The sequence below is a fragment of the Streptomyces lothianensis genome (genome assembly GCF_047779955.1).
Lineage (GTDB): Bacteria > Actinomycetota > Actinomycetes > Streptomycetales > Streptomycetaceae > Streptomyces.
In genome coordinates, this window is the sequence record NZ_JBLMKT010000041.1 from 115,343 (window position 1) to 170,778 (window position 55,436).

54 protein-coding genes and 2 riboswitches (1 of these 56 cut by a window edge) are annotated in these 55,436 nt (G+C 71.1%); of the genes, 32 read left to right on the forward strand and 22 right to left on the reverse strand.

All coding sequences use genetic code 11. The features are described 5' to 3' along the window. Positions 1–30: 30 nt before the first annotated feature. Positions 31–432, reverse strand: coding sequence for a response regulator (locus tag ACLF6P_RS15180; RefSeq protein WP_415950788.1), 402 nt, complete (start codon positions 430–432; stop codon positions 31–33). A gap of 265 nt (positions 433–697) precedes the next feature. Between ACLF6P_RS15180 and ctaE the strand changes: the two genes are divergently transcribed. The 6 genes from ctaE (at position 698) to ACLF6P_RS15210 (ending at position 7,905) form a co-directional block, all read left to right on the forward strand. Further along, entirely contained in the window at positions 698–1,318 is a 621-nt protein-coding gene (gene ctaE, locus ACLF6P_RS15185; protein WP_415950789.1) for an aa3-type cytochrome oxidase subunit III, read from the forward strand. An 83-nt stretch (positions 1,319–1,401) separates the two neighbouring features. Continuing rightward, positions 1,402–2,211, forward strand: coding sequence for a cytochrome bc1 complex diheme cytochrome c subunit (gene qcrC, locus ACLF6P_RS15190; RefSeq protein ID WP_415950791.1), 810 nt, complete (start codon positions 1,402–1,404; stop codon positions 2,209–2,211). Next, the gene (gene qcrA / locus ACLF6P_RS15195) at positions 2,208–3,260 is read left to right on the forward strand and encodes a cytochrome bc1 complex Rieske iron-sulfur subunit (protein ID WP_415950792.1); all 1,053 of its coding nucleotides are present in this window, start codon (positions 2,208–2,210) and stop codon (positions 3,258–3,260) included. Before qcrC ends, qcrA begins: the two co-directional genes overlap by 4 nt. Continuing rightward, on the forward strand, positions 3,257–4,891 hold the full coding sequence (gene qcrB, locus ACLF6P_RS15200) for a cytochrome bc1 complex cytochrome b subunit (protein WP_415950793.1): 1,635 nt from the start codon (positions 3,257–3,259) through the stop codon (positions 4,889–4,891). Before qcrA ends, qcrB begins: the two co-directional genes overlap by 4 nt. A 138-nt stretch (positions 4,892–5,029) precedes the next feature. After that, complete coding sequence (gene trpD / locus ACLF6P_RS15205; RefSeq protein ID WP_415950794.1) at positions 5,030–6,094, forward strand: anthranilate phosphoribosyltransferase; 1,065 nt, start codon at positions 5,030–5,032, stop codon at positions 6,092–6,094. 88 nt (positions 6,095–6,182) lie between these two features. Beyond that, a riboswitch (SAM riboswitch) is annotated at positions 6,183–6,300 on the forward strand. A gap of 174 nt (positions 6,301–6,474) precedes the next feature. Next, positions 6,475–7,905, forward strand: a complete 1,431-nt coding sequence (locus ACLF6P_RS15210) for an aminotransferase class V-fold PLP-dependent enzyme (protein ID WP_415950795.1) — start codon at positions 6,475–6,477, stop codon at positions 7,903–7,905. 36 nt (positions 7,906–7,941) lie between these two features. Here the strand turns inward: ACLF6P_RS15210 and ACLF6P_RS15215 are convergent, their stop codons facing one another. Then, on the reverse strand, positions 7,942–8,223 hold the full coding sequence (locus ACLF6P_RS15215) for an Lrp/AsnC family transcriptional regulator (protein ID WP_399204777.1): 282 nt from the start codon (positions 8,221–8,223) through the stop codon (positions 7,942–7,944). Continuing rightward, the gene (locus ACLF6P_RS15220) at positions 8,220–9,110 is read right to left on the reverse strand and encodes a rhomboid family intramembrane serine protease (protein WP_415950797.1); all 891 of its coding nucleotides are present in this window, start codon (positions 9,108–9,110) and stop codon (positions 8,220–8,222) included. The genes ACLF6P_RS15215 and ACLF6P_RS15220 overlap by 4 nt, the downstream gene beginning before the upstream one ends. A 174-nt stretch (positions 9,111–9,284) precedes the next feature. On the opposite strand from ACLF6P_RS15220, the gene ACLF6P_RS15225 reads away from it, so the two are divergent. The 6 genes from ACLF6P_RS15225 to ACLF6P_RS15250 all read left to right on the forward strand — a co-directional run bounded on the left by ACLF6P_RS15225 (position 9,285) and on the right by ACLF6P_RS15250 (position 16,279). Then, the gene (locus ACLF6P_RS15225) at positions 9,285–9,524 is read left to right on the forward strand and encodes a hypothetical protein (protein WP_415950798.1); all 240 of its coding nucleotides are present in this window, start codon (positions 9,285–9,287) and stop codon (positions 9,522–9,524) included. 33 nt (positions 9,525–9,557) lie between these two features. Continuing rightward, on the forward strand, positions 9,558–10,904 hold the full coding sequence (locus tag ACLF6P_RS15230) for an NYN domain-containing protein (RefSeq protein ID WP_415950799.1): 1,347 nt from the start codon (positions 9,558–9,560) through the stop codon (positions 10,902–10,904). Positions 10,905–11,205: 301 nt separating this feature from the next. Further along, positions 11,206–12,228 carry a C40 family peptidase gene (locus tag ACLF6P_RS15235; RefSeq protein WP_415950800.1) on the forward strand — a complete coding sequence of 341 codons (1,023 nt, stop codon included), beginning with the start codon at positions 11,206–11,208 and terminating at the stop codon, positions 12,226–12,228. Between the two features lie 460 nt (positions 12,229–12,688). Next, positions 12,689–13,723, forward strand: coding sequence for a C40 family peptidase (locus tag ACLF6P_RS15240; protein WP_415950801.1), 1,035 nt, complete (start codon positions 12,689–12,691; stop codon positions 13,721–13,723). A 77-nt stretch (positions 13,724–13,800) separates the two neighbouring features. Then, positions 13,801–14,985, forward strand: coding sequence for a Cif family virulence factor (locus ACLF6P_RS15245; protein WP_415950802.1), 1,185 nt, complete (start codon positions 13,801–13,803; stop codon positions 14,983–14,985). 151 nt (positions 14,986–15,136) lie between these two features. Continuing rightward, entirely contained in the window at positions 15,137–16,279 is a 1,143-nt protein-coding gene (locus ACLF6P_RS15250) for a glycosyltransferase family 4 protein (RefSeq protein WP_415950803.1), read from the forward strand. Positions 16,280–16,360: 81 nt separating this feature from the next. Here the strand turns inward: ACLF6P_RS15250 and ACLF6P_RS15255 are convergent, their stop codons facing one another. Further along, positions 16,361–18,163, reverse strand: a complete 1,803-nt coding sequence (locus tag ACLF6P_RS15255; RefSeq protein ID WP_415950805.1) for an AMP-dependent synthetase/ligase — start codon at positions 18,161–18,163, stop codon at positions 16,361–16,363. Positions 18,164–18,511: 348 nt separating this feature from the next. Between ACLF6P_RS15255 and ACLF6P_RS15260 the strand changes: the two genes are divergently transcribed. Continuing rightward, complete coding sequence (locus ACLF6P_RS15260) at positions 18,512–19,273, forward strand: metallophosphoesterase family protein (RefSeq protein ID WP_415950806.1); 762 nt, start codon at positions 18,512–18,514, stop codon at positions 19,271–19,273. A gap of 310 nt (positions 19,274–19,583) precedes the next feature. Beyond that, positions 19,584–20,021 carry an SRPBCC family protein gene (locus ACLF6P_RS15265; RefSeq protein ID WP_415950807.1) on the forward strand — a complete coding sequence of 146 codons (438 nt, stop codon included), beginning with the start codon at positions 19,584–19,586 and terminating at the stop codon, positions 20,019–20,021. Here the strand turns inward: ACLF6P_RS15265 and ACLF6P_RS15270 are convergent. Next, positions 19,993–20,724: a maleylpyruvate isomerase family mycothiol-dependent enzyme gene (locus ACLF6P_RS15270; RefSeq protein ID WP_415950808.1), complete on the reverse strand. Its 732-nt coding sequence runs from the start codon at positions 20,722–20,724 to the stop codon at positions 19,993–19,995. The genes ACLF6P_RS15265 and ACLF6P_RS15270 overlap by 29 nt on opposite strands. Positions 20,725–20,810: 86 nt before the next feature. Between ACLF6P_RS15270 and ACLF6P_RS15275 the strand changes: the two genes are divergently transcribed. From ACLF6P_RS15275 to ACLF6P_RS15295, 5 genes are all read left to right on the forward strand, one after another. Further along, positions 20,811–21,251, forward strand: a complete 441-nt coding sequence (locus tag ACLF6P_RS15275) for a MarR family winged helix-turn-helix transcriptional regulator (RefSeq protein WP_415950810.1) — start codon at positions 20,811–20,813, stop codon at positions 21,249–21,251. A gap of 121 nt (positions 21,252–21,372) precedes the next feature. Beyond that, positions 21,373–22,503, forward strand: a complete 1,131-nt coding sequence (locus tag ACLF6P_RS15280; RefSeq protein ID WP_415950812.1) for an ArsA family ATPase — start codon at positions 21,373–21,375, stop codon at positions 22,501–22,503. A gap of 147 nt (positions 22,504–22,650) precedes the next feature. Continuing rightward, positions 22,651–23,193: a DUF5304 domain-containing protein gene (locus ACLF6P_RS15285; RefSeq protein ID WP_415950813.1), complete on the forward strand. Its 543-nt coding sequence runs from the start codon at positions 22,651–22,653 to the stop codon at positions 23,191–23,193. A 101-nt stretch (positions 23,194–23,294) separates the two neighbouring features. Continuing rightward, positions 23,295–24,248 carry an ROK family glucokinase gene (locus ACLF6P_RS15290; RefSeq protein WP_415950815.1) on the forward strand — a complete coding sequence of 318 codons (954 nt, stop codon included), beginning with the start codon at positions 23,295–23,297 and terminating at the stop codon, positions 24,246–24,248. Between the two features lie 157 nt (positions 24,249–24,405). Next, on the forward strand, positions 24,406–25,185 hold the full coding sequence (locus tag ACLF6P_RS15295; protein ID WP_415950816.1) for an endonuclease/exonuclease/phosphatase family protein: 780 nt from the start codon (positions 24,406–24,408) through the stop codon (positions 25,183–25,185). A 53-nt stretch (positions 25,186–25,238) separates the two neighbouring features. Here the strand turns inward: ACLF6P_RS15295 and ACLF6P_RS15300 are convergent, their stop codons facing one another. Both ACLF6P_RS15300 and ACLF6P_RS15305 read right to left on the reverse strand, forming a co-directional pair. Beyond that, positions 25,239–25,790: a hypothetical protein gene (locus tag ACLF6P_RS15300; protein ID WP_415950953.1), complete on the reverse strand. Its 552-nt coding sequence runs from the start codon at positions 25,788–25,790 to the stop codon at positions 25,239–25,241. Between the two features lie 283 nt (positions 25,791–26,073). Further along, complete coding sequence (locus ACLF6P_RS15305; RefSeq protein WP_415950817.1) at positions 26,074–26,886, reverse strand: alpha/beta hydrolase; 813 nt, start codon at positions 26,884–26,886, stop codon at positions 26,074–26,076. A gap of 215 nt (positions 26,887–27,101) precedes the next feature. Here ACLF6P_RS15305 and ACLF6P_RS15310 point away from each other — a divergent pair, with 215 nt between their 5' ends. The 4 genes from ACLF6P_RS15310 to ACLF6P_RS15325 all read left to right on the forward strand — a co-directional run bounded on the left by ACLF6P_RS15310 (position 27,102) and on the right by ACLF6P_RS15325 (position 31,052). Continuing rightward, positions 27,102–27,881 carry a lysophospholipid acyltransferase family protein gene (locus ACLF6P_RS15310; protein ID WP_415950819.1) on the forward strand — a complete coding sequence of 260 codons (780 nt, stop codon included), beginning with the start codon at positions 27,102–27,104 and terminating at the stop codon, positions 27,879–27,881. Positions 27,882–27,955: 74 nt separating this feature from the next. Further along, positions 27,956–29,164, forward strand: coding sequence for a MacS family sensor histidine kinase (gene macS, locus ACLF6P_RS15315; RefSeq protein ID WP_415950820.1), 1,209 nt, complete (start codon positions 27,956–27,958; stop codon positions 29,162–29,164). Next, the gene (locus tag ACLF6P_RS15320; protein WP_415950821.1) at positions 29,164–29,832 is read left to right on the forward strand and encodes a response regulator; all 669 of its coding nucleotides are present in this window, start codon (positions 29,164–29,166) and stop codon (positions 29,830–29,832) included. Before macS ends, ACLF6P_RS15320 begins: the two co-directional genes overlap by 1 nt. A gap of 182 nt (positions 29,833–30,014) precedes the next feature. After that, positions 30,015–31,052, forward strand: coding sequence for a 6-phosphofructokinase (locus ACLF6P_RS15325; RefSeq protein ID WP_415950822.1), 1,038 nt, complete (start codon positions 30,015–30,017; stop codon positions 31,050–31,052). Between the two features lie 142 nt (positions 31,053–31,194). Here ACLF6P_RS15325 and ACLF6P_RS15330 read toward each other — a convergent pair whose 3' ends face one another. The 3 genes from ACLF6P_RS15330 to ACLF6P_RS15340 form a co-directional block, all read right to left on the reverse strand. Then, entirely contained in the window at positions 31,195–32,202 is a 1,008-nt protein-coding gene (locus ACLF6P_RS15330) for a 2-hydroxyacid dehydrogenase (protein ID WP_415950823.1), read from the reverse strand. Positions 32,203–32,308: 106 nt separating this feature from the next. Continuing rightward, complete coding sequence (locus ACLF6P_RS15335) at positions 32,309–34,243, reverse strand: anthranilate synthase family protein (RefSeq protein ID WP_415950824.1); 1,935 nt, start codon at positions 34,241–34,243, stop codon at positions 32,309–32,311. Positions 34,244–34,342: 99 nt separating this feature from the next. Continuing rightward, positions 34,343–34,492, reverse strand: coding sequence for a trp operon leader peptide (locus ACLF6P_RS15340; RefSeq protein WP_415950825.1), 150 nt, complete (start codon positions 34,490–34,492; stop codon positions 34,343–34,345). Between the two features lie 50 nt (positions 34,493–34,542). Here ACLF6P_RS15340 and ACLF6P_RS15345 point away from each other — a divergent pair, with 50 nt between their 5' ends. Continuing rightward, on the forward strand, positions 34,543–35,895 hold the full coding sequence (locus tag ACLF6P_RS15345; RefSeq protein WP_415950826.1) for a class II 3-deoxy-7-phosphoheptulonate synthase: 1,353 nt from the start codon (positions 34,543–34,545) through the stop codon (positions 35,893–35,895). Positions 35,896–36,039: 144 nt separating this feature from the next. Continuing rightward, on the forward strand, positions 36,040–36,300 hold the full coding sequence (locus ACLF6P_RS15350) for a (2Fe-2S)-binding protein (RefSeq protein ID WP_415950827.1): 261 nt from the start codon (positions 36,040–36,042) through the stop codon (positions 36,298–36,300). Between the two features lie 73 nt (positions 36,301–36,373). Here the strand turns inward: ACLF6P_RS15350 and bfr are convergent, their stop codons facing one another. Next, positions 36,374–36,853, reverse strand: a complete 480-nt coding sequence (gene bfr, locus ACLF6P_RS15355) for a bacterioferritin (protein WP_415950829.1) — start codon at positions 36,851–36,853, stop codon at positions 36,374–36,376. A 155-nt stretch (positions 36,854–37,008) separates the two neighbouring features. Between bfr and ACLF6P_RS15360 the strand changes: the two genes are divergently transcribed. Beyond that, on the forward strand, positions 37,009–37,632 hold the full coding sequence (locus ACLF6P_RS15360; RefSeq protein ID WP_415950830.1) for a sulfite oxidase-like oxidoreductase: 624 nt from the start codon (positions 37,009–37,011) through the stop codon (positions 37,630–37,632). Positions 37,633–37,672: 40 nt separating this feature from the next. On the opposite strand, the gene ACLF6P_RS15365 is transcribed toward ACLF6P_RS15360, so the two are convergent. The 6 genes from ACLF6P_RS15365 to thiO all read right to left on the reverse strand — a co-directional run bounded on the left by ACLF6P_RS15365 (position 37,673) and on the right by thiO (position 43,671). Continuing rightward, positions 37,673–38,257 (reverse strand): DUF4396 domain-containing protein, encoded by a 585-nt coding sequence (locus tag ACLF6P_RS15365; RefSeq protein ID WP_415950831.1) that lies wholly within the window; start codon positions 38,255–38,257, stop codon positions 37,673–37,675. Between the two features lie 97 nt (positions 38,258–38,354). Next, positions 38,355–39,266, reverse strand: coding sequence for a deoxyribonuclease IV (locus tag ACLF6P_RS15370; RefSeq protein ID WP_415950832.1), 912 nt, complete (start codon positions 39,264–39,266; stop codon positions 38,355–38,357). 28 nt (positions 39,267–39,294) lie between these two features. Further along, positions 39,295–41,235 (reverse strand): Stk1 family PASTA domain-containing Ser/Thr kinase, encoded by a 1,941-nt coding sequence (gene pknB, locus ACLF6P_RS15375; protein ID WP_415950834.1) that lies wholly within the window; start codon positions 41,233–41,235, stop codon positions 39,295–39,297. 144 nt (positions 41,236–41,379) lie between these two features. Next, a complete protein-coding gene (locus ACLF6P_RS15380; protein WP_415950835.1) occupies positions 41,380–42,174 on the reverse strand; it encodes a thiazole synthase in 795 nt (264 codons plus the stop codon). Between the two features lie 4 nt (positions 42,175–42,178). Continuing rightward, a complete protein-coding gene (thiS, locus tag ACLF6P_RS15385; protein ID WP_415950954.1) occupies positions 42,179–42,424 on the reverse strand; it encodes a sulfur carrier protein ThiS in 246 nt (81 codons plus the stop codon). Between the two features lie 59 nt (positions 42,425–42,483). Continuing rightward, positions 42,484–43,671, reverse strand: a complete 1,188-nt coding sequence (gene thiO / locus ACLF6P_RS15390) for a glycine oxidase ThiO (RefSeq protein WP_415950836.1) — start codon at positions 43,669–43,671, stop codon at positions 42,484–42,486. Continuing rightward, positions 43,668–43,779: riboswitch (TPP riboswitch) on the reverse strand. It overlaps the preceding gene by 4 nt. 252 nt (positions 43,780–44,031) lie before the next feature. Between thiO and ACLF6P_RS15395 the strand changes: the two genes are divergently transcribed. From ACLF6P_RS15395 to ACLF6P_RS15415, 5 genes are all read left to right on the forward strand, one after another. Then, the gene (locus tag ACLF6P_RS15395) at positions 44,032–45,198 is read left to right on the forward strand and encodes an NAD(P)/FAD-dependent oxidoreductase (protein WP_415950955.1); all 1,167 of its coding nucleotides are present in this window, start codon (positions 44,032–44,034) and stop codon (positions 45,196–45,198) included. Between the two features lie 64 nt (positions 45,199–45,262). Next, positions 45,263–45,643 carry an Rv2175c family DNA-binding protein gene (locus ACLF6P_RS15400; RefSeq protein ID WP_415950837.1) on the forward strand — a complete coding sequence of 127 codons (381 nt, stop codon included), beginning with the start codon at positions 45,263–45,265 and terminating at the stop codon, positions 45,641–45,643. A gap of 251 nt (positions 45,644–45,894) precedes the next feature. After that, entirely contained in the window at positions 45,895–46,551 is a 657-nt protein-coding gene (gene thiE, locus ACLF6P_RS15405) for a thiamine phosphate synthase (protein ID WP_415950838.1), read from the forward strand. Between the two features lie 89 nt (positions 46,552–46,640). Then, positions 46,641–47,561, forward strand: coding sequence for a methylenetetrahydrofolate reductase [NAD(P)H] (metF, locus tag ACLF6P_RS15410; RefSeq protein WP_415950839.1), 921 nt, complete (start codon positions 46,641–46,643; stop codon positions 47,559–47,561). 51 nt (positions 47,562–47,612) lie between these two features. Further along, on the forward strand, positions 47,613–48,659 hold the full coding sequence (locus tag ACLF6P_RS15415) for a hypothetical protein (protein WP_415950840.1): 1,047 nt from the start codon (positions 47,613–47,615) through the stop codon (positions 48,657–48,659). Between the two features lie 97 nt (positions 48,660–48,756). Here the strand turns inward: ACLF6P_RS15415 and ACLF6P_RS15420 are convergent, their stop codons facing one another. The 5 genes from ACLF6P_RS15420 to ACLF6P_RS15440 all read right to left on the reverse strand — a co-directional run bounded on the left by ACLF6P_RS15420 (position 48,757) and on the right by ACLF6P_RS15440 (position 54,964). Continuing rightward, positions 48,757–50,256 carry a phytoene desaturase family protein gene (locus ACLF6P_RS15420; protein WP_415950841.1) on the reverse strand — a complete coding sequence of 500 codons (1,500 nt, stop codon included), beginning with the start codon at positions 50,254–50,256 and terminating at the stop codon, positions 48,757–48,759. Positions 50,257–50,312: 56 nt separating this feature from the next. Beyond that, positions 50,313–50,981, reverse strand: a complete 669-nt coding sequence (locus tag ACLF6P_RS15425; RefSeq protein ID WP_415950842.1) for a DUF4126 domain-containing protein — start codon at positions 50,979–50,981, stop codon at positions 50,313–50,315. A gap of 297 nt (positions 50,982–51,278) precedes the next feature. Continuing rightward, positions 51,279–51,947: a TetR/AcrR family transcriptional regulator gene (locus ACLF6P_RS15430; protein ID WP_415950957.1), complete on the reverse strand. Its 669-nt coding sequence runs from the start codon at positions 51,945–51,947 to the stop codon at positions 51,279–51,281. Between the two features lie 103 nt (positions 51,948–52,050). Further along, positions 52,051–54,135: a YhgE/Pip family protein gene (locus tag ACLF6P_RS15435; RefSeq protein ID WP_415950843.1), complete on the reverse strand. Its 2,085-nt coding sequence runs from the start codon at positions 54,133–54,135 to the stop codon at positions 52,051–52,053. After that, on the reverse strand, positions 54,107–54,964 hold the full coding sequence (locus ACLF6P_RS15440; RefSeq protein WP_415950844.1) for an ATP-binding cassette domain-containing protein: 858 nt from the start codon (positions 54,962–54,964) through the stop codon (positions 54,107–54,109). Before ACLF6P_RS15440 ends, ACLF6P_RS15435 begins: the two co-directional genes overlap by 29 nt. A gap of 327 nt (positions 54,965–55,291) precedes the next feature. Here ACLF6P_RS15440 and ACLF6P_RS15445 point away from each other — a divergent pair, with 327 nt between their 5' ends. Beyond that, positions 55,292–55,436, forward strand: partial view of an SAV_6107 family HEPN domain-containing protein gene (locus tag ACLF6P_RS15445; protein WP_415950845.1) — the 5' end (the start) only. It continues 398 nt past the right edge of the window; the window shows 145 of its 543 coding nt (coding positions 1–145); the start codon lies at positions 55,292–55,294; its stop codon lies off the right edge, out of view.

The following is a 55,436-nucleotide window of genomic DNA, read 5'->3' on the forward strand; positions in this document are numbered from 1 at the left end:
ACGGGCTCCAGGCGTTCCGCGGCGGGGGAGTCAGGCCCCGATCGCCAGGCGGGCGCGCAGCAGGGAGGCCAGTGCGGCGGCGAACTCGACCGGCTCGACCGGCAGTGTCACCGCGGCCTCCGCGCGGCTCCAGGTGGCCAGCCAGGCGTCCTGCGGGCGGCCCATCAGGAGCAGCACCGGCGGGGACTGGAAGATCTCGTCCTTGAGCTGCCGGCACAGCCCCATCCCGCCCATCGGCACGGCCTCGCCGTCCAGCACGCAGACGTCGATCCCGCCCTGGTCAAGCTCCTTGATGACGGCCGCGGGGGTGGCGCACTCGATGAACTCGACCCGGGGGACATCCGCTGCGGGCCTGCGACCGGTGGCCAACCGGACCTGTTCCCGGGTGTTGGCGTTGTCGCTGTAGACCAGGACCGTGGCGGTCGACTGCATGGTTCCTCCGTGACTGCGCTGTCCGGCGGGGCTCTGCCGGTGTCGGACGGGGCTTGCCGGGCTGTCTGTCGGGGCTTGAAGGTGGTGCACGCTGCCGCGGCGCACGCTTGTGAGAGCGGTGCACCGTGGGCCGGATGCTACTCCGTCGAACACCCCGTCAACAGCGGTATGCGGCGGCCTTCGATGGGCCATACGGGCAGGACATGGGGCGCGGACACTCCGAACGGCACCCCCCGGAGTGAACGCCAGATAAGCGACCGACATAATGTCGGTCGTGGCGACAGCAACGACAGTAGAAACCGGGCACGCGCACCCGTCGGTCAATCGGCCGAACCTCACCAGCGTCGGAACCATCATCTGGTTGAGTTCCGAGCTGATGTTCTTCGCGGCCCTCTTCGCGATGTACTTCACCCTGCGTTCGGTGACGGGTGCCGAGCACTGGAAGGAAATGGCCTCGGCCCTGAACTTCCCCTTCTCGGCGACGAACACCACGATCCTGGTGCTCTCCTCGCTGACCTGCCAGCTCGGCGTCTTCGCCGCCGAGCGCGGGGATGTGAAGAAGCTCCGGATGTGGTTCGTGGTGACCTTCATCATGGGCGCGGTCTTCATCGGCGGTCAGGTCCTCGAGTACACGGAACTGGTCAAGCACGAGGGCCTCTCGCTCTCGTCCGACCCGTACGGCTCCGTGTTCTACCTGACCACCGGCTTCCACGGCCTGCACGTGACAGGCGGCCTCATCGCCTTCCTGTTCGTCCTCGGCCGTACGTACGCGGCCCGCAGGTTCACCCACGAGCAGGCGACCGCAGCCATCGTCGTGTCCTACTACTGGCACTTCGTCGATGTGGTGTGGATCGGCCTCTTCGCCACGATCTACATGATCAAGTAGCCGGGGCCGAGAACCCGTACCCGGGGCGATACCCGAACCTTTCCGAAGCATCGACGCAGAAGATCCTGACACCGGGGTAATCCGTGAAAAAGCTCTCCGCACGACGACGCCATCCGCTGGCGGCGGTCGTCGTCCTCATCCTCGCGCTGGCGGCCACGGGGGGGCTGTACGCCGTGTTCGCTCCGGCGGACAAGGCGCAGGCCGAAGAAACCCAGCAGTCCCTCGCCATCGAGGAGGGCAAGAAGCTCTACTCGGTCGGCTGCGCAAGCTGCCACGGCACCGGGGGTCAGGGCACCTCTGACGGTCCGTCGCTCGTCGGCGTCGGCTCCGCCGCGGTGGACTTCCAGGTGGGCACCGGCCGTATGCCGGCCCAGCAGCCCGGCGCCCAGGTGCCGAAGAAGAAGAACATCTACTCGCAGGCCGAGATCGACCAGCTGGCCGCGTACATCGCCTCCCTCGGCGCCGGTCCGGTCACCCCGACCGACAAGCAGTACAGCATCGAGGGTGCCGACATCGCCAAGGGCGGCGAGCTGTTCCGCACCAACTGCGCGCAGTGCCACAACTTCACCGGTAAGGGCGGCGCCCTGACCAAGGGCAAGTTCGCACCGGACCTGGAGGGCGTCAGCCCCAAGCACATCTACGAGGCCATGCAGACCGGCCCGCAGAACATGCCCTCCTTCCCGGACACGACGATGCCGGAGAAGCAGAAGCAGGACATCATCGCGTACCTTGACGCGGTCAACGGTGAGAAGACGGAGAACCCGGGTGGTCTCGGACTGGGCGGTCTCGGACCGGTCAGCGAGGGCCTCTTCGCCTGGATCTTCGGTCTCGGCTCCCTGATCGCCGTCGCTGTGTGGGTCGCCGCGCGGACCGCAAAGGCCAAGAAGTCATGAGCAGCCAAGACATTCCAGAAGAGAACCTGCCGGCAGCGCAGGCCGTAGCCACCGACCTGGAGAAGCACGGGGACGACCCGTTCGCCGACCCGGGCCTGCCGCCCCACGAGCACCGCATCCAGGACATCGACGAGCGGGCAGCCAAGCGCTCCGAGCGCACGGTCGCCCTCCTGTTCACCCTGTCGATGCTCGCCACGATCGGCTTCATCGCCTCGTACGTGGCCTTCCCCGTCGACAAGAGCGTCTACATCTGGCCGCTCGGTCACATCAGCGCGCTGAACTTCTCCCTGGGCATGACCCTCGGTATCGCGCTGTTCTGCATCGGCGCGGGCGCGGTCCACTGGGCCCGCACCCTGATGTCGGACGAGGAGGTCGCCGACGAGCGTCACGCGATCGAGGCCACGCCCGAGGTCAAGGCCAAGGTCATGGCCGACTTCAAGCAGGGCGCCAAGGAGTCGGCGATCGGGCGGCGCAAGCTGATCCGCAACACCATGTTCGGTGCGCTGACCCTGGTGCCGCTGTCCGGTGTCGTCCTCCTGCGTGACCTCGGTCCGCTGCCCGAGGATAAGCTCCGGCACACCAAGTGGGCCAAGGGCAAGATGCTCGTCAACATGAACACCCACGAGCCGCTGCGGCCCTCTGACGTGCCCGTCGGATCGCTGACCTTCGCCATGCCCGAGGGCATGTCGGAGCACGACCACGACTTCCAGACGCAGATCGCCAAGGCCGCCCTGATGATCGTCCGGATCGAGCCGGACGACATCAAGGACAAGCAAGAGCTCGAGTGGTCGCACGACGGCATCGTGGCGTACTCGAAGATCTGCACCCACGTGGGCTGCCCGATCTCCCTGTACGAGCAGCAGACGCACCACGTCCTGTGCCCCTGCCACCAGTCCACCTTCGACCTCACCGACGGTGCCCGAGTGATCTTCGGCCCCGCCGGCCACGCCCTGCCGCAGCTGCGGATCGGCGTGAACGAGGACGGTTACCTCGAGGCGCTCGGCGACTTCGAGGAGCCTGTCGGTCCTGCCTTCTGGGAGCGCGGATGAGCACCAACGAGAACACCAACCCGAGCGGGCGCAAGGCCCCCGCGGGTGAGCGGGTCGCGGACTGGGCCGACGGCCGCCTGGGGATCTACTCCCTGGCCAAGGCCAACATGCGCAAGATCTTCCCGGACCACTGGTCCTTCATGCTCGGTGAGATCTGCCTCTACAGCTTCATCATCGTCATCCTCACGGGTGTGTACCTGACGCTGTTCTTCCACCCGTCGATGAACGAGGTGGAGTACCACGGCAGCTACGTCCCGATGCAGGGACAGCTGATGAGTGAGGCGTTCAAGTCGACCCTGGACATCTCCTTCGACGTCCGCGGTGGTCTGTTGATCCGGCAGATCCACCACTGGGCCGCGCTGATCTTCGTCGCGGGCATGCTGGTCCACATGATGCGCGTCTTCTTCACGGGCGCGTTCCGCAAGCCGCGCGAGATCAACTGGCTGTTCGGCTTCCTGCTGCTCGTCCTCGGCATGTTCACCGGCTTCACCGGTTACTCGCTGCCGGACGACCTGCTGTCGGGTACCGGTGTCCGCTTCATGCAGGGCGCGATCCTCTCGGTGCCGGTCATCGGTACGTACCTGTCGATGTTCCTGTACGGCGGCGAGTTCCCCGGCGGCGACATCATCTCCAGGTTCTACTCGATCCACATCCTGCTGCTGCCGGGCATCATGCTCGGCCTCGTGGTGGCGCACCTGATCCTGGTCTTCTACCACAAGCACACCCAGTTCGCGGGCCCCGGCAAGACCAACAAGAACGTGGTCGGCATGCCGCTCCTGCCCGTGTACATGGCGAAGGCCGGAGGCTTCTTCTTCCTGGTCTTCGGCATGATCGCGATCATCTCGGCGATCGCCACGATCAACCCGATCTGGAACATCGGCCCGTACCGTCCGGACCAGGTGTCCACCGGCGCCCAGCCCGACTGGTACATGGGCTTCTCCGAGGGTCTGATCCGTGTCATGCCGGGCTGGGAGATCAACATCTGGGGTCACACGCTCGTCCTGGGTGTGTTCGTCCCGCTGCTGATCTTCCCGCTGGTCCTGGCGTCGATCGCCGTCTGGCCGTTCATCGAGTCCTGGGTCACCGGCGACAAGCGCGAGCACCACATCCTGGACCGCCCGCGCAACGCGCCGACCCGTACCGCCCTCGGTGTGGCCTGGCTGACCTGGTACTTCGTCCTTCTTGTCGGTGGTGGAAACGACCTCTGGGCGACCCACTTCCACCTGTCGATCAACTCGATCACCTGGTTCGTCCGGATCGCGTTCTTCGCCGGACCGGTCATCGCCTTCATCGTCACCAAGCGGATCTGCCTGGGTCTGCAGCGGCGCGACAAGGAGAAGGTGCTGCACGGACGCGAGTCCGGCCTCATCAAGCGCCTGCCGCACGGTGAGTTCATCGAGGTGCACGAGCCGCTCGACAAGGAGCAGCTGCACAGCCTCACGGCGCACCACCAGTACGAGCCGCTCGAGATCGGCCCGACGGTCGACGAGAATGGTGTGGAGCGCAAGGTCAAGCGCTCGCAGAAGCTCAAGGCGAAGCTCTCGCAGGGCATGTACGGGGAGGACAACCAGATCCCCAAGCCCACCGTCGAGGAGTACGCGGAGATCACCAGCGGCCACGGCCACCACTGATTGACCGGGGGCCGGACCCCCGTCGCCACGGCAGGAGCCCCGTCCATTCGCTGGACGGGGCTCTTTGCCGTCCACGGGCTTGGCTAGGCTGGGCCTGTTCCATTCGTTAATCCCTCCGTTCTGACACCAGGAGCGACCATGAGCGCTGTGAACCCCGCTGGAGGCGACACCACGGCGGTCCGTTCCTGGCCCGGCGTGCTGAACGGACTGCTCGACGGGCGCGACCAGAGCGCCGAGGACACCTTCTGGGCGATGGACCGGATCATGCGCGGCGAGGCCACCGACGCACAGATCGCCGGCTTCGTCGTGGCGCTGCGGGCGAAGGGCGAGACGGTCGACGAGATCACCGGTCTCGTACGGGCCATGTACGAGCACGCCAACACCATCGAGGTCTCCGGGCCGACCGTGGACATCGTCGGCACCGGCGGCGACGGCGCCAAGACCGTCAACATCTCGACCATGTCCTCGATCGTGGTGGCCGGTACCGGGGCCAAGGTGGTCAAGCACGGCAACCGGGCCGCCTCCTCCGCCTCGGGCTCCTCCGACGTCCTGGAGAAGCTCGGCGTCAACCTGGAGCTGACCCCGCAGCGGGTCGCCGAGGTGGCCGAGGAGGCCGGGATCACCTTCTGCTTCGCCGTGAAGTTCCATCCGGCGCTGCGGCACGCGGGCGCCGCGCGCGGGCAGTTGGGGATCCGGACCATCTTCAACGTCCTCGGACCGCTCACCAACCCCGCCAAGGTCAAGGCACAGGCGGTCGGCGTGGCCGATCCGCGGATGGCCCCGATCGTCGCCGGTGTCTTCGCCGAGCGCGGCAACTCCTCGCTGGTCTTCCGCGGCGACGACGGACTCGACGAGCTGACCACCACGTCCACCTCGCGGGTGTGGATCGTGCGGGACGGCACCGTACGCGAGGAGCGCTTCGATCCGCGCGAGGTCGGCCTCGACCTCGTGCCCGTCGAGGCGCTGCGCGGCGCCGACGCCTCGTACAACGCCGAGGTGGCGCGCCGGCTGCTCGCGGGCGAGACCGGTCCCGTACGGGACGCGGTGCTGCTCAACTCGGCGGCCGCCCTGGTCGCTTCGGAGCCGGGTCCGGGACCGCTCGCCGAACAGCTCCGCGCCGGCATGGACCGGGCCGCCGAGGCGATCGACTCCGGTGCGGCGCTGCAGGCCCTGGACCGGTGGATCGCGGCCAGCAACGCCTGAAGGCTCCTCGCCGTGTGTGATCCAAGGCGCAGTCCGGGATGCGGACTGCGCCTTGCGCGGCACGGATCATCTGGCAAGATGCTGCCCAGGTCATGAGTGACAGCGACTACGGCCCCGGCCCGCTGTCCGGCAACCCTCCGTCCGTGGCGGGGTGCCCCGGGTGAAGACCGGGCCGCGGACCACAAGGTCCGTGGCAAGCGCGGACCCCTGCACACCCTGGGGTCCTGGTCCTCAAGGGAGCAGTCTCGTGAGCAAGCGAATGCGATAGGGCTTCCACGCCCCCACCTCCGCATCCCCTCTTTTCTTCTTCTCCTGCGCTGACGGCCGCCCTTCTGCCGGCCTCGCGCAGTGAATTCACCTGCCTGCCACGGGAGTCCGCCATGTCTGTTTCCGTCGTTGCCGAAACCGCCGCCCCCGCCGTCTGTCACGCCGCCCCCGCCGTCTGTCACGCCGACTCCGCCGTCTGTACCGAGCCGCTCCCGGTGCTCGGCCGTGACGTCCGCGTCCCGCTGGTCACCGGCGGCGAAGTCGCCTACGCCGCACTCGACTACGCCGCCAGCGCCCCCGCTCTGCAGCGGGTCTGGGACGACGTGGCCGCCTACGCGCCGTACTACGGCAGCGTGCACCGCGGCGCCGGTTACCTCTCGCAGCTGTCCACCGACCTGTTCGAGAACGCCCGCCGCACCGTCGAGGATTTCCTGGGCTGCCGCGCCGACGACCAGGTGGTCTTCACCCGCTCCACCACCGACTCGCTGAACCTGCTCGCCCAGGCGCTGCCCGAAGGCTGCGAGGTCTTCGTCTTCGAGACCGAGCACCACGCCTCGCTGCTGCCGTGGCGCGACGCCCCCGTCACGTACCTCGACGCCCCCCGTGCGCCCGACGAGGCCGTACGCACCCTGGAGAGCGCACTCGCCGCCCGCGCCACCCCGTCGGGAGGGGCAGCCCCGGCGCTGGTGTGCGTCACGGGCGCGTCCAACGTCACCGGCGAACTCTGGCCGGTGCGCGAGCTGGCGGCGGCCGCTCACGCGCACGGTGCCCGCATCGTGCTCGACGCCGCCCAGCTCGCGCCCCATCACCCCGTCTCCGTCCTGGAGCTCGACGTGGACTGGGTGGCGTTCTCCGGGCACAAGCTGTACGCGCCCTTCGGCTCCGGCGTGCTCGCCGGCCGCTCCGACTGGCTGCGGGAGGCCGAGCCGTATCTCGCGGGCGGGGGCGCCTCCAGGTCCGTCGCGCGGCGCGGCGACGGCGGGGTGGACGTCGAGTGGCACACCACCGCGGCCCGGCACGAGGCGGGTTCGCCGAACGTCATCGGCGCCTACGCGATCGCCTCCGCCTGCAAGGCGCTCACCGAGGCCGGTTTCGAGACGCTCGTGGCCCGCGAGCAACAGCTCGTCGAACGGGTGCGCGCGGGCCTCGCCGAGGTGCCCGAGGTGAAGGTGCTCTCGCTGTTCGGCGAGGACGCCCCGCGCGTCGGCGTCCTCTCCTTCGTCGTCGACGGCTGGAACAGCTCGCACTTCGCGGCCGCGCTCTCCGCCGAGTACGGCATCGGCGTACGCGACGGCCTGTTCTGCGCCCACCCCCTGGTCCGCACCCTGCTCGGCGGCGACCCGCGCGAGCAGGGCGAGTGCGGTGCGCCCGAGGCGGCGCCCGGCGAGAAGTCGCTCAACGCGATCCGGGTGAGCTTCGGTGCCGGGACGCCAGACGAGCACGTGGAGCGTTTCGTACGCGCCGTCGGCGAGCTGGTGCGCGAGGGTGCCCGGTGGACGTACCGCACCCGGGACGGGCGCTGCGTCCCGGACACCTCGGCCTGAGCAGCGGGCCGGGCCTCCGGGCCGGTGCGGCTCGCGTCAGTTGTCGAGGCCGATGGCGAAGGCCGCCTCGAGGTCGTGCTGGGAGTAGGTGCGGAAGGCCACGTGCGTGTCCGTCGCCTCGACGCCCGGGATCTTGCTGATCCGGCCGGGGATCACATCGGCGAGGTTCTCGTGCTGTGCCACCCGCACCATCGCGATCAGATCGTAAGTACCCGTCACCGAGAAGACCTCGGAGACGCTGTCGAGGGCGGCGATGGACTCGGCGATCTCCGGGATCCGGTCCACGCTGGTCTTGATGAGCACGATCGCGGTGATCACGTCTGGTCGTCTCCCTCGGTGGCCGGCGCCCTGTGCCCGGCGGGCCCCTTCACTCTAGACGCAGGCCCGACACCGCTGTCCTCGCCCGCAGAGCCGTCGTCCTTGGCCGCAGAGCCGTCGTCCCTGCCCGTGGAGCCGTCGTCCTTGGCCGCAGAGCCGCCGTCCTTGCCCCCAGAGCGGCGGCCCGTGCGCAGACAGTGCCCCCACGCGTAGAGGAAGCCGAGGCAGAAGCCGGCGAGATGCGCCAGATACGCGACGCCCGGACCCGAACCGGCGCGCTGCGCGGCCAGCCACTGCAGCGTCACCCAGAACGGGAGCACGATCCATGCGGGAAAGCGCAGCGGAAGGAAGAAGAGGAAGGGGAGCAGGCTCGTCACCCGGGCCTTCGGGAACAGCCTGAGGAAGGCGCCGAGCACCGCGGAGATCGCACCCGAGGCCCCGACCAGGGTCTGCTCGGAGTCCGCGTTGGCGAGTGCGTAGACGCACAGGGCCAGTGCCCCGCAGCCCAGATAGAACACGGCGAACCGCAGATGCCCGAGCCGCTGCTCGGCCATCTGGCCGAACACGTACAGAAACAGCATGTTGCCCAGCAGATGCAACCAGCTGCCGTGTACGAACAGCGCGGTCACCGGGGTGATCGCGGCCCGCGGCGCACCGCTCAGGAGCTCGGCGGGGATCACGCCCCAGCGCGCGAAGAAGGCGCGCTGCGCGTCGAGCAGCGCCTCGCCGCTGCCGTACGCCGGGTTGAGCCCGGCCGCGGGGGACAGGACGAAGACCGCGCAGCACAGGAGGATCAGGCCGTAGGTGACCACAGGGCCGTGGCCCGCGAGGAGCCGCGCGGCCGAGGTGCGAAGGCGCCGGGCCGGAGGGACGTACTTGGCGATCATGTGCAGATCCTGACGGAACAGGACCGAACTACATGGAACGCCTCGCCGCTACCGGACACCCCCGAGGCGTCCGCAGGGGCCTCCGGCAGGCCGTAGGGTTGCGGGCAGCTCGCGAAACGCCGAGCGGAAGCCATCTGAAGCCACCGGATGCCACCTGAAAGGCGCCCTGCCACCATGACGGTTCCCCTGCCGACCGCCGAGACCCGCTGGCGCTGCACCCTGTGCGGCAATCTGACCCGCTTCGACGTGACGCGATCCTCCAAGGTCGTCGAGTACGTACATCTCGACCTGGCCGGAGAGCCGAAGGTGGAGGAGCGCGAGGTGGTCAGTGAGACCATCGAGTCGGTGCGCTGCCGCTGGTGCAACGCGCTGGATCAGATCGAGCTGGTGGACAGGCCGGGCGCGGACTCCTGAGGAGTGCCGCACCCTCGGGATATGGGGTGACGGATGGTGGAGAACCAGGGCGGGGAGCCGGACGACGGCGCCGCCGAGGTGCTCGACCGGCCGCTGCCCGAAGGGGTACGGCGGCGGGTCATCGCACTGACCTCGGAGGGCTTCGGCTCCCTGACGGTGAACGAACTGCCCGCGCAGCTGCGCCAGTACGCGCGGTTCACGCCCTCGCGGCGGCTCAGGTTCGCGGGCAATGCGATGGCCTCCGCCCTGGAGGCCGAACCGCTGTTCCGCCAGCGGATCGGCGAACGGCTCAAGGAGGCGCAGCCCGAGCTGGCCGGCGCCCTCGAAGCGGGCACCCCGCCGCCGGCCGCCGATCCGCTGGACGTGGCGGCCGCCGCCTATGTGCTGCGGCCCGCCGGCTGGGTCAAGCTGGTCGCCGCCGCCGGTGAGGAGGCGCAGCGCGCCGAGTCAGAGCGCGCCGACGAGGAGACCCGGGCCGAGCTGGAACAGCTGCGTGCCGAGCTCGCCGCCGCCCGGGAGCAGACCCGCGCCGAGACGGAACGGCTGCGCGGCGAGCTGGAATCGGCGAAGAAGGAGAGCGAATCGCTGCAGCGCAAGCTGCGCAGCGCCCAGAGCGACATCAGGCGCGGCGAGGCCGCCCTGCGCAAGGCGCGGACCGAGCACGAGGCGCAGCGCGCCGAGGCGCAGGCCGCGCAGTCCGCCGCGGACAGTGAGGCGCGGCGGCTCAAGTCCCGGCTCGCCGAGGCCGAATCGGCCCTGGAGGCCAGCCGCAAGGCCGTGCGCGAGGGCCGCTCGATCGAGGACATGCGGGTGCGGCTGCTGCTCGACACCCTCCTGGAATCGGCGCAGGGCCTGCGCCGTGAACTCGCGCTGCCGCCCGTGGACGTACGCCCCGCCGACACCGTCGACGCGGTCGAGCCCGGCCGGATGTCGCCCAAGGACATCGCCGCACGCGCCCTGTCCGAGGCCGATCCGGCGATCCTCGACCAGCTGCTCGCGCTGCCGCAGGCGCATCTCGTGGTAGACGGCTACAACGTGACCAAGACCGGCTATCCGACCATGCCCCTGGAGAAGCAGCGGCTGCGCCTGCTCGGCGGCCTCTCCGCCCTCGCGGCGCAGAGCGGGGCCGAGGTCACCTGTGTCTTCGACGGTGCCGAGCTGGCCGCGCCCGTACTGCTCGCGCCGCCGCGCGGGGTGCGGGTGCTGTTCTCCAAGCCCGGGGTCACCGCGGACGAACTGATCCGCCAGCTGGTGCGTGCCGAGCCGCCCGGCCGGCCGGTCACGGTCGTCTCCACCGACCGTGAGGTCGCGGACGGGGTCGCCAAGGCCGGGGCGCGGCCGGTTCCCTCGGTGATGCTGCTCAAGCGGCTGTCACGCTGAGCGGTCCCCTTCCGTGGGTAACGCTCGCCTATAGGGGCTCTCGTCAACTCCTGTGACGTATGCCCGATTTGGCAGGGCTGCTGCGCGACCCAGCGTCAACCTCTCATCACCACACGTGGGTTCTGGGTAAAGAAAAGCGTTCCGTGGGCGATTTTTTGTCTCGTGAGTTTGAACTGATCACAGGAAGGTCACTAAGGTCACGCTCGAACCTTCGCACGGTTGATCACCCATAAGGGGTGACGGCGGGTTCACCGCCCACCGCTCACCCGGTAGGCGGCTTAGGAAGAAGGAGCTCGCCTTCGTGGCGTCCCACCGTCGACCCAAGCAGCCTGGCCGCACCCGTGTGACCGTGCTCACTGCGACCGCAGCCGCCACCGTGGCGCTCTCCTCCCAGGCCGCACAGGCCGACGAGCCTTCGAAGAAGGAAGTCAAGGCGAAGGTCGACAAGTTGTACGAGGAGGCCGAGAAGGCCACCGAGAAGTACAACGGCGCCAAGGAGCAGCAGGGCAAGCTCGAGGACGACATCAAGGAGCTCCAGGACAGGGTCGCCCGCGGCCAGGACGAGCTCAACGAACTGCGCGACAGCCTCGGTTCGATGGCCAGCGCCCAGTACCGCAGCGGCGGGATCGACCCCTCCGTCCAGCTCTTCCTCTCGTCCGACCCGGACTCGTACCTGGACAAGGCCTCCACGCTCGACCAGCTGACCGCCAAGCAGGCCGGCGCGCTGGAGAAGATCCAGGACAAGCAGCGCACCCTCGCGCAGCAGCGCAAGGAAGCCACGCGCAAGCTGAAGGACCTCGACGAGACGCGCGAGGAACTCGGCAAGAAGAAGAAGGAAGTCCAGAGCAAGCTCGGCAAGGCGCAGAAGCTGCTCAACACGCTGACCGCGAAGGAGCGCGCCGCGCTCGCCGCGGAGGAGGCGCGCGCGAGCCGCGCCGCAGGCGACCGGATCGAACTGGGCGATGCCCCGCAGGGCTCGGGCCGCGCGATGGCCGCCTTCCAGGCCGCCCAGGGCAAGCTCGGCTCCCCGTACGTGTACGGCGCCTCCGGCCCCAGCTCCTTCGACTGCTCGGGCCTCACCTCCTGGGCCTACGCCCAGGCCGGCGTCTCCATACCCCGCACCTCGCAGTCGCAGGCGAACGCCGGCACCCGGATCTCCAAGAGCAACCTCAAGGTCGGCGACCTCGTCTTCTTCTACGGCGACCTGCACCACGTCGGCTTCTACGCGGGCAACGGCCAGATCCTGCACGCCCCGAAGCCCGGCGCGGTCGTCCGCTACGAGTCGATCAACAACATGCCGTTCATGTTCGGCGTCCGCGTCTGAACGAGCACGAGCACGAGCATGCGAACGAGTACGTGAACGCGATCGGTGCGTGAACCTCCCTCCGAACGGGCGAATTCCCGCACCGCGTGCCACCCCCACGCCCCGCCGACGACCTGCGTCGATGGCGGGGCGTCGTGTTGCCCGCGGCGCCGGGGCGGCCCGCGTCGGTGGTAGCTTCCGCGTCGTTCGCCCCACGCGCCCGGCCCGCCGCGGCGCGGCGGCGGACCTACCGCCGGACGGGCGGGACGTGATGCCTGTGGAGGACCCGCGGGCCGGAACCGCGGTTCCGGTGCGGGCCGTTGAAGCGGGAACCCGCCGGGAGCCGTTCGCGCCGCGGACGGCAGACCGGAGGCCCGGCTGGTCGCAGCGGGCCGGACGTCCGCACTGCCGCTGAACTGTGGCAGTCCGCCTCGCCGGACGGGGCGGACGGCAGCGGCAGCCGGAAGGAGAGCTGTATCCCGTGGCGTCCCATCGCCGTACCGCTCCGTCCGACCACCGCGGCAGGTGGGACCGGACCGCCCGCGCCACCGTCGTCTCCGCGGCCGTGGCGACCGCCGCCGCCTCCCTGACCGCCGCACCGGCGGGCGCCGACCCGGCCGAGCCCGCGGAAGGCACCCGGGCCGAGGTCGAACGGCTCTACGCGGAGGCCGAGCGGGCCACCGAGGCGTACAACAAGGCCGACGAGAAGGCCGGGAAGCTCGAAGCGCAGGTCGACCGGGCCAGGGACCGCCTCGCCCGCGGCCAGGAGCGCATCAACACCATGCGCGGCAGGCTCGGTTCGCTCGCCGGAGCCCAGTACCGCTCCGGCGGACTCGATCCGACACTCGCCCTGATGCTCTCCGACGACCCGGACCAGTACCTCGACAAGGCCGCCACGCTGAACCGGATCAGCGCACGGCAGGCCGGTGAGCTCGCCGCACTGCAGGACGCGCAGCGCGATCTCGCGCAGCGCACGGACGAGGCGCGGCGCAAGCTGGCCGAGCTCCAGGACTCCCGTGCCACGGTGGCGAAACAGAAGCGGATCGTGAAGAAGAAGCTGGCCCAGGCGCGCCGGCTGCTCAACGCGCTGCCGGGCGCCGAACGGGCCGCCTACGAGCGTGCCTCCCGCTCGGGCCGCGACCCGCTGCCCCCGGTGGCGGGCGCACCCTCGGCCCGCGCGGCGGCCGCCCTCGCTGCGGTCCGCCAGGCCGTCGGCCGCCCCTACGTCTGGGGCGCCAACGGGCCCAGCGGCTTCGACTGCTCGGGGCTCACCCAGTGGGCGTACGCGCAGGCGGGCGTCGGCCTGCCGCGCACCTCGCAGGCCCAGCGCCACGCGGGCCGCCAGGTCCCGCTGGCCCAGGCGCAGCCGGGCGACCTGGTGACCTACCGCGCCGACGCCAGCCACGTCGCGATGTACGTGGGCGACGGCCAGGTCGTCCACGCCCCCTACCCGGGGGCCTCGGTGCGCTACGACCCGGTGGGGATGATGCCGGTCTCCTCGGTGACACGGGTCTGACCGCGGCCCGGGGCGTGCGGCCCGACGGCCCCGCACGCCCGTGCCACGACCGGGGACGGCCCCGTACGATCGGGGGCGTGGCCGTCCGGGAGAGAACCGCAGCCGCGGCCCTCGCCCTGGCCGCCGTCCTTGCCGCCTGCGCGGGGCCGCCGGGCGAGGGGGCCGACCGCCGGGCGGTCCAGGAGCTCCTGGACCGCCGTGCCGAGGCCGTGCTCGCCCACGACGCGGCCGCCTTCCGGGCGACCGAGGCCGACGGCGACGCCGAGGAACTCGACGCCCTGGAGCAGATCCCGCTCGGCTCCTGGACCTACGAACTGACCGGCCTCACCCCGTCCGGCGACCGCGCCACCGCCGCCGTACGGCTCCGCTACCGGATCTCCGGTCACGACAGCGCCCCGCTCACCGCCGACCGCACCCTGAGCCTGCGCCACGAGGACGGCCGCTGGCTCGTCGCCGCCGACCGGCCCAAGGACGAGACCGCCGAACAGCTCTGGGAACAGGGCGACGTCACCGTCGTACGCGGCAGCCACAGCCTCGTCCTCGGGGTCGGCCGCAGCGCCGAGAAGCTGCGCCGCTACGCCCGGCTCGCCGACCGGGCGGTGCCCGCGGTGCGGGAGGTCTGGGGCAGCCGGTGGGCGGGGCGGGTCGTCGTCCTCGTACCGGAATCGCTCGACGCGATGGGCCGCCTGCTCGGCGCACCCTCTTCCGCGTACCGCGGGATCGCCGCCGTCACCACCGGCGAGTCCGGCAGGACGGGAAAGACCCCCGCGGACCGGATCATCCTCAACCCCGAGGCCTTCGACGTCCTCGGAGACTTCGGCGAACAGGTCGTCCTCACCCACGAGACCACCCATGTCGCGACCCGCTCCGCCACCACCGAGGCGACGCCGCTGTGGCTCTCGGAGGGCTTCGCCGACTGGCTCGGCTACCGCGGATCGGGCCGTACGGCACAGCAGGCGGCACCGGAACTCGCCCGCGCACTCGCGGCCTCCGAACTTCCCACCGCCCTCCCCGAGGACGAGGACTTCGCCTTCTCCGGCAGCGGCTCCGAGCTGGCCCGGGCCTACGAAGGCGGCTGGCTGGCCTGCCGGATGATCGCCGAACGCTGGGGCGAACGGAAGCTGCTCGCCTTCTACAAGGCGGTCGGCGCACACGACGGCCGCGAAGGCGCGGTGGAGAACGCCCTGGGCGACGTCCTCGGCACCGGTCTCGACACCTTCACGGGTGAGTGGCGCGCGTACGTACGCAAGGAGCTGAGCTGACGAAGGCGATGAAGGCGATGAAGGCGATGAAGGTGGCAAACGATGTGAAACGGGCGTAGTGGGTACGCGGGGCCGACCCGGGCAGCCATGCCCCGGCGACCCCCACCCGGGCGCCCGCCGCCGCGGACCGCTTCGGCTACTGTCGGCCTCGATGCACAAGACCCTGATCGTCACGAACGACTTCCCGCCCCGCCCCGGCGGCATCCAGGCCTTCCTGCACAACATGGCGCTGCGCCTGGACCCCGAGCAGCTCGTCGTCTACGCCTCCACCTGGAAGCGCGGCCGCGAAGGCATGGAGGCCACCGCCGCCTTCGACGAGGAACAGCCCTTCAAGGTCGTACGGGACCGCACGACCATGCTGCTGCCCACCCCGCGCGTCACCCGCCGGGCCACCGCGCTGCTGCGGGAGCACGGCTGTACGTCGGTGTGGTTCGGGGCCGCCGCCCCGCTCGGCCTGATGGGCGGGGCGCTGCGCAAGGCGGGCGCCACCCGGCTCGTCGCGACGACCCACGGGCACGAGGCGGGCTGGGCCCAGCTGCCCGGCTCCCGGCAACTGCTCCGCCGGATCGGGGAGTCGACGGACACGATCACCTATCTCGGCGAGTACACCCGCTCCCGGATCGCCGCGGCCCTCACTCCCGAGGCCGCGGCGCGGATGGTGCAACTGCCGCCCGGCGTCGACGAGAAGACCTTCCACCCCGGCTCGGGCGGCGCCGAGGTGCGCGAGCGGCTCGGGCTCAGCGAGCGGCCCGTGGTGGTCTGCGTCTCGCGGCTGGTGCCGCGCAAGGGGCAGGACACGCTGATCGAGGCCATGCCGCTGATCCTGGCGAAGGTGCCGGACGCGGTGCTCCTGATCGTGGGCGGCGGGCCGTACGAGAAGGAGCTGCGCAAGCTGGCCGCCGAGACGGGCGTCGCGGACTCCGTGCGCTTCACGGGCGCGGTCCCGTGGGGTGAACTGCCCGCGCACTACGGCGCCGGTGACGTCTTCGCCATGCCCTGTCGTACCCGCCGCGGCGGGCTCGACGTCGAGGGGCTCGGCATCGTCTACCTGGAGGCCTCGGCGACCGGCCTTCCGGTCGTGTCCGGCGACTCGGGAGGGGCGCCGGACGCGGTGCTCGACGGGGAGACCGGGTGGGTCGTGCGCGGCGGCTCCCCCGAGGAGTCCGCCGACCGCATCACGAGCCTGCTGCTCGATCCCGCACTGCGCTCCCGGATGGGGGAGCGGGGACGCGCGTGGGTCGAGGAGAAGTGGCGCTGGGACCTGCTCGCGGAGCGGCTCGAAGAGCTCCTCTAGGCACTCGAAGAGCTCCTCCGGACATGCGTGGGGGGCACGCTCGACGGAGCGTGCCCCCCACACACGTACAAGCGCCGGAGACTACTTGCGGTACAGCGCCTCGATCTCGTCCGCGAAGTCCTTCGCCACCACGCTGCGCTTCAGCTTCAGGGACGGCGTCAGATGGCCGGAGTCCTCCGTGAACTGGGCGCCCAGGATGCGGAACTTGCGGACCGACTCCGCCTTGGAGACCGCCGCGTTCCCGTCGTCCACCGCCTGCTGGATCGCCGCGAGCAGATCGGCGTCCTCGCGCAGTTTCGCCACCTCGGCCGAGGACTTGCCGTTCTCCGCAGCCCAGCGGCCCAGGAACTCCTCGTCAAGGGTCACCAGCGCGGCCACGAACGGGCGGCCGTCGCCGACCACCATGCACTCCGCGACCAGGGCATGCGCCCGGATCCGGTCCTCGATCACGGCGGGCGCCACGTTCTTGCCGCCCGCCGTGACGATGAGTTCCTTCTTGCGGCCGGTGATCGCGAGATACCCGTCCTCGTCGAGGGTGCCGATGTCGCCGGTGTGGAACCAGCCGTCCTCCAGCGCCTCGGCGGTCGCGCCCTCGTTGTTCCAGTAGCCCGCGAACAGGTGCTCGCCGTGCAGCAGCACCTCGCCGTCGTCGGCGATCCGGACCACCGAACCGGGCAGCGGCTGCCCGACCGTGCCGATCTTCTGCCGGTCCCACGGGTTGAAGGCCGTCGCGGCACAGGACTCGGTGAGCCCGTAGCCCTCAAGGACCGTGAAGCCGATCCCGCGGAAGAAGTGCCCGAGCCGCTCGCCCAGCGGCGCGCCGCCGGAGATCGCGTACTCGCCGCGGCCGCCGAGCACCGTGCGCAGCTTGCTGAAGACGAGCTTGTCGAACAGCTTGTGCTTCAGCCTGAGACCGAGCGACGGGCCCGAAGGTGCGTCGAGGGCGCGGCTGTAGGCGATCGCCGTGTCCGCGGCCTTGTCGAAGATCTTGCCCTTGCCCTCGGCCTGTGCCTTGGCGCGGGCCGAGTTGTAGACCTTCTCGAAGACGCGCGGGACGCCGAGGATCAGCGTGGGACGGTAGGCGGCGAGCTCATCGGTGAGGTTCTTGATGTCCGGTACGTGCCCGAGCTTGATCGGCGCCATCATCGGCGCGATCTGCACGAGCCGCCCGAAGACGTGCGCGAGCGGAAGGAAGAGCAGCACCGAGCACTCGCCCGTACGGAACAGGGGACGCAGGCGCTCCACGACGTTGCCGCACTCGGCGAAGAAGCTGCGGTGGGTCAGCACACAGCCCTTGGGGCGGCCCGTGGTGCCCGAGGTGTAGACGATCGTCGCCGGGTCGTCGGCCTTCGCCACCGCCGAGCGCTCCTCGACGGTTGCGTCGCTCACGCCGGCGCCGGCCGTACGCAGTTCGTCGAGGCCTTCGCCGGCTTCGCTCTCGATCTGCCAGACGTCCCTCAGAGCGGGCAACTGCTCGCGTACGGAGGCGACGGCCTTCGCGTGGGTGTCGAGCTCCACGAAGCAGGCCACCGCGCCGGAGTCGTCGAGGATCCACTGGATCTGCTCGGGCGAGCTGGTCTCGTAGACCGGCACCGTGACGGCGCCCGCGCTCCAGATCGCGAAGTCGAGCAGCGTCCACTCGTAGCGGGTGCGGGACATCAGTCCCACCCGGTCCCCGGGCTGTACGCCCGAGGCGATGAGACCCTTGGCCGCGGCGGTCACCTCGGCGAGGAAGGCCTTCGCGTCGATGTCCTGCCAGGTGCCGTTCACCTTGCGGGCGATGACGGCCACGTCCGGGTGCTGCGCGGCATTGCGCCGGACGATATCGGTCAGATTGCCGTCCGCAGGGACCTCGTACAGGGCCGGAAGGCTGAACTCGCGCAAGACTGCTGCTCCTCATAAGGCGCCGACGCCACGACGTTGTGTGCTGCGACGGTGCGGTCCAAGGTCGGGCAGGTGCTCGGGTGCCGGCTGGACCTTTCACAAGGCACGGGAGCACAACTGGACTGCCCGGACGTTACCCACCGGTACGGGCTCTCCGATAGGGGGGTCCGGCCAGATGTACGCTGCGTCACACGGCGGGGCTGTGCATCCCGCACAGTAGTCGACCATCTGTCGGAGCCGGAAGTTACCGCAGGTCCGACGGGGGTTGGCCGGGGACCGGCCGGGAGCGGGGGGCCGGTGTGCGGGGTGCCCTACCCCTGCGTGTCCCGGAGACTTAGGGTGATCGGCATGCGTGTGCATGTGGTCAGTGACGTCCATGGCAACACCGAGGCCCTCGCCCGCGCCGGAGACGGCGCCGACGCCCTGGTCTGCCTCGGTGACCTGGTGCTGTTCCTCGACTACGCCGACCACTCGCGCGGCATCTTCCCCGACCTCTTCGGCGCCGAGAACGCCTCCCGGATCGTCGCACTGCGCACCGAGCGTCGCTACGAGGAGGCCCGCGCCTTCGGCGCCTCGCTGTGGCAGGGCCTCGACCGCAACGCCGCCATCGAGAGCGCGGTGCGCCGGCAGTACGCCGAGATGTTCGCCGCCTTCCCGACGCCGACGTACGCGACCTACGGCAATGTCGACATGCCCGCCCTGTGGAAGGAGTACGCGGAAACGGGCACCACCGTCCTCGACGGCGAGCGCATCGAGATCGGCGGACGTGTCTTCGGCTTCGTCGGCGGCGGACTCAGAACGCCCATGCGCACGCCGTACGAGATCAGCGACGAGGAATACGCCGCGAAGATCGAGGCCGTCGGCGAGGTGGACGTACTGTGCACACACATCCCGCCGGAGGTGCCGGAGCTCGTGTACGACACGGTGGCGCGGCGCTTCGAGCGTGGCAGCGTGGCCCTGCTCGACGCGATCCGGCGGACCCGGCCGCGGTACGCCCTCTTCGGCCATGTCCACCAGCCGCTGGTGCGGCGGATGCGGATCGGGGCGACCGAGTGCGTGAACGTGGGGCACTTCGCGGGCTCGGGCAGGCCCTGGGCGCTGGAGTGGTGACGTACGGCTGAGGCGGCGACGGGCGGTACGGGCTGCGACGGGCGGTACGGGCGGTACGGGCGGTACGGGCGGTACGGGCGGTACGGGCTGCGCGGATCCCGGAAGGCGTGGCCGGTCGAGCGATGGCCGCCGAACCTGCGGACGCCGGAATCCGTGGGCCGGAACCCGCGGGCGCCGGAACCCGTCTCGCAGGCCGAGGCGGCGCGATCCCTGGATCGGCGGGCGCGGTAGCCTTCCGTCGGGCGGACCCGGAGGATTTGCGCGCCCCTGCCCACCCCTGCATTCGGCCAGCACTGGAGGAGCCACGGCGATGGCGGAACACACCAGCTCGAGCATCACGATCGAGGCCTCGCCCGCCGAGGTCATGGCGGTGATCGCCGACTTCGCCCGCTACCCCGACTGGACCGGCGAGGTGAAACAGGCCGAGGTCCTCAAGGCCGACGCCGAGGGCCGGGCCGAGCAGGTACGGCTCGTCATGGACGCCGGCGCGATCAAGGACGACCAGGTGCTCGGCTACACCTGGACGGGCGACAACGAGGTCAGCTGGACGCTCGTCAAGTCCCAGATGCTGCGGGCGCTCGACGGCAGCTACGTGCTCACGCCGTCCGGCACGTCCACCCTGGTCACGTACCGCCTCATGGTCGACGTGAAGATCCCCATGCTCGGCATGATCAAGCGCAAGGCGGAGAAGGTCATCATCGACCGCGCGCTTGCCGGGCTCAAGAAGCGGGTGGAGTCGCAGGCGTAGCGGCATCCGGCGCGCTGTCCGTGCCGCCCGCGCCGCCCGACGGCCCGCGGCCGGACTGCTCCGCCCGGCGGGCCGGCTTCCCCTCCGCGGCGGCCGCACTCAGCTCCTCCTCCGCGGCGGCCGTCCGCCCGGTGAGCAGCAGGAGCAGTGCCTGCATCGGCCCACGGATCTCCGGACCCTCGCCGCGCGCCCAGTCGATGTCGGTGGCCACCAGACGGGCCTTCGGCAGCGGCCAGGGGCGGGGCGGGAAGCGCATGGTCCACACCCGCTCGGCCGCGTCGCGTGCGGCGCGCGGTTCCATCGTGCGTGCGATGCCGAGGGCGCGGGCGATGTCCTGGCCGTGGACCAGCAGGTCGATCACGGCCTCGCGGACGGTCGTGCCGGGCACGGTCCGCCGGGACCGGGCGATCGCGCGGAGGTCGGCCGTGATCTCGGCGACCGGCCGCTCGGCCGCGCGGACGGCCGTGTCGTGGATCAGCCGGTCGCTGTTCCCGCGGGCGCGTACGTACTCGCGCAGCGCCCAGGGGTACGTGGTGTGCGCGGCGATGGCGATATGTGCGGCCACATCCCGCACCCGCCAGTCCCCGCACTGGGTGGGCCGCTCCCACTCCTCGGGGCTGAGGCCTTCGAGCAGGGCCGCCAGGCTCTCCCGCTCGCGGTCCACGATCTGCCAGCGCTCTTCGGTCCCGAGGTCCGCGCTCATGGGGATCACCTACTCAAGTGGTAAGCTTCACTGACCAAAGTAGTCAGAGTCTCTGACCAAGTCAAGAGGGCGGGGGTGAACCGGACATGGCAGCGGAGAGCGAGCTCAGCACGGGCGTGCTCCTCTTCATCCCGTACCGGGCCCTGGAGGACCGCGTCTTCGCCGCGCTGGCCGAGGCCGGATACGACGACCTCACGCCCGCCCAGGCACGGGTCATGCAGCGCATCGCCCCTGACGGCATCCGCCTGACCGAGCTCGCGGCCCAGGCCCAGATCACGAAGCAGACGGCCGGTTTCCTCGTCGACCAGCTGGAGAAGGCCGGATACGTGGAGCGCGTCCCGGACCCGACGGACAGACGGGCCCGCCTGATCCGCGGAGCGGACCGCGCCTGGTCGGCGAAGCGCGTCGCGGACGCGGTGGTCGCCGAGGAGGAACGCAAGTGGGAGGCGCACCTGGGCCCCCGCCGCATGAGACAACTCCGCGAGTCACTGGCACTGCTCCGCGAGATCACCGACCCGTGGGCCTGACCTTCCCGTGGGCCTGACCTTCCCGTGGGCCTGGCCTGTTCACGGGTCTGGCCTGCCCATGGGCCTCACCTGCCCATGGGCCTGACGGGCCCACGCAGCCCCTCACGTACCGTTGGTCGACATGCGAACCCTCTTCGTCATCGGCCCGGGCGGCGCCGGCCGCACCACCCTCGCGGCCGCCACCGCAGCAGCGGCCGGGGCGCGGGCGCTGCTGCTGACGGCGGACAGCACACCCGACCCCGGCGACGGCGTCACCGTGACGAGGACCAGCCCCACCACCCACTTCCGCGAGGAACTCCTCGCCCTCCAGGCCAGGGCCACCACCGCCCTCGACCTGTTCGGCGCCCGCCCCCTCGACGAGGACGAACTCACCCCCCTCCCCGGCGCCGAGGAACTCGCCCTGCTCAAGGCGATCCGCGACGCCCACCGCAGCGAGGCGTACGACCTGCTCGTGGTCGACCTGCCACCCACCCGCCGCGCCCTGGCGGCCCTCGCCCTGCCCGCCGAGCTCCGCCGCTACGTACGCCGCCTGCTGCCGCCCGAACGCCAGGCCGCCCGCGCCCTGCGGCCCGTGCTCGCGCAGCTCGCGGGCGTGCCGATGCCGGCGCAGTGGCTGTACGACTCGGCCGCGCAGTGGGATGCGGACCTGGCCGGGGTGCAGGGCGTGATCGAGAGCACGGAAACCGCCGTACGCGTCGTGGCCGAGCCGGGGCCCGCGGGGACCGATGCCCTGCGGACGGCTGTCACCGGGCTTGCCCTGCACGGGCTGCGGATCGAGCGGGTGCTCGCCAACCGGGTGCTGCCGCAGGGTTCCGCGGATCCGTGGCTTGCCTCGCTGGCCGGGCAGCAGGGCAAGGCGCTCGTGCAGTGGCGGGGGGACGGGCTGCCGGTGGCCGAGGTGGGGCACCTCGGGCGTGATCCGCTGGACGCCGGGGATGTGGCGGCCCTCGGCGTCCCTGCACCCCTTGAGGCGCCGCCCGGTGGGGAGTGGGAGGTCGAGGACCGGCTCGCCGAGGACGGGGTGCTCGAGTGGCGGATACCGCTGCCCGGGGCGGTGAAGGAGGAGTTGGACCTGGTCCGGCGGGGCGATGAAGTCATTGTCACGGTGGGGGAGTTCCGGCGGATTGTGCCGATGCCCTCGGGGCTGCGGCGGTGCAGCGTCGCGGGGGCGGGACTCAGGGAGGGCACGCTGGGGATCCGCTTCACGCCGGACCCGGGCCTGTGGCCCGAGGGCCGGCGGGGTGCCACCTGAGCAGGGTGCCACCTGAGCAGGGGGCGGGGGAGCAGGTGAGCAGGGAGAGTCCACTCGCCCTGCGGCGGGGCTGCCCGCAGCCGGGTGGGACGTACCCCCATTCAGGTACCGTCGAGGGATACAGCCGATCCGTCGCAGGAGCCCGTCATGAGTGACACCGAGCGCCCCGCCGACCAATCCCGCGCGGTCGACGAAGACGCGTGGGAGCAGGCCTGCGCCGAGGACCTCGCCGCCGAGCAGGCCCGACGCCGCGCCCAGTACGGCACGCCGCCCGGATCGGCGGCCGACGAGCTGCGGCGTCTGGTGGACGCCGTGAGCGAGAAGTTGTCCGGGCTGCAGTCCCCGATCGCCGGGGTGGTCTCCCAGGGCGCCGTCAACCAGCTGATCAACCAGGCGAAGTCCGTGGTGGAGCCCGTCATCCAGCGCAACCCGGACGTCTTCGACCACCTCGCCGCCGCCGGCTCCGAGCTGCTCGCCGCCTACCGCTCCGCCGTCGAGGGCCACGAACGCCGCTGGACCGAGGACGACGACCGCCGCAGCCGGCAGCCCCGGCCGGGGCAGGACGAGGACCGGGGCAAGCGGGAGGACCCGGACCGTACCGGCGGCGGGAACGAGAAGGACGCCCGCAAGGACCGGGAGGACCGCAAGGACGAGGGCCCCTGGGGCGGGGACCACATCGACCTGGACTGAGGAGCTGACCGGGATGCGTCCGCGGGGGCTCGGACAACGGCCCCCGCCCGCCCCTCGGATAGGCTGGCCCGCAGCGGGGCTCGACCGAAACTGAGGGACACATGGCACTCACCATCGGCGTCGACATCGGCGGCACGAAGATCGCGGCCGGCGTGGTCGACGAGGAAGGCACGATCCTTTCCACCTTCAAGGTGCCGACTCCCAGCACGCCCGAGTCCATCGTGGACGCGATCGCCTCGGCCGTGGAAGGTGCACGGGCCGGCCACGAGATCGTGGGCGTGGGCATCGGCGCGGCCGGTTACGTCAACCGTCAGCGCTCCACCGTCTACTTCGCGCCGAACATCGACTGGCGCCAGGAACCCCTCAAGGAGAAGGTCGAGGCCCGCGTGGGCCTGCCGGTCGTCGTCGAGAACGACGCCAATGCCGCGGCCTGGGGCGAGTACAAGTTCGGCGCGGGCAAGGGCCACCGCAACGTCATCTGCATCACGCTCGGCACCGGCCTCGGCGGCGGCATCATCATCGGCAACAAGCTGCGCCGCGGGCACTACGGCGTGGCCGCCGAGTTCGGCCACATCCGGATGGTCCCCGACGGAATCCTGTGCGGCTGCGGCAGCCAGGGCTGCTGGGAGCAGTACGCCTCCGGCAGCGCCCTCGTGCGCTACGCCAAGCAGCGCGCCAACGCCACCCCGGAGCGCGCCGAGTTGCTGCTCTCCCTGGGCGACGGCACCCCGGGCGGCATCGAGGGCAAGCACATTTCGATGGCCGCCCGTCAGGGCGATCCGGTCGCCGTGGACTCCTACCGCGAGCTGGCCCGCTGGGCGGGCGCGGGTCTCGCCGACCTCGCCTCCCTCTTCGACCCCTCCGCGTTCATCATCGGCGGCGGTCTCTCGGACGAGGGCGAGCTGGTCCTCGACCCGATCCGTAAGTCGTACAAGCGCTGGCTGGTCGGTGGCAACTGGCGTCCGCAGGCCGAGGTGATCGCGGCCGAGCTCGGCAACAAGGCGGGCCTCGTGGGCGCCGCCGACCTGGCCCGGGAGCCCGACCCGATCATGTGATCCGACGGGCGTGTGATCCGACAGGCATGTGATCCGGCAGGCGTGTGACCCGGCAGGCATATGACCGGGCAGCCCCGGGTCCGTCCGGCCGACGCGTATCCGACGCTGCCCGCCGTGTTCCGTTCAGGACCGGCGGGCAGCGTCGTATCGTGGCCCGGTGACCGGACAGGACCAGCCCCTCCCGCTGCCCAACTCCCGTACGGAACCGGACGGTTCGGCCGTCGTCAGGGTCCTCTCGTACAACATCCGCTCGATGCGCGACGACACCGCCGCGCTGGCCCGGGTGATCCGTGCCTGCGATCCCGACCTGGTCCTCGTCCAGGAGGCCCCGCGCTTCTTCCGCTGGCACAAGAAGCTCGCCCGCCTCGCCAAGGCCTCCGACCTGGTGATCCTCTCGGGCGGCGCCCCGGCGGCCGGCCCCGCGCTGCTCTGCTCGCTGCGCGCGAGGGTGGAGCGCACCGAGGACGTACTGCTGCCCCTGACCCCCGGCCTGCACCGCCGTGGTTTCGCCACCGCGGTCGTACGTTTCGGGGGCGCCCGGCTCGGTGTCCTGAGCTGCCACCTGTCGCTGCAGAGCAAGGAGCGCTACGAGCAGGGCGGGATGCTGCTCGACCGGCTCGCCGGAATGGGCGTGGAACACACGGTCGCGGGCGGCGACCTGAACGACCGCCCGAACGGCCGCACGTTCAAGCTGCTCGCGGGCGCGCTCCAGGACTGCTGGGCGACGAAGCCGTGGGGCGGCGAGTACACCTCGGAACCCGCCACACCACGCCAGCGCATCGACGCGATCTTCGCCTCACGAGGCATCGAGGTCCTCGGCTGCGGAGTCCCGCTCGGGCACGCGGGCATTGCCGAGAACGACCTGCTCGCGGCGACGGACCACCTCCCGGTCCTGGCCGCGCTGCACGTGCCCGGCCAGGGGGTGTCCGGGGGCTGAGGACGGGCGCGTTCAGCGCGATCCGGAGGAACCCGGAAGGCGGAGCCCCCGGTTCAGACCACCGCACCCCGCCCGGGGTCGTCGTCCTCGTCGTCCTCGTCGCCCATACGCATCACCAGCGTGGCGAAGCCGCCCAGGAAGCCGCCGATGCCGAGCGTCGTCAGCCACCACGTCATCGGCCAGCCGAGCATCACGGCGAGCAGCAGCAGAACAGGGCCGCCGACCACCGCGAGCCAGGCGAACTTGGCCGTGGTGTCGGCCTCCGGCAGTGGCGGGGGCTCCGGCGGTACGAAGTGTCCCTCGTCGTCCTCGTCCGGGCCGTCCGCGGAGGCCTTGGAGGGGTTGGAGGCCCTGGGGGTCTCCGAGGGCTCGGCCACGTTGTAGTCCCGTGGGCCGACCCCCGGGGCGAATGTGATCGAGCCGGCCGCGGGCTTGTCGGAGCCGGTGCGCGCGGGACCGCGCTCCTGCTCGGCCTCCTCGGCCTCGGCGACGAGACCCGCGAGGTCCTCCACGGACTTGAAGGGCTTGGCGCCCGGCGGATCGGCCGGCTGCTCGCCGTATCCCGCGACGATCGCGGCCCAGGCGGCATCCTCGTCCACCTTCACGGGCTCGTGCCCGTCCGAAGCGCCGGATCCACCCGCGGTGTCGGACTTGCCCCCGGTGCTGGGGTCGCTCGCCGCGCCGGGCTCACCTGCGGTGCTGGGCTCACCCGTGGTGCCGGGCTTGCTCGCCGCGCCGGGCGTGTCCGCGCCGGCGGTCTCGCCGGCGGCTCCGGACTCGCGGACGGCTCCGGACTCGCCGTCCTTGCCCGCCGCCACGGTGTCGTCGGGCGCGAGCGCCTCTTCGGCCCGCTCCTCACGGCTCTCGTCGCGGTCCGCCGCTTCGTGCTCAGCCACCGGCTGTCGTACCTTCCCGGGAATCGGATGCATCGGACGTCTCGGATGTACGGGATGTACCGGATGCGAGCCGGGTGACGAAGGCATGGCTCTCTTCGAAGATCCGGTCCGCGTCATGGTCCAACGTCGCGACGTGGTAGCTCTGTTCCAGCAGGATCTCCTCGACATCCGTGGACGAGACCCGGCTCAGGATCCGCGCCGAGTCGGCCGGCGAGACCACATGGTCCTGCGGGCTGTGCAGCAGCAGCATCGGCTGGGTGACCTGCGGCAGCTCGGCGTCGACGAGCCGGGTGAACTGGCGCAGCGAGTGCGCGGCGTGCAGCGGCACCCGGTCGTAGCCGAGTTCCTCGGCCCCTTCCTTGGCGATGTCGCTGGCGATCCCCTTCGTGCTGCGCACGAGGTGCCGCATGACGGGCAGCGCGAAGGCCAGTGGATCGTGCATCTTGTTCAGCGGGTTCACCACCACGATCCCGCTGATCGCGTCGCCGTGCTTGGCGGCGAGCCGCAGCGTCAGCGCGCCGCCCATGGACAGGCCGAAGACGAAGACCTTCGCGCAGCGCTCGCTCAGGGCGCGCAGCTCGCGGTCCACCTCCGCGTACCAGTCCTGCCATCCGGTCACCTGCATGTCCTGCCAGCGGGTGCCGTGTCCCGGCAGCAGCGGCAGGGACACGGTGTGGCCACGCGCGGCCAGATACTCCGCCCAGGGGCGCAGCGACTGCGGGGAACCGGTGAAACCGTGGCACAGCAGGATGCCGATGTCATCGCCTTCATGGCGGAACGGCTCAGCTCCGGGGAGGACCGGCACCTTCGGTCTCCTTCTTCTGCGGACTCCTGGCCCGGGCGGCCGGAGTGGGGGACGGGAGGCTGCGTTCACGGTACGCGACCGGACCGACACCGACCAGGGCCGACAGGTCACGACCACCCGGGCTGCGGACCGTCGTCCGGGAAGGAGCGCAGGCGGGTGACGGGTTAAGGTCGGGGTGACGATACGAGAAAGGCATCGCGTTGATCTACGGGTTCATGAAGCTCACCGTCGGAGGGGGCCTGAAGACCGTGTTCCGGCCCTGGGTCGAGGGGCTCGAGCACATTCCCGCCGAGGGGCCCGCGATCCTCGCGAGCAACCACCTGTCCTTCTCTGACTCCTTCTTCCTGCCCGCGGTGCTCGACCGCCGGGTCACCTTCATCGCGAAGGCCGAGTACTTCAACAGCCCCGGCGTGAAGGGCAAGCTCACGGCCGCCTTCTTCAAGGGCATCGGCCAGCTCCCCGTGGACCGTTCGGGCGCCCGCGGCGCCGGTGAGGCAGCGATCAGGAGCGGCATCGAGGTCGTCGAGCGCGGCGAGCTCTTCGGCATCTACCCCGAGGGCACCCGCTCGCCGGACGGACGCCTCTACCGCGGCAAGCCCGGCGGCCTCGCCCGGGTGGCACTGGCCACCGGCGCCCCGGTGATCCCGGTCGCGATGATCGACACCGAGAAGATCCAGCCGCCCGGCCAGGTGCGGCCCAAGCTGATGCGCCCGGGCATCCGGATCGGCAAGCCGCTGGACTTCAGCCGCTATCAGGGCATGGAGGGCGACCGCTTCATCCTCCGCTCGGTGACGGACGAGGTCATGTACGAGATCATGAAGCTCTCCGGCCAGGAGTACGTGGACATGTACGCGACGGCCGCCAAGCGGCAGATCGCGGAGGAGGCCAAGAAGAAGGCGGAGCTGGAGAAGGCCGCCGGCAAGGCCGACAAGGCGAGCAAGGCCGACAGGAAGGGCAAGGCCGACAGGAAGGGCAAGGCTGCGGGCGAGGCGTAAGAGGCCAGGAAGGGCCGGGACCAGGAACAGGGCCGGTCCGTATCGGGCTCTACGGGGGCAGGGAGGGGGGAAACATGGCCAGGCGCGAGCGCGTGATGAGGATGTCCGTCGAACTTCCCCTCTGGCGTGCCCTCGCCGCGTACCGCATCGGCACGATGGTGTACGCGATCGTCCTGTTCCTCTCCGCGTACGACGACTTCGACCACCCCACCGTGGCGATCGCCTACTACGCGGTCCTCGCCCCCTGGACCCTCGCCACCCTGCGTTTCGTCTCGAACGCCGCGGCCTGCACCAAGCGCTTCCTCGTCATCGACCTGGGCATCGCGCTCACCGGCATCCTGCTCACCCCGCTCGCCGACTCCGCCGAACGGATCGCCGCGGGCGGGCCCACCCTCCCGTCGATCTGGACGGCGGGCGCCGTGATCGCGTACGCGATCAAGGGCGGCTGGCGCTGGGCCGCCCTCGCCTCCGTCCTCGTCGGCATCGTGAACATCATCGAGCGCGGCTCACCCAGCCAGGACACCCTGCACAACGTGCTGCTCGTCTGCATCGCCTCGATAGGGATCGGATACGTGGTGGAGGTTGCCCGCGCCTCCGAGCGCACCCTGGCCCGTGCCCTGGAGATCGAGGCCGCGACCCGTGAACGCGAGCGGCTCGCCCGCGACATCCACGACAACGTGCTGCAGGTGCTCGCCATGGTGCAGCGCCGCGGTACCGCGCTCGGCGGCGAGGCGGCCGAGCTCGGCCGGATGGCCGGAGAGCAGGAGGTCGCGCTGCGCACCCTGGTCGCGGGCGGGGTCATGCCCGCCTCGCGGGTGTCCCAGGACGCCGGGCAGGGCGCGTTCGTACGGGTTGTGGAGGAGCCCGACGAGGACCCCGACGACCTGCCGCGCGATATCCGCAGCCTGCTGTCCTCCTATGCCGGCTCCCGTGTCACCCTCTCCGAACCGGGCGCACCCGTACTGCTCCCGCCCGCCGCCGCGCGCGAGCTCGCGGCCGCTGTCGGTGCCGCACTGGACAATGTGCGCACGCATGTGGGCGAGGACGCGCGGGCCTGGATCCTGGTCGAGGACTGGACCGACGAAGTGATCGTGACGGTGCGCGACGAGGGCCCCGGTATCCCGGAGGGCCGGCTCGCGCAGGCCGAGGGCGAGGGCAGGCTGGGCGTGGCGCAGTCGATCCGCGGGCGGCTGCGCGACATCGGCGGCGGCGCCGAGCTGATCTCGGTGCCGGGGCAGGGTACGGAAGTGGAACTACGAGTCCCGCGGGGGAAGGCGAGCTGATGACGGAGAAGCCGATCAGGGTGATGGTGGTCGACGACCATCCGATGTGGCGCGATGCGGTCGCCCGCGATCTGGCCGAGTCCGGCCTCGACGTGGTGGCCACGGCGGGCGACGGGGAGCAGGCGGTGCGCCGGGCCGGGGCCGCGGCGCCCGATGTCCTGGTCCTCGACCTCAACCTGCCGCTCAAGCCCGGCGTACAGGTCTGCAAGGAACTGGTGGGCGCCGATCCCGAGCTGCGGGTCCTCGTCCTGTCGGCGAGCGGCGAGCACGCGGACGTCCTGGAGGCCGTCAAGTCCGGAGCCACGGGCTACCTCCTGAAGTCGGCCTCCACGGACGAGCTGATCGAAGCGGTCCGCCGCACCGCCGTCGGCGATCCGGTGTTCACGCCCGGCCTCGCGGGCCTCGTGCTCGGCGAGTACCGCCGCCTCGCCACCGAGCCGGTGCCCGCCACCCCCGACGAGCCGAAGGCCCCGCAGCTCACCGAGCGTGAGACCGAGGTGCTGCGCCTGGTCGCCAAGGGCCTCAGCTACAAGCAGATCGCCGAACGCCTGGTCATCTCGCACCGCACGGTCCAGAACCACGTCCAGAACACCCTGGGCAAGCTCCAGCTGCACAACCGCGTGGAGCTGGTGCGGTACGCGATAGAGCGGGGCCTGGACGACGCGTAGCGGGGCCTGGACGACGCGCGGAGAGCAGTGGCAACGGCCGGTCGCGCGTTCCCCTCGTACGGGTGAAATGCGCTGATCAACTATCAGGCGCCCCAAGGCAGTTGACGCCCTCGACACCGCGATGTGAGCCGGATCACCATTAGCGTGACGGCTCACACAGCGAACGTGGCGAAGGGATTCCCATGGCGGCGAAGAAGATCGGCGTGCTGACCGGTGGCGGCGACTGTCCCGGGCTCAACGCCGTCATCCGCGGCATCGTCCGCAAGGGCGTCCAGGAGTACGACTACGGCTTCCTGGGCTTCCGCGACGGCTGGCGCGGTCCGCTCGAAGGCGACACCGTGCCGCTCGACATCCACGCCGTACGCGGCATCCTGCCCCGCGGCGGCACCATCCTCGGCTCCTCGCGCACCAACCCGTTCAAGGCGGAGCACGGGATCCGCCGTATCAAGGAGAACCTCGCCAAGTACGAGGTGGACTCGCTGATCGCGATCGGCGGCGAGGACACCCTCGGCGTCGCGGCCCGGCTCACCGACGAGTACGGCATCCCGGTCGTCGGCGTACCGAAGACCATCGACAACGACCTGTCCGCCACCGACTACACCTTCGGCTTCGACACCGCCGTCGGCATCGCCACCGAGGCCATCGACCGCCTGCACACCACCGCCGAATCGCATATGCGGGTCCTCGTGGTGGAGGTGATGGGCCGGCACGCCGGCTGGATCGCCCTGCACTCCGGGCTCGCAGGCGGCGCCAACGTCATCCTCATCCCCGAGCAGCGCTTCGACCTCGACCAGGTCTGCGGCTGGGTCACCTCCCGCTTCAAGGCCTCGTACGCGCCGATCGTCGTCGTCGCCGAGGGCGCGATGCCCAAGGACGGCGACATGGTGCTCAAGGACCAGTCGCTCGACTCCTTCGGGCATGTCCGGCTCTCCGGCGTCGGCGAGTGGCTGGCCAAGGAGATCGAGCGGCGCACCGGCAAGGAGGCCCGCACCACGGTCCTCGGCCACGTCCAGCGCGGCGGCACCCCGAGCGCCTTCGACCGCTGGCTCGCCACCCGCTTCGGGCTGCACGCCATCGAGGCGGTACGGGACGGGGACTTCGGCACGATGGTCGCGCTGCGCGGCACGGACATCGTGCGCGTCCCGATCTCCGAGGCGACGGCGCGGCTGAAGACCGTGAACCCGGAGCTGTACCGGGAGGTCGGCGTCTTCTTCGGCTGAGGGGCGCCCGGGTCCTGAGCTGCCATGGCTATTCGTCGGCTGAGCGGTCCGGCCAGGTGGACACCGACCGGGTGGCCCTCGGTCAGGCGGTCTCCGGTCAGGCGGTCTTCGGTCAGGCGGCCCTCGGCCAGGCGGCCCTCGGTCAGGCGGTCTTCGGCGCGGCGGGCACGAGGACGTTCTCGCCGCGCCGCCCCGCCTTGTAGTCGAGGATGTTCTGCAGCGTCGTGGCGATGATCTGCTCGAGCGCGTCCAGCGTGTAGTACGCCTGGTGCGAGGTGACCACGACGTTCGGGAACGTGACGAGCCGGGCCAGGACGTCGTCCTCGACGCCCTGCACCGACCGGTCCAGGAAGAACAGGCCGGCCTCCGCCTCGTACACGTCGAGACCGACGCCCGTGAAGCGCCCCCGCCGCAGCTCGGCGACCAGTGCCTCCGAGTCGATGAGGCCGCCGCGGCTCGAGTTCACCAGGATCGCGTCGTCCTTCATCGAGCCCAGTGCGGCGGCGTCGATGAGGTGCTGCGTGGCCGGCAGCAGCGGTACGTGCAGGCTGACCAGGTCGGATTCGGCGAGCAGCTGCTCCTTGCCGACGTACTTCATGCCGAGTTCGACGCAGGCCGGGTTCTGCGTCACGTCCCAGCCGAGCAGGTTCATGCCGAAGCCGTGCGCGATCCGGGTGAAGGCCTCGCCGATCTTGCCGGTGCCGAGCACGCCCGCGGTGCGGCCGCGCAGATCCCGGCCCATCAGGCCGTCGAGGCGGAAGTCGAAGTCGCGGGTGCGGTTGGAGGCACGCACGATCCGGCGGTTGACCGCCATCGCGAGGGTCCAGGCGAACTCGGCGACCGAGTACGGCGAGTAGTGCGAGACGCGGGCGACGGTCAGGCCCAGGCGCTCGGCCACCTGTAGGTCGATGTTGTTGAAGCCGGTGGAGCGCTGGGCGACCATCTGGGTGCCGCCGGCCGCCAGGGTCTGCAGGACACGGTTGCCGAGGCTGGCGTTGACGCTGGTCGAGATGACCTCGTAGCCCGCGGCGATGGGTGCGGTGTCCTCGTTGAGGAAGACATCGAGGCAGCGGATGTCGTGGTGCGGTTCGAAGGCCTTCTCGATGAGCGGCTTCTCGTCGGCCTGTACGCCGAATGCCAGGATCTCCACGCCCTGCTCCCGATTCCTGAGGCTTTGCCCTGATACGCGCGAACAGCGATATGCGCGAATATACGGCGGCCCGGCCCGGGCCGCCGTACACGCCTCAGAACACGCCTCACACGCGGACCGTCGCCCGCACCGACTCCACCAGCTCCCGCACCACCGCGGCCCCGCGCAGCGTCAGCACCGACTCGGGATGGAACTGCACCCCGGCGAACCCGGGCCCGCGCAGCGCGTGTACCTCACCGCTGCCGGTGCTGCGGCTCACCTCGACGCCGTGTGCCGCGAGCTCGGCCGCCTGTTCCTCGTCGCAGACCGCGGTGAAGGAGTTGTAGTAGCCGACCGTCTCGGGCCGCCCGAAGAGCACGATCCGGGTCTGCGCCCCCTGGTGCGGCACCTGCTTGCGCACGATCTCAAGGCCCAGCTCCGCCGCGAGCAGCTCATGGCCGAGGCAGACCCCGAGCAGCCCGTGCCGGTGGACCCGGACGAGATCGGCGGTCAGCTCGCGCAGGAAGCGCATCTTCGGATCGGTGGTGTCCGAGGGATCCCCGGGGCCGGGGCCCAGAACGAGCGGCCCCTCGTGACTGAGCGCCGCCTCCCGTACGCCCGGCTCGTCGTACCGCCGGACGGTGACGGTCAGGCCACAGGAGCGCAGGACATGGGCGAGCATCGCGGTGAAGGTGTCCTCGCCGTCGATGACCAGCGCATGCCCGCTCAGCTCGCCGCTCCGCTCCTGCATCCGCAGCCAGAACGGCGCGAGGGAGCCGCGCCGCGAGTCCAGCGCCTCCTGCACCCGGGGGTCCGCGCCGAGCCCGGGCCGCGCGTGCTCGGCGCGCGGGCGCCCCGGGCGGACCCCGAGCGCGGCGAGCACCCCGGCCGCCTTGGCGTGTGTCTCGGCCACCTCGTTCGCCGGCACCGAGTCCCGTACGAGAGTGGCGCCGACCGGTACCCGCAGACGGCCGTCGGCCGCGATGTCGGCCGTGCGGATCAGGATGGGGGAGTCGACGGTGCGGGCGCCGCCCGAATCCCGGGCGATCAACGCCAGGGCGCCCGCGTAGTAGCCGCGGCCGCCCTCCTCGTGCCGGCGGATCACCCGGCAGGCGTTCTCCACCGGGGATCCGGTGACGGTGGCCGCGAACATCGTCTCCCTGAGCACCTCGCGCACATCGAGGCTCGACTTCCCGCGCAGCTCGTACTCGGTGTGCGCGAGATGCGCCATCTCCTTGAGCCGCGGCCCGACCACCACTCCACCCTGGTCGCCGACCGTGCACATCATCTTCAGTTCCTCGTCCACCACCATGGACAGCTCGGCGCGCTCCTTGCCGTCGGCGAGGAAAGCGAGCAGGCCATCGGCCGTGGGGCCCTCGGCGGGATAGCGGTAGGTGCCGCTGATCGGGTTCATGACGACCGTGCCGCCCGCCCGTCGCCCACCACCGCCCTCAGCCGAGAGCGCTTCGCGCTCGCTGAAGCCCGTCATGCGCACATGCACCTCGGGGCTCGCGCCAACCAGCGTCCGGTTCCCGGTGTGGACCACGAACGTCCAGTACGCGCCCCGCTCGCCGTCGAGCAGCCGCCGGAAGAGTGCGAGGGCGTCGGCGCGGGAGAAGCCGGGGATCTCGCCCTCGTACGTCCGCCGGATGACGAAGTTGGCGCCCTCGCCCTGCCCGATCTCCTCCCGGATCACCCGCTCGACGATCCCCGCGTACGTGTCGTCGTCGAGGTCGAAGGCCCCGTCCCGCACCCGCACCTCGTGCGCGGGCAGCCGGTCGAGCGCATCGGCCAGGCTCATCTCGTAGGACTCGCGGGCGACCAGGTACGACAGCGGCGTGCCGTCGTCCGTCACCGCGAAGCCGCGCTCACAGATCTGGCGGAAGGGGACGAGGGCGAGCAGCGGCTGCTCGCCGGTATCCGGGAGGTCGGCGAGCAGCTGCGCCTCGTGCATCTCCCCGACCAGGAGCTCGACCGTGTCGTGGTCACGGCCGGGAGTGCGGCGGCGCAGCAGGGCGAAGGGGGTCGAGGAGTCGACAAGTCGGCTGATCTGGTCGTCCATGGTGTGGGTTCCTTCCGGAGCGGATCTCGGGGAGGAACGGCCTGGACCAACGAAGAAGGCCGCCCCTCGGGCGGCCTTCGCGAGTCGTGGAACGCGCAGTCAGTGGGCCGCCGGATGAGCGGTCCACCACCAGTTGTACGTCGAATGCGCGAACATGGCGCCGACCCTAGCGCATCCGCGGCCCGGTGCGTCGGAGCATCCACGAACCCGTGCGACGGACCCGGCCACAGGCAGTGCCTTGCGTCTCATTCCTTGGTCCGCGGCATGGACAGGGGGACGAACCCCGTAATGTTGACGAGGTGACCGTGAACGCTAAGACCACCGCGAACGGTGGCAACACCTGGCGAGACCTTCCCGCGGCGCAGCAGCCCACGTACCCCGATGCCGAGGCTCTGCGCGATGTGCTCGCGGACCTCGAGTCGTATCCCCCGCTCGTCTTCGCAGGCGAGTGCGATCAGCTGCGCAACCGGATGGCCGCTGTGGCCAAGGGTGAGGCGTTCCTGCTGCAGGGCGGCGACTGTGCCGAGGCCTTTGACGCGGTGTCGGCCGACCATATCCGCAACAAACTCAAGACGCTGCTCCAAATGGGTGCCGTCCTCACGTACGCGGCCTCCGTGCCGGTCGTGAAGGTGGGCCGGATCGCCGGCCAGTACTCGAAGCCGCGCTCCAAGGACACCGAGACCCGCGACGGCGTGACCCTGCCGACCTACCGCGGCGACTCCGTCAACGGCTTCGACTTCAGTGCCGAGGCCCGCGTCCCCGACCCCGAGCGCCTGAAGCGGATGTACCACGCCTCCGCCTCGACGCTGAACCTGGTGCGCGCCTTCACCACCGGCGGCTACGCCGACCTGCACCAGGTGCACGCATGGAACCAGGACTTCGTGAAGTCCTCGCCCTCCGGGCAGCGCTACGAGCAGCTCGCCCGCGAGATCGACAACGCGCTGAATTTCATGCGGGCCTGCGGCGCGGAGCCCGAGGAGTTCAAGACCGTCGAGTTCTTCTCCTCGCACGAGGCGCTGCTGCTCGACTACGAGTCGGCGCTGACCCGCGTGGACTCGCGTACCGGCCGGCTCTACGACGTGTCCGGGCACATGGTCTGGATCGGCGAGCGCACCCGTCAGCTGGACGGCGCGCACATCGAGTTCGCCTCGAAGATCCGCAACCCGATCGGCATCAAGCTGGGCCCGACGACCACCCCGGAGGAGGCGCTCACGTACATCGACCGCCTGGATCCGGACCGCGAGCCGGGCCGGCTGACCTTCATCGTGCGGATGGGCGCGGACAAGATCCGCGAGAAGCTGCCCACCCTGGTCGAGAAGGTCACGGCCTCCGGGGCCACCGTCGCCTGGGTCACCGACCCGATGCACGGCAACACCTTCGAGGCTGCCTCGGGCCACAAGACCCGCCGCTTCGACGATGTCCTCGACGAGGTCAAGGGCTTCTTCGAGGTGCACAAGGCGCTCGGCACGCACCCGGGCGGCATCCACGTCGAGCTCACCGGTGACGATGTCACCGAGTGCGTGGGCGGCGGCGACGAAATCTTCGTCGACGATCTGCACCAGCGCTACGAGACGGCCTGCGACCCGCGCCTGAACCGCAGCCAGTCCCTTGACCTGGCCTTCCTTGTCGCGGAGATGTACCGGGACCAGTAACGGCACGACCTCCTGAAGCGGGCGTGGGGCGCGGATCACATGGATCCGCGCCCCACACTGCTTTTGCACATCAGGCGAGCCGGGTAAGGTTAGGTTAGCCTCACCGATCATCGGGAGAGCGCAACCAGGGCCTGTCTTCGGGAGGTGAACGGCGTGTACGTCTGCTCGTGCTTCGGCATCACGGAAAAGCAGGTCAAGCAGCACGCTGACGCCGGCGCCTGCACTCCGCGGCAGATAGCCTCCGCCTGCAAGGCCGGCACGGACTGCGGGTCCTGCGTGCGCCGTATCCAGTCGATCCTCGGCCGGGGCGCCTGCCCGCGGCGCGAGCTCGTCGAGCAGGGCAACGCGGTGGCCGCGCTGGCCCCCGAGAACGCACTGGGCGAGTCGCTCGACGAAGCCGCCTGAGCGGCCCGCCGGGCCGTGACGCCCGTTCCCTCCTCGCGGACCTCCCGGCCCCACCCGGCCGCTTCGGTCGTACTCAGCCCTCCGGCTGCTCGATCAGCTGCGCGATGTACAGCGCCTCACCGAGCTTCTCGACCAGCTCAAGCTGGGTGTCGAGATAGTCGATGTGGTGCTCCTCGTCCTCCAGGATCGATTCGAAGATGTTCGCCGAGGTCACATCGCCCTTGGCGCGCATGACCTCGATGCCGCGCTTGAGCCGGTCGATCGCCTCGACCTCGATCTGCCGGTCGGCCTGGAACATCTCGGTGACCGTCTGGCCCACCCGTACATGGAAGAGCCGCTGGTAGTTCGGCAGGCCGTCCAGGAAGAGAATCCGGTCGGTGAGCACCTCCGCGTGCTTCATCTCGTCGAAGGACTCGTGCCGCGTGTACTTCGCGAGCTTCGTCCAGCCGAAGTTCTCCTGCATCTTCGCGTGCAGAAAGTACTGGTTGATGGCCGTGAGCTCAGCGGTCAGCTGCTCGTTGAGGAATTCGATGACCTCGGGGTCGCCCTGCATCGCAGAGGCTCCTTCCAAGCGCGTTTCGGGGGCAGGTGCGCCGCATCTTTGCACCGCCTCGTCGGACCGTCCAGTAAGTGCATGCTTAGTAGGAGTTGCCCGAATCGGTGCAGACCTGGTCACGTTCACCCTCCGCGGGCTGTCATCATGGAGGCATGGGTCAGCCGGACAGCCGCGAAACGAAGCAGCACGAGCTTCCTCCGGGGCAGCGGCTACAGCGGGGCTGGCCGGTCACCCACTACGGGCCCGTGCCGAAATTCCGGCCCGAGCGCTGGGAGTTCAGGGTCTTCGGCGCCACCGCCGACGGCGAGAAGCACTGCTGGACGCACGAGGAGTTCGGCGACCTGCCGTACGGCTCGGTCACGGCCGATCTGCACTGCGTCACCAAATTCTCCGTCCTGGGCGCCGAATGGGGCGGTGTCCCGGCCCGCGCCATCGTGGAACTCGCGCCGCCCGCGCCCGATGTCACCCATGTGATGGTGTGGGCCGAATACGGATTCAGTTCGAATCTGCGGATCGCCGACTTCCTCTCCGAGCAGGCGATCTTCGCCACGCACCGCGACGGCGAGGTGCTCACCGCCGAGCATGGCTTCCCGCTGCGGCTCGTGGTGCCACATCTGTACGCGTGGAAGGGCCCCAAATGGGTCCGCGGGGTCGAGTACATGACCGCCGACCGCCGTGGCTTCTGGGAGGAGCGCGGTTACCACAACATCGGCGATCCCTGGCGTGAGCAGCGCTACTCGTACCAGGAAGAGCCCGGGGACGGCCCCGAGCTCTGATCCTGGTTTCTCTGCGGTTGTCGGTTGCCGGCCCCGGTGCTCAGTGGAACTGGTGCACCACCGCGTGGCCCTTGCCGCGGCCGATCAGCCACCTGTTGACCGGGGTCGTGACCATGAAGGCGACCGCGAAGGCGAAGGCCAGAGCGCCCCAGAAGAGCGCGTCACCGAGGTGCGCCTCCATGGCGCCCGGTACGGCGAGCATGACCCCGTTGTCGACGATCTCCATCACGGTGATGGAGAGGGTGTCGGCGGCGAGTGCGACGCCGATCGCGGCCTTCGGCGAGACGCCGGCGCGGACCACCGCGAAGAGCGTCAGCGAGTAGCCGAAGAAGAAGGCGAGCACGATCGCCAGGGCCATCGTGGGGGCGGTGCCCCAGCCGAGCGCGGTGCCGATGACCATGCCGAGCACCTCGCCGATGGCGCAGCCGGTGAGGCAGTGCAGCGTGGCCTTGGCGGCCATGGCCCAGGAGACCTTGCCGTGGCCGTGGTGGGCGGAGTGGTCGTCGTGTCCGGCGTGGTCCCCGTGAGTGCTGTGACCGGAGTGGTCGCCGTGGCCCGAGTGCTCACCGTGCCGCTGCTGGTGGTCCTGGTGGTGCTGGTGTGCCTCGTGCGTGTCGTGCTGCATGACTGCTGGCCCCCAACGTCAGGTAGCGGTTCCTGTCGATGATAGGAACCGTATACCCCCCTGGGGTATTCCAGCAAGGCTTTGTGATCCCTCCGCCTCACCCGTCCCGCAGCTTCTTCAGGAGCTCCACATCCGCGGTGTGCCCCGACTGCCCGCCCGGTGTCTCGATGATCAGCGGCACGCCCGCCGTCTCCGGGTGTCGCATCAGGGCGCGGAAGGCGTCCTCGCCGATGTGGCCCTGGCCGATGTTGGCGTGCCGGTCCTTCTTCGCGCCCACGACGTCCTTGGAGTCGTTGGCGTGGATCAGCTTCAGACGCCCTGCGCCGACCGCCTCGACCAGCCCGTCCAGCGTCTGCCGCGCCCCGTGCGGGCCCGTGAGGTCGTGGCCCGCGGCGAAGATGTGGCAGGTGTCGAGGCAGATGCCGAGCTTGGGGTGGTGGTCGAGGGCGTCGAAGTACGGTCCGAAGTCCCAGGTGCGTGAGCAGATCGAGTGCCCCTGGCCCGCGGTCGATTCGAGCAGCAGGTACGGATCGTCGTCGTGCGTCAGCTCGTCGAGGAGCGGCCGCATACGGCTGCGTACCTGCGCGAGGGCCTCCGCCCGGTCGCGGCCCTGCGTGGCGGAGCCGGTGTGCACCACGACGCCGAGCGCGCCGATCTCCCGGCCGCGGCGCAGGGAGTGGCGCAGCGATGCGACGGACTTCTCGACGGTCTCGGGGGAGTGGGAGCCGAAGTTGATCAGGTACGGCGCGTGGATGTACGCCGGGAGCGATTCCTCCGCGCAGGCCGCGCGGAAGGCCTCGTCCTCGGCGGGACTGCCGGGCGGCGTGGCCCAGCCGCGAGGATTGGCCACGAAGACCTGGACGGTCTCGCAGCGCAGTTCCCTCGCGTATGCGAGGCCTTTGGTGGCGAGGCCGCCGGCGACGGGGACGTGGCTCCCCACAGGGTTACGTGTGCTCACGTTTCCCAGGGTGTCACGGGGCCGTTCGCGCGACGGGGGGCGCCCGGGCATCGGGGCTGCGCCCCCACACCCCCCGGGGTCAGCGGATCTTGATCGTGATCGTCGAACCCTTCGGGGCCTCCTCGCCGCCCTGCACCGACTGGCTGTCCACCGTGTCGCCGAAGAGGCCCAGGAAGCCGCGGTCCTCGTCGACCTTGAAGCCCCTGGCCTCCAGGGCGGTCCTTGCCTCGCCGACCTTCAGGCCCGTCACATCGGGCACCTCGATCATCTCCTGGCCCTTGGACAGCGTCAGCGTGATGGTCTCGCCCTTGCCGAGCGAGGCACCGCTGCCGGGTGTCTGCTCGGCGACCAGGCCCTTGTCGTGATCGGAGTAGACGCGCTCCGGGGCGATCTCGACCTTGAGGCCCTCCCGCCGCAGCTCGTCACGCGCCTCGTCGGGGGTCTCCCCGGTGACGTCCGGCACCTCGATCGGCTCGCCCTTGCTGACGGTCAGCTCGACGGTCGTGCCCGACTGCTGCCGCGTACCGGAGGACGGGTCGGTGCGGATCACGCTGCCGCTGGGCACCTCGCCGCTGAACTCCCGGGTGACCGCGCCCGCTTCGAGGCCGGCCTTGGCCAGCTTCTGCTTCGCCTCGGCGAGCGTCGAGCCGCTGACGTCCGGCACCCGCACGATCCGCTGCCCGAGCGAGACGGTCAGCGTGACGGTGCCGCCTTCGCGGATGCGCTTGCCCTGCTCGGGATCGCTGCCCATGACCTGGCCGCGCTCGTAGGTGTTGCTGTACTCCTCGTTCACCTGCTCGTCCACGCGCAGCCCGGCGTCCTCAAGCCGCTTGCGGGCGTCGGCCTCGCTCTTCGCAAGGATCAGCGGGACCTGCGTGAACTGCCCGGAGTTGATGTACCAGACGCCCGTACCGATGCCGATGGCCAGGAGCACGGCGGCGATCACCGTGTACATCCCGCGCCGTCCGGGCCGCGTCGGAGCCGCGCGCCGGCCGGCCGGCGCCTGCGGCGGCCCGGCGGGCGGCATCTCCAGGCGGCTGGTGCGGTTGAGCCGGTCCTCGTCGGCGGGCAGCGGCCGCGGCACCGCGCGCGGGATCACACTCGTACGGTCCTCGGCGATATCGTGCTCCGCCGGCTGGTCGAAGGCGGCCGGCGGCACCGCGTCCAGCTGCGCCTCGCTCAGTGCCGCGCGCGCCTGCCGGGTGCTGCCGAGGAGCGCCACCGCGTCGTAGGGGCGCAGCTCGGGGCTGCGGGCGGTCGCGGTGGCGACGAGTTCGTCGAGGTCGACGGGGAGGCCGGGGACGGCGGCCGACGGGGGCGGCACGTCCTCGTGCAGGTGCTTGTAGAGGATCTGGGCGGGCGATTCGCCGGCGTGCGGCTTGGTGCCGGTGAGCATCTCGTAGAGCATCACGCCGCAGGCGTAGACGTCGACGGAGGGCTCGGCGATGCCGCGCTCGATCTGCTCGGGCGCGAGGTAGGAGACCGTGCCGAGGACGGCTCCGGTGGTGTTCGTCACCGTGTCCACGGAGCGTACGAGCCCGAAGTCGGCGACCTTGACCCGGCCGTCATCCCCTATCAGGACGTTCTCGGGCTTCATGTCGCGGTGCACGAAGCCCGCGCGGTGCGCGGCGCCGAGCGCGGCGAGCACCGGCTCCAGGATGTCGAGCGCGGCGCGCGGCTGCAGGGCGCCGCGCTCGCGCAGCACGTCGCGCAGGGTGCAGCCCGCCACGTACTCCATCGCGAGATAGACGTACGCGCCCTGGGCGCCCTGGTCGAAGACGGCGACCACATTGGGGTGCGCGAGGCGGGCCACGGACTTCGCCTCGCGGATGAAACGGTCGACGAAGGCGGCGTCGGCGGCGAGCGTCGGGTGCATCACCTTGAGGGCGAGCACGCGGTCGAGGCGGGTGTCCACGGCCCGGTAGACCGTGGCCATCCCGCCCACCGCGATCCGAGCGTCGATCCGGTACCGGCCGTCGAGCACCTGCCCGACGAGAGGGTCCTGAAGGGTCGTGTCCACGCGCAGAGTCTACGAGCCGCGGCAGGTGTGGTCGGCTGACCGGGGTGGGACTGGGTCCGAGCTGTGACGTTCGGCGCCGACCCACCCCCGGCCCCGGCGGCGTCCCGGCGGCGCCTGGGGGTGTCCGGCGGTTTTCGGACGCCGTCAGAACGCGGGCCGCTCCGGATCCAGCCGGGCCCGCCCCTCCCTGGGCGAGGACGCCTCCGCGAAGTGCCGGCGGGGAATACGACCGGCCCGGTGGGCGAGGCGGCCCGCCTCGACCCCGTGCCGCATCGCCTCCGCCATCAGCACCGGCTCCTGCGCCCGCGTCACTGCGGAGGCGAGCATCACCCCCGCACACCCCAGCTCCATCGCGAGCGCCGCGTCCGAGGCCGTACCGGCCCCCGCGTCGAGAATCACGGGAACCCCCGCGTTCTCCACGATCAGCTGGAAGTTGTGCGGATTGCGGATGCCGAGCCCGGAGCCGATCGGCGAGCCGAGTGGCATGACGGCCGCGCAGCCGACGTCCTCCAGCTTCCGCGCGAGGACCGGGTCGTCGTTCGTGTACGGCAGCACGGTGAAGCCGTCGTCGACGAGCATCTCGCAGGCGTCCAGCGTCTCCACCGGATCCGGAAGCAGCGTGCGCTCGTCGGCGATGACCTCGACCTTCACCAGATCGGTGCCGAGTGCCTCGCGCGCGAGGCGCGCCGTGAGCACCGCCTCACCGGCCGTGAAACAGCCCGCCGTGTTCGGCAGCACCTCGATGCCGAGCGCGGAGAGCACCGAGAGCACCGAACCCTTGGTGCCGGGATCGACCCGGCGCATCGCCACGGTCGTCAGCTCCGTACCGGAGGCGGTGAGGGAGCGTTCGAGCACGTCGAGGCTCGGCGCACCGCCCGTACCCATGATCAGACGGGAGGCGAAACTGCGCGTCCCGATGACGAGAGGATCGTCGGCCATGTCGTCAGCCTCCCTGTACGGCGGTCAGGACCTCGACACGGTCCCCTGCGGACAGTGCGGTGCGCGGCCACGCACCGCGCGGCACGACGCTCTCGTTGAGCGCGGCGGCCACTCCGGTGGGCGCCGTGGTGAAGGCGGCGACGAGCGTGTCGAGCGTGCTGCCGTCCGCCACCGCGCGCGTCTCGCCGTTCACCTGCACGGCGATCACCTGCCCAGGGGCCTTGCCGGCCTGCCCGGAGGTCCCGTTCACGTGCCCGGTGGCCTCGTTCACGTGCCCGGTGGTCTCGTTCACGTGCCCGGCTCTCTCGTTCATACGGTGTGCTCCAGACGTGCTCCGAAACGCTTCGGGCTGAAGGGCCGCGCCTCCTCGGGGAGTTCCCCGGTCGTCAGCGCGTGCGCCATCGCGTCCCCGGTCACCGGGGTGAGCAGTACACCGTTGCGGTAGTGCCCGGTCGCGAAGAGCAGCCCGGGCAGCAGGCTCGGGCCGATCAGCGGCGCGTTGTCCGGTGATCCCGGGCGCAGGCCCGCGCGGGTCTCGACCAGCGGGAGTTCCGTGATGCCCGGCAGCAACTCGTGGGCGTCCCGCAGGAGTTCGTACACCCCGCCCGCGGTGACCGTCGTGTCGTAGCCCTGTTCCTCGCTCGTGGCCCCGACGACCAGCTCGCCGTCCTCGCGCGGCACGAGATACACCGCGCTGCCGCGCACCACCGCACGCACCGTGCGCTGCAGGAACGGCGGGTACGAGGCAGGCATCCGCAGCCGCAGCACCTGGCCCTTGACGGGGCGGACCGGCACGGCGACCTCGGCGGGCAGACCGGCGAGCCGCCCGCTGTGGCTGCCGCCCGCGAGCACCACCTGCCCGGCGGCCGCGTCGGTGCCGTCCGCGAGCACGACTCCGGTGGCCCGGTCGCGTACCACCGTCAGCCGCTCGGCCCACTGGCGGTGGAAGCGGACACCCGCCCGCTCGCAGGCGATGACCAGGGCCTTCGCCAGCCGGCGCGGATCGATCTGGTGATCGTCGTCGGCCCGCAGCCCGCCCCGGACCCCCGGCGCGAGCATCGGCTCCAGACGGCGGCACTCGCGGCCCGAGAGCCACTGGGAGGTGAGGCCCGAGCGCTGCTGCAGGGCGTGCACCTCGCGCAGATGGGCGCGGTCGTCGGCGTCCAGCGCGACCGAGAGGGTGCCGCAGCGGCGGTGGCCGAGCTGCTCGCCGCTCGCCTCGGTGAGTTCGGCGGCGAAGGCGGGGTAGCGCGCGGCCGAGGCCAGGTTGAGGGCGAGCAGGGTTTCCTCGCCGTAGTGAAGTTCCGTGACGGCGGCGAGCATCCCCGCCGCGACCTGGGCGGCACCGCCGCCGGGTGACGGATCCACGACGGCGGTGCGCAGGCCCCGCTGCGCGGCGCGCCAGGCCGTCACGAGGCCGATGATGCCGCCCCCCACGACGAGGACGTCACAGGGCGTACGGGTGTGGGTATTGATGTCGGTGGGCAAGCGTGACATGGGTGTCGAGCCCCTCCCTTCGCCGGCATGACCCGGATCAGGTTCATACGGTCGGAGGCCGCCGCCTCCCTCTCAGCCCGGCACGTCCGGGCTCCCGCGAGTTACGTTGGCCACCTTAGCCTCAGGTCCGGCTCGCTTGAAGGGGAGCTCCGCCGGACACCCGCGAGGGGCCGGGCGCTTCCGGTGCAGGGGGCTGGGCGTATCCGGTGCGAGGGGCCGGGCGTATCCAGAGGGCGTGCGGTGGGCGCCTGCTTCCGCGGCACTCTTCCTGACGGATCGTCAGTTGATTAAGGTGATCGGGTGAACGAGCAGAGTCAGGTACCCGGGAAGCAGCACGGCGTCGTCATCGCCGGTGCGGGGATGGCCGGCGTGCAGACGGCGGTGGCCCTGCGCGAACAGGGCTACGAAGGGCCGGTCACCCTGATCGGCGCGGAACCCCACCAGCCCTACGACCGGCCACCGCTGTCCAAGGCGGTGCTGCTCGGGAAGGCGGAGGGCTCGGCCCTTGAGGTGGACTTCCCCGCCCTCGGCGTCGAACTCCGGCTCGGTCGCGAGGTCACCGGCCTGCGGACCGACGCACACGAGGTCGACAGCCCGCACGGGCCCATCCCGTACGACACCCTCGTCCTCGCCACCGGGGCGGAACCGCTGCGGCTGCCCGGGGCGGAAGGCGTACCCGGCGTGCACCTGCTGCGCACTCTCGACGATGCGCAGCGGCTGCGGCCCGTGCTCGCCGAGCAGCACGACATCGTGGTGGTGGGCGCGGGCTGGATCGGTGCCGAGTTCGCGACCGCGGCCCGGGATGCGGGCTGCGCGGTGACCGTCGTCGAGGCGGCGGACCGGCCGCTGGCCGGGGCGCTGCCCGGCGAGGTCGCGGCGCCGATGGCGCACTGGTACGAGGAGGCGGGCGCGGCGCTGCGCACCGGGGTCCGCGTCCAGTCCGTCGAACCGGGCGCGGTCGTGCTGTCCGACGGCACGCGGCTGCCCGCCGGTGCGGTGGTCGTCGGCATCGGCGCACGTCCGGCGACGGGCTGGCTCACCGGCTCGGGCATCGAGCTCGGCCCGGACGGCGCGGTCCTCGCCGACGCCTCGCTGCGGGCCTCGGCCCCGGACGTGTACGCGGTCGGCGACTGCGCCTCGTTCCCCTCGGCGCGATACGGGCGGCGCCTGCTGATCCACCACTGGGACAACGCCCTCCAGGGCCCGCGCACCGTGGCCGCCAACATCCTCGGCACGCAGCCCGCCGTCTACGACCCGGTCCCGTACTTCTGGTCCGAACAGTTCGGCCGCTTCGTCCAGTACGCGGGCCACCATGCCGCCGCGGACACGATGCTGTGGCGCGGCGACCCCGGTGATCCGGCCTGGTCGGTCTGCTGGCTCCGCGACGACGCCTTGGTCGCCACCCTCGCGGTCGGCCGTCCCCGCGACCTGGCCCAGTCCCGCAAACTGATCGAATCCGGCATCCCGCTGGACGCGGCCCGGATCACGGACCCGTCGGTTCCCCTGAAGAAGACGGCACGCGAGTAGAGCCGCGGGGGTGTGGGGGGCGTCAGCCCCCACCTGTACCCCCAAAACATGGCACCCTTGGTCCGTGACCGAGATTGACGCAAAAACCGATGCTCTCGTCCCCGCGTGGCTCAACCTCCCCGAGATCGCCGAAATGTTCGGCGTCGAGGTGACGCGTGTGCGGCAGCATGTCCGCGAAGGCCGGCTGCTCGCCGTACGCCGTGGGGAGAACAAGGCACTGCACGTGCCCGCCGCCTTCATCGACGGCAACGCCGAGGACGGCTACAAGATCGTCAAGGGGCTGCCCGGTGTGCTGACCCTGCTGAAGGACGACGGCTTCACCGACGAAGAGGCCCTCGAATGGCTCTTCACCCCGGATGACACCCTGCCCGGCACCCCCGCACAGGCCCTGAGCGAGAATCGCGGCACGGAGGTGAAGCGCCGCGCCCAGGCGCTCGCCGTCTGACAGTCGAGCCCGTCTGACAGTCGAGCCCGTCTGGCAGCCGAGCCCGTCTGACAGCCGAGCCCGTCTGACAGCCGAGCACGGCGGCGAGCCGAGCACGGCAGCGAGCCACGCACGGCTGACGTTCGTGTACGGCTGACATCCGCGTACAGCACAGCAACAGCAGGCATGCGGGCCCCACGCCCGGGACCGACCGGAACCGACCGGAAGGCGCCCCGGCCGCGGGGCCCGTGCGCCGCGACCGAGGGGGATCCATGCCCGTCACCGCAGCAACGCGCCGCGCCCAGCTCGCCGAGTCCCGGCTCTACCTGTGCACGGACGCCCGCAGGCGCCAGGGCGACCTCCCCGAGTTCCTGGACGCCGCACTCGGCGGCGGCGTCGACATCGTGCAGCTGCGCGACAAGGGCATGGAGGCCGCCGAGGAGCTGGAGCACCTCGCCGTCTTCGCCGAGGCCTGCCGCCGCCACGGCAAGCTCCTCGCGGTCAACGACCGCGCCGACGTCGCGCACGCCGCAGGCGCCGACGTCCTCCACCTCGGCCAGGGCGACCTGCCGGTTCACGCCGCCCGCGCGATCCTCGGCGAGGACGTCCTCATCGGCCGCTCCACGCACGCCGACTCCGAGGCGGAGGCGGCCGCCGCCCAGCCCGGCGCGGACTACTTCTGCACCGGCCCCTGCTGGCCCACCCCCACCAAGCCCGGCCGTCACGCCCCCGGCCTCGACCTGGTCCGGCACACCGCCGAACTCGGCACGGACCGCCCCTGGTTCGCCATCGGCGGGATCGGCCTCGGCAATCTGGACGAGGTGCTGGAGGCGGGCGCGCGCCGGGTCGTCGTCGTGCGCGCGATCACCGAGGCCGAGGACCCGGCCGCTGCGAGCGCCGAGTTCGCCGAGCGCCTGCGGGCCGCATAACTGTCCAAGGGGTGGACGGAAACCCGGCAAAAACCGCATAATCCCCGCCCGCGGTTGGGGTGCGCACGCGGCGTGACTAACCTGCCGGTATGGCCCTCGGTACCGCTTCCACCAGGATGGATCGCGCGCGCACGGTCCGCGAGATGCTCGCGACCGGCAAGACCACGCTGTCCTTCGAGTTCTCCGCGCCCAAGACCGAGAAGGGGCAGCGGAACCTGTGGACCTCGCTGCGCCGCGTGGAGGCGGTGGCCCCCGACTTCGTCTCGGTGACCTACGGAGCCGGCGGTTCGACCCGCGCGGGCACCGTCTCGGAGACCGAGCAGATCGTCGCCGACACCACGCTCACACCGGTCGCGCATCTGACCGCCGTCGACCACTCGGTGGCCGAACTGCGCAACATCATCGGCCAGTACGCCGACGCCGGGATCCGCAACATCCTCGCGGTCCGCGGCGACCCGCCCGGCGACCCGATGGGCGAGTGGGTCAAGCACCCCAAGGGGCTGACGTACGCGGCCGAACTGGTCCGTCTCATCAAGGAGTCCGGCGACTTCTGCGTCGGTGTGGCGGCCTTCCCGGCCATGCACCCCCGCTCGCCCGACTGGGATGCGGACGTACGTCATTTCGTCGACAAATGCCGCGCGGGCGCCGATTACGCGATTACCCAGATGTTCTTCCACCCCGAGGAATATCTGCGACTCCGTGACCGTGTGGAGTCGGCCGGCTGCGAAACGCCGATCATCCCGGAGATCATGCCGGTCACAAGCGTGCGGATGCTGGAACGACTGCCGCAGCTGAGCAACGCGATGATCCATCCCGGACTGAAAGAGCGGATCCTCACAGCCAAAGACGACCCCGCGGCTGTACGCTCCATTGGCATCGAGTTCGCCACGGAGTTCGGTGCCCGGCTGAAGGCCGAGGGAGTGCCCGGTTTGCACTTCATCACCCTGAACAACTCCACCGCGGCTCTGGAAATCTACGAGAATCTGGGCCTGCACAACCCACAGGCCTGAACCGGCGCAGCCGCACACCCCTACGCGGCGGGCCGTAGGAGAGGGGCGTACATGGGCTGGACGGTCCTCTACATCGCGTTCGGACTGGTCGCGCTGTGGCTGCTCGGCGAAGTGCTGCTGCAGTACAAGGCGCGGCTGCGCTGGCGGCTGCTCGCCTTCGGCGGCTTCCTCGGCGTGGTGCTCGGCGTGCTGATCCCCTCCGTGTACGTGATCGGGGCGGGAGCCATGGCCTTCGCCGTCGGCCAGACGTATGTGACCCTCTCGTTCCGCCGCGGCTTCTCGACCGGCTGGGCCATCGGCGGCAGCCCGGGGGAGAGCCGCCGCCGCAAGGGCGTGCCCGGCGACGATCCGACGCTCGAGGTCTCGGAACTCGAATACGAGGCGGAGTACGGTGACGAGGACGCGGGCGAGCGCGAGGGACACGAGCCGGCGGCCGCCCCCCATGGCGACTCCGCTCCTGGCTACGACGACACCGCTCCCGGCTACGACGACCGCGCTGCCCGCTACGACGACCGCGACTCCGGCTACGACGAGCCGGAGTCCGTCTTCGGCGGGCCCGGAGCCTACGGGAGTGACGACGGCTACCCGCAGGAGCAGCCCTCGTATGCGCAGCAGCAGCCCTCGCTCTACGCGACCGAGCCGATGCCCGATGACACCGGCAGCTACGGCATCTACGACGACGCCGCGGCACAGGGCTACCCGCAGCAGCCGGCCGCCGCTTCCGCCGACGCCTCCGGGTACGGCTACGGCGGGTACGACGATGCCTACACCCAGCAGGCCTACGGCTACGACCAGCAGGGCCAGCAGAGCTACGCGGCCTATTCGGACCCGTACATCGGCTCGCAGCCCTACGACACCGGCCAGTACGAGACGTACGGCGGCCAGCAGTCGCAGCAGGGCTACGACAGCGGCCAGTACCCGCAGTACCAGCAGGGCGCCTACGGCGACGGCACCCCGCCCGACGGGGTCTGGGTGCCGCAGCAACGCAACGGGGACGAGACCTTCGCCGGCGGCCTGCCGCCCGAGCAGCCGGGCTATCAGCCCTACCAGCAGGACGCGTACGACACCGGGTACAACGAGCAGCAATACCGCTACTGAGCAGTGGAGGCACTGAGCGCTACTGGCCAGAGCCAGTGCCAGTACCAGTGCTAATGCCGCTGCCGTTACCGATACGCGCGGGCCGGACGGCCGGGGCTCACTGTGAGCCCCGGAAGTCCGGCCCTTCGACGATCAGACCGGCGACCAGGGCGCCGGACATCCCGGCGTGCGGCAGTCCGCCGCCGGGGTGGGCCCAGCCGCCGGCGAGGTACAGACCGGGCAGCCGGGTCGTGTTCGACGGGTGGAGGAAGCGGGCGTCGCCGCCGGCCAGGGAGGGGTGGGGGACCGGCCCGCCGGTACGCACCTCGCGCCACAGGAGGCGCTCGCGCAGCCCGGGAACGGCCCGCTCGGCGGCGGTGATCATGCGCTCCGCACAGTCCTTGGCACCGGCGGCCTCGTGCACGACGGCGGACAGGACCACACCCTCGCGCCCCGCAGCACCCTCGTGCCCCGCAGCACCCTCGTGTCCCGCAGCACCCTCGTGCGCTTCCGGCACCAGCGCCGGATCGCCGGGCCGCAGCACGGTCACGGTCGGGGTACAGCCGGTCCGCGAGCCGCCCGTCAGGGCATCGAGTTCGGCCTTGCGGCCGGGGGTGTGCACGACGGTCCGATGGGCCGCACCCTCCTCCCGTACGCCGGACAGGGCGAGCAGCACCGTGCAGCGTCCGGGACGGGCCCGTCCCGTGTCGAGCACCGCGTCCTCGCCCGGGGCCTGCAGGGCATGCCCGGTGAGTCGGCCCGCATCGGCCCCGGCGACGACGTACTCGGCCTCGTGCACGCTGCCGTCTGCCAGCTCGACCCCGGCCGCGTGCCCGTCCTTCTCGACGATACGCACGACCTCGGCGCCGAACGTGAACCGCACCCGGCGCTGCAGGCACCGCTCGTACACGGCGCGGGCCAGCTCGCGGATCCCGCCGCGCACGTACCAGGTGCCGAAGGCCTGCTCCATGTACGGGAGCACGGCGGCGCTCGCCGGCACGCTCCGCGGATCGAGCCCGTACGCGAGCACGGAGCTCTCCACGAGGGCGATCAGCCGCGGATCGGCAAGCTCGTGCCGCATCGCCTCGGCGAACGTGGGCGGCCGCCTGCGCAGCAGGCCCGCCCTGCGGACGGCGGGATACGGGTCACGCTCGCCGAGCACCCGCCAGTCCTGCCAGAGCGGCTCCTCGAGCAGCGGCCTGCGGGTGCGGTCCCAGGCCTCGCGGGCCCGGGTCAGGAACGAGGCCCAGCGCTCACCGCTGCCGCCCCCGAGGGCCGCCTCGATGGCCTCGACCGCGCCCGCGCGGGAGGCGTTGGGGACGTCGAGCGAGGTGCCGTCGGGGAAGACGTGCCGGACGGCGGGATCGACCTGTACGAGTTCGACGCAGTCCTCGAGCGGCTGCTTGCCGGTCTTGATGAACAGATCACGGTAGACGGCGGGCAGCGGAAGCAGCCCGGGCCCGGCATCGAAGCGGAAGCCGTCCCGCTCGACCTGCCGCACGGACCCGCCGTAGGTCTCGTCCCGCTCGAACACGGTGACCTGGTGCCCGGCGACGGCCAGCCGCGCGGAAGCCGCCATCGCCCCCATACCTGCGCCGATCACCACGATGTGTGCCATGCGGTGGACTGTACCGGGCGTTGTGCCCCGGGCCGCCGACGGCCCTGAGCGGCCCCCTAACCCCGGCCCGACGGTCCTCGGCCGCCCGCCTGCGACGGTCTTCGGCCCCCCGCCTGCGAGGGCCCGCCGCCCGCCCGGGCCAGCCGTTTCTCCTCCCGCCGCTGTGCGCGCCGCCGAAGGAAGCGGCGGATGCGGCGGGCGAGGAAGAACAGTATGGCCAGGCCCAGGACCAGGAGCACGGCCGCGATGATCGCCGCGGCCTTCGGGTAGAACATGGCGAAGGAGATGAGCGCGGCGACCCCGAGGTCCTCCGCCGCGCTCGTGATCACATTGCTGAACGGCTCCGGCGAGGTGTTGATCGCCATCCGTGTCCCCGCCTTCACGGCATGGCTCGCCAGCGCGGTCGTCCCGCCGACCGCCCCGGCCGTGAGGTCGGAGAGCGAGCCGGACTGCCCGGCGAGCAGTGCACCGACGACTGCTCCGGACACGGGCCGGATCACCGTATGGGCCGCGTCCCAGAAGGAGTCGACGTAGGGGATCTTGTCGCAGACCGTGTCGCAGAGGAAGAGGACGCCCGCCGCGACGAGCACGTCGGTGCGCTGCAGGGCGGCCGGTACCTCGTCGCTCACGCCGGTCGCGCCGAAGACGCCGAGCAGGAGCACCACCGCGTACGCGTTGATGCCGCTGGCCCAGCCGCTTGTGAACACCAGGGGGAGTACGGACACGGACGTGATCGTAACCAGTGGGTTTTCGGCGCGTCCCGGGGATGGGTACGCACGTCTGAGTATCTGTACCTAGTACGCGAGATGAGTACGTGCGCGGATGGGGCCCGGCCTGCGCGGACGGAAGAGTGGGAGGCACGGACGGGGAGCGGCACCGGCACCGCCGACACGGGGCGGCGGAACGGTGCGGCACCCCGGACGGAACGGGGGCGAGCGGCGCGCCGGGCCGTCAGAAGCTGATGTTGAACCCCGCTTCGGATCAGACCCCTCGGGCCCGGAGAGGGGTTCGACAACAGCTTCTCAGGCCAGGCCGCCCGCCACCCGTCCCTGCAGCAGCCGCGAAAGCGCCGCGTGCACCTCGTCGAGCGAGCGCTCCGGCTGGAAGGCCTGCCAGTCGAGCGCGGCCACGAGGACCATGCCCACGAGAGCCGCCGCGGTCAGCGGGATGTCGATCTCCTCGCTCAGCTCACCGTCCGCGACGCCTTCGCGCAGCACCCCCTCGACCACGGCGACCGCCTGCTGCCGTACGACGAGCAGCGTGGACTGCCAGGCGCGTCCGGTGCGCCACAGCTCCGCCACGTACAGCTGGGTGAAGGACGGGTAGCGGGCGATGAAGTCGAGGCCCGAACGGATCATCGCGTCGAGGGCGGCGACCTTCGAGCCGCCCTCGCGGGCCGTCTCGTCCGCCGCGCGCTGCAGCGACTCGGTGAGCAGGCCCACGCCGTAGCGGAGCAGCTCCTCGAAGAGTTCGGCCTTGCTGGCGAAGTTGTAGTAGACGGTGCCCTTGGCGACGCCCGCGCGTTCGGCGATCTCGTCGACCGTGGTCGCCGAGAAGCCCTGCTCCGCGATGAGCGTCACGGCTGCCTCGTACAACTTCGCCTTGGTGGCCTGCCGCCGCCCGCCACTCGCCGGGCCGCCACTCGCCCCGCCGCCACTTACCGAGCCACCGCTCGCCGTACTGCTGCTCACCTTGGGGCCACCGCTCACCTTGGGGCCACCGTCTCCTCTGGAGCCGGTGGCCCCCGCTGCGTTCTGCATGACTCCGATTCTCACAGGCCCGGCGCCGCCGCCGTCACAGGCTCAGCTCAGGATGCAGCCGGTCCAGGGTCCACACCTGCCGCTTGCGTGCCGACAGCGCCGTCAGGGCGAGCGCGCCGAGCGTGAAGGCCACCAGGACCGCACAGCCCTGCCACACGGGTTCGAGTCCGCCGCCCGTGATCAGCCGCCGCAGCGCCTCCACCACGTAGGTCATCGGCAGGAACGGGTGGATCGCGCCGAAGAACGACGGGCTCGTCTGCACCGGATAGGTGCCGCCCGCGGAGGTGAGCTGCAGCATCAGGAAGGCGAGGACCAGGATGCGGCCGGCCGCCCCGAAGCGGGCGTTGAGCCACTGCACGATTGCCGCGAAGCAGCCGGTGACCAGGAGGAGGAAGCCGATGGTGCCGGCTGCGTGCGCCATCTCCAGGCCGAGCCCCCAGTGCAGCACCGAGATCAGGGCCGTCACCTGCAGCGCGCCGATCGCCGCGACCGGCAGCCAGCCCGCGAGCGCGATCCGCCAGGCGGAGGCGCCGGTGGCGAGCGCGCGCCGGTTCAGCGGGGCGATCAGCATGTACGCGACCATCGCGCCGACCCACAGCGACAGCGGGATGAAGTACGGGGCGAAACCGGTGCCGTAGTTGGGCGCCTCGTGCAGGGACTTGGCGGCCAGCCGCACGGGATCGGCCATGACCTCCGTACGGGCGTCGCGGTCCTGCTTGTCGTAGTCGGGGATCTGTCCCGCGCCCTCGCGCAGCCCGCCGGCGAGCTCGCCGGAGCCGTCGACCAGCTTGAACAGGCCGCCGTTCAGGTCCTTCGCGCCGTCCTTGAGGCGGCCGACACCCGAATCGAGATCGGCCGAGCCGGACTTGGCGTCGCTCAGGCCCGTGTGCAGCTTGTCGGCCCCCTCGGCGACGGCGTGCGCGGCCCGGTTCAGCCGGTTGATGTCCTTCACGGCCGATTCGACGTTGTCCGCGAGGTCCGGGGCGCGTTCGGCGAGCGCGTTCGCCTGCTTCCGGAGCTTGGTGAGGTGGTCGTCGAGCTTGCCGGTGTCGTCCGTGTAGTTCTGTACGACGGCGTTGACGTCGGCGGCGATCAGTTCGACCTCGTCACCCGCCTCCTTGGCCTCCTTGAGCTGCGGGCAGGCCGGATTGCCGATGAGTGCGTCCGTGCAGAGCGTCTTGTACGCGGAGTCCATGCGGTCGGAGGCCTTCTTGGCCCCCGAGGCGGCCACCGGGGCGGTCCTGGTGAAGGCGTCGAGGTGCCCCTGGACCACACCCGCCGTGTCGGCGACCAGGCGGGCCGTGTCCTCGATGCTGTCGCCGTTCTCGCGCAGGAACGGCAGGACCTTCTCGGCCGGACCGTTCACCTTGTCCGCGAGCCGCTGCGTTCCGTCGGCCACCTGGCCGGCGCCGGTCTCCAGCTCGTCCGCGCCCTTGTCCAGGTCCCTGATCCCGCGCGCCAGCTCACCGCTGCCCGATTTGGCGTCCCCGAGCCCGTCGGCGAGCTGCTTCGCGCCGTCCTTCGCCTTGCCCGCGCCCTCCTCCAGGCGCCCGGCGCCGTCGGCGGCCTCCTCGGTCCTGTCGTGGAGATCGGAGAACGAGACGAAGATCTTGTCCAGGAACGTCCGCGAGGCCTTGTTCGACGCGGCCGAGCGCACCTCGGCGAAGACGGTCCGCGAGAGCTGGCCGACGATGTAGTTGTTGGCGTCGTTCGTGTGCACCTGCAGCGCGCCCGTCTCCGGGTTCTCGCCCGAGCTCGACGCGATCCGCCTGCTGAAGTCCTCGGGGACGGTCAGGGACAGGTAGTACGTGCCGTCCTCGAGGCCCTCGCGTGCCGCGTCCGCGTCCACCTCGTGCCAGTCGAAGACCTCGCTGTCGTGCAGCCCCTCGGCTATCCCGTCGCCCGCGGCGATCTGCTTCCCGTCGGCCTTCGCGCCCTGGTCGGCGTTGACCAGCGCGACCGGGATCCTGTCCAGACGGCCGTACGGGTCCCAGAACGACCACAGGTAGAGGGCACCGTAGAGCAGCGGCAGGAGCAGCAGCGAGACGAGCGCGGCGCGGGGCAGCCGGCCCCGGCCGAAGCGCTTCAGCTCAAGAGCGGCCAGTTTCGGCGAGCGCATCGGCTGCCCCCTTCTCGTCGGAGTCCTCGTCCTTGCCGGGGTGTACGTCCTTGCCGGAGCCCTCGTCTTTGCCGGAGCCCTCGTCCTTGCCGGAGTCGTCGTCCTTGCCCGGGTTCACGTCCGTGTCCGGGCGGACGACCGTGTCCGGGTCCATGTCCGCGCCCGGGTCTACGTCCTCGCCCTTGTCGGTGTCCTCGCCCGGAGCCTGCTCGGGTGTGCCGAGGACGACCTTGCGCGCCGGCTCCGGCGCCCCGTGCCCCACCGCCACGACGGTCGTGCCGTCCTCGGCGATCGCGCCCAGCATCCGCCAGGCGGCCTCCCGTTCCGTGGCCGAGAGCTTCAGGCCCAGGTCGTCCACCGCGAGCAGCCGCGGCCGCCCGATCAGGGCGAGCGCCACGGACAGCCGCAGCGCCTCGATCCGCTCCAGATCCCGTACGGCCGTCCGCGGGCCCTTGACCAGCGACTCCAGGTCGAGACCCGCGGAGGCGAGTGCCTGCTCGCGCAGCAGGGCTGCGGCGTTCACGCGCTCGGCCCTGGGGCGCAGGAGCGAGCGCAGGGAGCCGCCGAACCGGCTCTGCAGCAGGGTGCGTTCGTGCAGGTGCTCGGCGACCGTCAGGGAGGGTTCGAGGTCAGTGATGCCCGGGACATGGGCGACGGCGCTGATCCGCCGTACGGCCGCGGCCTGCTTCGGAAGCCGCAGGTCACCGACCTCGGCACGCCCGGCCTTCGCCCGCATCCGCCCGGTCAGCGCGAGCAGCAGCGAGGTGCGCCCGGAGCCGGACGGCCCCTCGACGGCGACCAGGTCGCCGGCCTTCGCCGTGAAGTCCACCTCGCGAAAGGCCCACCCCCGGGGCCCTCGCACTCCGAACCCCTCCACCACGAGCACGTACGGCCCCCTCCTGTGTCACCGATTTTTAGACTGACTGGTCAGTTCAAAAACTACACGGGGTCCTCGCGGCCGTGCCACCGGGGGGTGCCTCCATCCGCCCCGCCCCCCGCCCCGCCCCTCGCCGCACCGCCCGCCCCAACTCCCTTGACCGAACCCTTGATCGAGCCGAACCCGCAGGTCAGGGTCGATTGTCAGTGGCGTACTTCACGATGGGGTCATACGGCAGCTTCTTCGCCAGTGCCGTCAAACGACGACAGGAGGTTCGTCATGGCCAGCTCCTCTGCAGCAGCCGCACGCCGGCCCCATGTGGTTGAAGGAAGAAGCAATGGCCCCGTCCCCTCGCCGGGCGGCCCCGCGGGTGATGTCCACCCGGTCCTGCGCCGGGCCTCGGCCCCGCCCGCCGCCCTCGACC

Bases quoted from the DNA above. Each gene is read 5' to 3' on its own strand.
- ACLF6P_RS15180 (WP_415950788.1), bottom strand. From the start codon at position 432: ATGCAGTCGACCGCCACGGTCCTGGTCTACAGCGACAACGCCAACACC.
- ctaE (WP_415950789.1), top strand. From the start codon at position 698: ATGTCGGTCGTGGCGACAGCAACGACAGTAGAAACCGGGCACGCGCAC.
- qcrA (WP_415950792.1), top strand. From the start codon at position 2,208: ATGAGCAGCCAAGACATTCCAGAAGAGAACCTGCCGGCAGCGCAGGCC.
- qcrB (WP_415950793.1), top strand. From the start codon at position 3,257: ATGAGCACCAACGAGAACACCAACCCGAGCGGGCGCAAGGCCCCCGCG.
- trpD (WP_415950794.1), top strand. From the start codon at position 5,030: ATGAGCGCTGTGAACCCCGCTGGAGGCGACACCACGGCGGTCCGTTCC.
- ACLF6P_RS15210 (WP_415950795.1), top strand. From the start codon at position 6,475: ATGTCTGTTTCCGTCGTTGCCGAAACCGCCGCCCCCGCCGTCTGTCAC.
- ACLF6P_RS15220 (WP_415950797.1), bottom strand. From the start codon at position 9,110: ATGATCGCCAAGTACGTCCCTCCGGCCCGGCGCCTTCGCACCTCGGCC.
- ACLF6P_RS15225 (WP_415950798.1), top strand. From the start codon at position 9,285: ATGACGGTTCCCCTGCCGACCGCCGAGACCCGCTGGCGCTGCACCCTG.
- ACLF6P_RS15230 (WP_415950799.1), top strand. From the start codon at position 9,558: ATGGTGGAGAACCAGGGCGGGGAGCCGGACGACGGCGCCGCCGAGGTG.
- ACLF6P_RS15250 (WP_415950803.1), top strand. From the start codon at position 15,137: ATGCACAAGACCCTGATCGTCACGAACGACTTCCCGCCCCGCCCCGGC.
- ACLF6P_RS15260 (WP_415950806.1), top strand. From the start codon at position 18,512: ATGCGTGTGCATGTGGTCAGTGACGTCCATGGCAACACCGAGGCCCTC.
- ACLF6P_RS15265 (WP_415950807.1), top strand. From the start codon at position 19,584: ATGGCGGAACACACCAGCTCGAGCATCACGATCGAGGCCTCGCCCGCC.
- ACLF6P_RS15270 (WP_415950808.1), bottom strand. From the start codon at position 20,724: ATGAGCGCGGACCTCGGGACCGAAGAGCGCTGGCAGATCGTGGACCGC.
- ACLF6P_RS15275 (WP_415950810.1), top strand. From the start codon at position 20,811: ATGGCAGCGGAGAGCGAGCTCAGCACGGGCGTGCTCCTCTTCATCCCG.
- ACLF6P_RS15280 (WP_415950812.1), top strand. From the start codon at position 21,373: ATGCGAACCCTCTTCGTCATCGGCCCGGGCGGCGCCGGCCGCACCACC.
- ACLF6P_RS15285 (WP_415950813.1), top strand. From the start codon at position 22,651: ATGAGTGACACCGAGCGCCCCGCCGACCAATCCCGCGCGGTCGACGAA.
- ACLF6P_RS15290 (WP_415950815.1), top strand. From the start codon at position 23,295: ATGGCACTCACCATCGGCGTCGACATCGGCGGCACGAAGATCGCGGCC.
- ACLF6P_RS15310 (WP_415950819.1), top strand. From the start codon at position 27,102: ATGAAGCTCACCGTCGGAGGGGGCCTGAAGACCGTGTTCCGGCCCTGG.
- macS (WP_415950820.1), top strand. From the start codon at position 27,956: ATGGCCAGGCGCGAGCGCGTGATGAGGATGTCCGTCGAACTTCCCCTC.
- ACLF6P_RS15320 (WP_415950821.1), top strand. From the start codon at position 29,164: ATGACGGAGAAGCCGATCAGGGTGATGGTGGTCGACGACCATCCGATG.
- ACLF6P_RS15325 (WP_415950822.1), top strand. From the start codon at position 30,015: ATGGCGGCGAAGAAGATCGGCGTGCTGACCGGTGGCGGCGACTGTCCC.
- ACLF6P_RS15335 (WP_415950824.1), bottom strand. From the start codon at position 34,243: ATGGACGACCAGATCAGCCGACTTGTCGACTCCTCGACCCCCTTCGCC.
- ACLF6P_RS15340 (WP_415950825.1), bottom strand. From the start codon at position 34,492: ATGAGACGCAAGGCACTGCCTGTGGCCGGGTCCGTCGCACGGGTTCGT.
- bfr (WP_415950829.1), bottom strand. From the start codon at position 36,853: ATGCAGGGCGACCCCGAGGTCATCGAATTCCTCAACGAGCAGCTGACC.
- ACLF6P_RS15360 (WP_415950830.1), top strand. From the start codon at position 37,009: ATGGGTCAGCCGGACAGCCGCGAAACGAAGCAGCACGAGCTTCCTCCG.
- ACLF6P_RS15365 (WP_415950831.1), bottom strand. From the start codon at position 38,257: ATGCAGCACGACACGCACGAGGCACACCAGCACCACCAGGACCACCAG.
- ACLF6P_RS15370 (WP_415950832.1), bottom strand. From the start codon at position 39,266: ATGCCCGGGCGCCCCCCGTCGCGCGAACGGCCCCGTGACACCCTGGGA.
- ACLF6P_RS15380 (WP_415950835.1), bottom strand. From the start codon at position 42,174: ATGGCCGACGATCCTCTCGTCATCGGGACGCGCAGTTTCGCCTCCCGT.
- thiO (WP_415950836.1), bottom strand. From the start codon at position 43,671: ATGTCACGCTTGCCCACCGACATCAATACCCACACCCGTACGCCCTGT.
- ACLF6P_RS15395 (WP_415950955.1), top strand. From the start codon at position 44,032: ATGGCCGGCGTGCAGACGGCGGTGGCCCTGCGCGAACAGGGCTACGAA.
- thiE (WP_415950838.1), top strand. From the start codon at position 45,895: ATGCCCGTCACCGCAGCAACGCGCCGCGCCCAGCTCGCCGAGTCCCGG.
- metF (WP_415950839.1), top strand. From the start codon at position 46,641: ATGGCCCTCGGTACCGCTTCCACCAGGATGGATCGCGCGCGCACGGTC.
- ACLF6P_RS15415 (WP_415950840.1), top strand. From the start codon at position 47,613: ATGGGCTGGACGGTCCTCTACATCGCGTTCGGACTGGTCGCGCTGTGG.
- ACLF6P_RS15420 (WP_415950841.1), bottom strand. From the start codon at position 50,256: ATGGCACACATCGTGGTGATCGGCGCAGGTATGGGGGCGATGGCGGCT.
- ACLF6P_RS15435 (WP_415950843.1), bottom strand. From the start codon at position 54,135: ATGCGCTCGCCGAAACTGGCCGCTCTTGAGCTGAAGCGCTTCGGCCGG.